Origin of the sequence: Holdemania massiliensis AP2, from assembly GCF_000327285.1 — a bacterium.
Taxonomy (GTDB): Bacteria; Bacillota_I; Bacilli_A; order Erysipelotrichales; family Erysipelotrichaceae; genus Holdemania; species Holdemania massiliensis.
This window is the reverse complement of record NZ_HE998568.1, coordinates 194551-251828: the sequence shown is the minus strand read 5'-3', so window position 1 is coordinate 251828 and position 57278 is coordinate 194551. Positions and strand designations below refer to the sequence as shown.

Sequence of the window (57278 nt, the reverse complement as noted above, 5' to 3'; positions counted from 1 at the left end):
TAGTCAACATTTATAAGGAGCTGCATGACGATCTGGGCTGTACGATTCCGCATCATGGATATCTGATGAAATGGGCTCAGCAGGGGGTGTTTCTGATGAACACCGTTCTGACAGTCGAAGATTCCAAACCGCTGTCGCACCGCGGCAAGGGCTGGGAAGAATTTACGGATGAAGTCATGCGTAGACTGAACGAGCATCCGGATCCGCTGGTTTTCATTCTGTGGGGACGCAATGCTCAGGATAAGGGGCGCGTGATTACTAATCCGAAGCATCTGATCCTCAAATCGCCGCATCCTTCCCCGCTTTCAGCCAGCTACGGCTTTTTCGGCACGCATCCGTTTTCCAAGGCCAATCAGTTTCTGATCGATCATGGCCGCACGCCGATTGACTGGCAGATTGAGGATTAACATGACAACGATCCAGGAAGCCGTAGAGTGGATCACAGCCCGGCATAATTTTCATCATGGCTTCGATCATTTTCAGCGGTTCATGGCGTCGCAGGGCGATCCCCAGGATCAATTCCGTTCGATTCACGTTGCCGGCACCAACGGCAAGGGCAGTACGGTCAGCTATCTGGCCAGCTGTTTAAGCGCCGCCGGCTATACCGTCGGGACGTTTACCTCGCCGCATTTAACGGCCCATCAGGACCGCATTCGGATTCAGGATCAGTGGATTAATGATGAAACCTTCGTCCGCTACACGGATACCTATCGGGAATTAATTGAACAATGGGATCTGGCGATGTTTGAAATTGATTTCTTTTTTGCGTGTCTGTGGTTTATCGAACGAAAAGTCGATATCGCTGTGATTGAAGTCGGATTAGGCGGCCTGTGGGATTCGACCAATACCCTGCATCATCCGCTGTGCAGTGTGATCGTATCGATCGGTTTGGATCATATGGATCGCTTAGGCGACAGCGAGGAAGCCATCGCCCTGCAGAAAGCGGGGATTGTGAAGTCCGGAGGGGTTGTGATCAGCGGTGTAAAACAGCCGGAATGTCAATCGGTAATCGAAAACGTGTGTAGGGAAAAGCAGGCCCGGCTGATCCCGGTTTCCCCCGTCAAAGTTCTTCCCGGATATCCGGTTCAATTCATTTGGGAGGGGAAATCGTATACTTTAAATACGGCCGCCCGTTATCAGGCCGAAAATGCCGCAGTAGCACTCACCTGTTTGAATGAAGGCCGGCAACGGGGATGGTTTGAGATCAGCGAGGAAGCGCTTGTTCAGGGGTTGAAGCAGGCGGTCTGGGCAGGCCGGTTTGAAATCATGGGACATCGTCCGTTAGTGATCATCGACGGGGCCCACAATGTTCCCGGGATTGAAGCGCTGTGTGCTTCGGTAAAAGAGCTGCCGCATCCCCAGATCATTGTGTTTACTGCTTTAAAGGATAAGGAAACAACAGGCATGGCAGAACGATTGAAACAGTGCTGCGACCAACTGATCATCACGCAGTTTGATTATTTTCGGGCCCAGACGGGCAAGGCCCTGACAATTGAGGGCAGCGAGCTGATCGAAGACTGGAAAACGGCGATCCTGAGCGCGAAGCAGCGGGCTCAGCCGGAGGGGACGGTGGTGATCACCGGTTCACTGTATTTCATTTCGGAGGTTCGGGCATGGCTGAATTCAGGAAGCTAAAGAGGGATCGATGGACGTTGTGGCGTTGGCGGTTTCTGTTTTGGCTGGAAATTGCACTGTTGATCATCGCTTTGATTGTGTTGTTTGCGGTGGAACTTCGCATCTTCCCCATCTATCATCGCCGGAGCTTGTTTGGAGGAATTTTGCTTTGGTTAGGCTGCAGCACGTTGATTGTTCCGACGCTGCAGCGCTATCGTGAAACTTATCATCGGATCGGTTTTGAGATGGAACTGAAACGTAAGCTGGATCAGGTGGAAGCTGTCGATCCGACAGGACTGGATATTGACTGGAACCGCCAGCTTGGCTTGGATCCGGCATGGATGCGCTGCGAATGGGATTGGGCCTACCAAGGAAAAGTGCAGTCTGTCCCAGTTCAGATCGGCCGGTTCAGTCTGTCTAAAGAAGGCGTAAAAAAACCGATCGTAAAAAACGGATTGTGGATTCAGCTGAAAGGAAGCTAGGATTTCGACAGCGGCTGGCAGCATATCCGGCAGGATAAGATATGGAACTGCGGAAGCTCATTCCCCGATTTCGCCGCCTGCCATAAGGACGCGGAAGCTCAGGCGGTCAGTCCGCAGCTGCGGCAGATTTTGACAGCCTGCGGTTTTGCTTGGGATGAGCTGTTAGTTCGGATTCAACACGATCGGATCCTCTTGGCCGTGCGTGAAAGCAAACTGACGATGCCGGCTTTAATCGGCCGCTTGGATGGGATCAGCGATGCGGAAGGAAAGCGCTGCTCCAAGCTCATTCGAGAAGCCGTGAAAATGCCGGAAATCGCGGAGAAAACACAAAAATAACGGAATCTTCACCGTTATTTTATTTTTGTAATAATCTTAAAATGGAAACGGTTACGGAAAAGGTAATAATTTTAGTTGCAAATAAAAGGATTTGGCGGGAATGTGATTTATCCGCTAATATGTGAAAAAAATCGAAATATCAAAAGTGAAATTGAAACCGGTTACTTTTTTAATAAAATTGAGAAAATGTCGAGAATCATCATAATTTTCCGCGAAATTGGTTTAAAAAATTGGAGAAATTCATTCAAACCTGGATTTTTCCAACAGTTTCGTAAATAATTTTGATTATCAACTGAAAATGTACGTTTTTCAATTTTGGTGAACTGAAAAAATATGATTTTTAATCTTTGAAAAACAGACAGGAACACGCTATAATAAAATCATAAAGAAACTATGGGGGCTAAAAATATGAAACAAAATAATATGGTTGCCATGATTTTAGCAGGAGGACGCGGCAGTCGTCTTCTTGATCTTACCAAAAAAGTCGCTAAACCGGCAGTCTACTTCGGCGGAAAGTATCGTATTATCGACTTTCCTTTAAGCAATTGTGCCAACTCGGGAATTTCCGTAGTCGGCGTTTTGACGCAGTATGAATCCGTACTGCTGAACTCGTATGTGGCACGGGATCACCACTGGGGATTGGATGCGCGCGACAGCGGCGTCTTCGTTCTGCCGCCGCGGGAAAAAGATAAGACCGGATTAGGTCTGTATCGCGGCACGGCGGATGCAATCACACAGAACATCGATTTCCTGGATCAGATGGAAGCGGAATATGTGCTGATTCTTTCCGGTGATCATATTTACAAAATGGATTATGCGAAAATGCTGGCTCATCACAAAGCCAACAATGCAGATGCGACGATCGCGGTTCTGGCGGTTCCGTTAAAGGAAGCCAGCCGGTTTGGCATTATGAACACGGATGAAACCGATCGGATTATCGAATTCGAGGAAAAACCGGCGAAGCCGAAGAGCAATCTGGCTTCGATGGGAATCTATATTTTCAACTACAAGACGCTGCGCAAATATCTGACGGCCGATGAAAAAGATCCGAATTCCGAACATGATTTCGGCAAGGATATCATTCCGGCCTTCCTGCGTGACAATAAGATTCTGACGGCTTACCGCTTTAAAGGCTATTGGAAAGATGTCGGAACGATCGACAGCCTGTGGGAAGCGAACATGGATCTTCTCAATCCGGACAACGAGCTGGATCTGGGTGATTCGCAATGGAAGATTTATACCGAGGATGTACCGACGCCGCCGCAGTTTATCGGCGAAGAAGCCGAGGTGGACAACTGTTATATCAACCAGGGATGCATCGTTAACGGCAGTGTGAAGAACTCCGTACTGTTTACCAACGTGGAAGTCGGCAGCGGAGCTCAGGTCCTGGATTCTGTGATCATGCCGAATGCGGTGATCGGTGAGGGCGCCAAGGTAACCCGCTGCATCGTTGCGGACAATGTTGAAATCAGTCCGGGCGCCGTTGTCGGTCATAAGGACAGCGAGCATATTGAACTGATCGCAAAAAAGAGAGTGAAATAAGGGGGACGGAAGTATGTGTGACGCATTAGGAATTATTAACTTTGAAGACGCCTGTGTCGACATCACAGGTCTGATGGATTACCGCCCGGCTTCTGCGATCTCTTTTCTGGGTCGTTACCGCTTGATTGACTTCATGCTTTCCAATATGACCAATTCCGGGATTTCCCAGATTGAGGTGTTTATTAAAGACAAGCCGCGTTCCCTGATCGAACATCTGGGCAACGGCCGGCAGTACAACATCAACTCCAAGCGCGGACGCCTGAGTATTTTGTATGGTGAAAACCGGATCATGTCGGAGGTTTACAATCACGATATTGCCAACTTCATGGACAACATTCAGTACATTGAAGAGGTCAACAAGCCTTACGTCATCATCGCACCGAGCTATATGATCTATCAGATCGACTTCAATGAAGTTCTGAAATATCATGCCGAAAAGAATTCAGACGTAACCGTGATTTACAAATCGACGGATAATGCCAAGGAAGAATTTATCGGCTGCGATACGCTGTCGATGGATAAGGACAAGCGGATTGTCGCCTTTGAAAAGAACCGCGGCAAATATAAAACCCGCAATGTTTCGCTGGAAGCTTATGTTATGACGAAAAAGCTGTTTTTGGAACTGGTCCGCAAAGCCGCCAACACCAGCTCGCTGTATTGGTTCAAAGATATTTTGGCGGACAGCTGTGAAGATCTGCGGATCAACGGCTATGCGTTTAAGGGCATGGTTTACTGTGTCAACAGTCTGCGCAGCTATTTCAAGGCGAACATTGAACTGCGCACACATGCCAAGGCGCGGGAGCTGTTTAAAGAAGACTGGCCGATTCACACCCGGACCAACGATTCTGCGCCGTCGCAGTATATGCCGGAAGCGAAAATCCGCGGCTGTTCGATTGCCAACGGCTGTCATATTGAAGGCCATGTGGAAAACTGCGTTATCGGACGAAATGTCATTATCAAACGCGGCGCTGTCGTGAAAAACAGTGTGATTCTGCCGGGGGCGTATATCGGTGAGGGCGCGAAGCTGGATCATGTTATCGTCGATAAGGCGGCGATTGTCAACCATGTTAAAAAGCTGGTCGGGACCGATGATTCCCCGATCTATGTGAAACGCAGAGATCGGATTTAAAGGAGGGGTCTTATGAAATCAGTATTGTTTGTCGCAGCGGAAGGTTTGCCGTATATCAAAACCGGCGGACTGGCAGACGTTATCGGCTCGCTGCCGAAAATCTTGAATGAAAAAGGCATGGATGCCCGAGTTGTTTTGCCGCTGTATAAACGAATTGCTGAAAAATACCGCGGTGAGTTCACCAAGCTGAAAACAATCCCGATTCATGTCGGTGTAATCGACACGGTCGCGACCATTTATCAGTCGCAGTGGGAAAATGTCACCTATTATTTTATCGAACATGCCGGCTATTTTGAAAGAGATGGACTTTACGGCTATCCGGATGACGGCGAACGATTCGCATTCTATCAAAAAGCGGTGCTGGAAATGCTTTGGGCACTGGATTTCTTCCCGGATATCATGCATTGCCATGATTGGCACACCGGGATGATTGCGGCGATGTGCCACATTCAGTATCCAGATGATCAGCGCTATCAGCAGATCAAGCACATGTATACGATTCATAACCTGGCTTTCCAGGGGAATTTCCCAGCCGATGTGCTGACGGACTGCCTGGGCATTGACCGCCGTTATTTTGACGATGGTTCAATGCGCTTCCATAACGGCATCAGCTTCATGAAAACCGGAATTATTTTCTCGGATAAGATTACGACCGTATCGCCTTCTTATTCTCAGGAAATTCTGACCGCACAGTATGGCGAACAGATGGATGAAGTGCTGCGGTTCAGACAGAGCGATCTGTATGGTATTGTCAACGGAATTGATACCCAGATGTGGGATCCGATGCAGGATCCGGCTTTACCGGCGCATTACAATGCGGAATCCGTGCTGGAAGGCAAGCGCGCCAACAAAGCTGCGGTTCAGAAAGAATTGGGGCTGCGGGTAGCGGACGATGTGATGATGATCGGGATTGTTTCCCGTCTGACCTGGCAGAAAGGCGTGTATCTGATCATTGAAAAGATGGCGGATATCATGGGCCTGGATATTCAGTTTGTTGTCTTGGGGACTGGGGAAACGCATATCGAAAATCAGTTTAAGATGATGGAAGACAAATACCGCCGCCGGGCTGTGTATTACTGCGGCTACAATGATGAACTGGCGCATCGGATTTATGCCGGCAGCGACCTGTTCTTAATGCCGTCTTTATTTGAACCGTGCGGTATCGGCCAGCTGATTGCCATGCATTACGGAGCGCTGCCGCTGGTGCGTGAAACAGGCGGTCTGCGGGATACGGTACACCCATACAACCAGTATACTAAGGAAGGCAACGGCTTCAGCTTTACCGCCTTCAACAGCCATGACATGCTTTACACGCTGCGCTGCGCCGCGGATATCTATTATCTCAATCGTGCGGATTGGGATCAGCTGGTTCAGCAGGCGATGGGAACGGATGTCAGCTGGAACCTGTCGGCGGATCAGTATACTCAACTCTATAACGAAATGTAAAAGAAGCGAAAAAAAGCTTCTTTTCTTTTTCTTGTTTTCAAGTTGAAATTCGGCTTGAAAACAAGAAAAAAAGACGCTCAGAGAGAGGGGAAAGCGACAATGGGGCAAGGTTGTCAAAAGAAAGCGCTATCACCTTGATAAGATGATCACAAGCGGCTTTTTCCTAGTTTACTTCACTTCTTTCGGGTGTTATAATTTGAAATGTAAAAGGAGGAATTCTTAACATGGCAAAACAAACTGTTCGTGACCTTGATGTTAAAGGAAAACGCGTCCTGGTTCGCGTCGACTTTAACGTACCTATCAAAGATGGAAAAATTACCAATGATAACCGTATCGTTTCCGCTCTGCCGACAATCAACTATCTGACAGAGCACGGTGCAAAGGTTATCCTGATGTCGCATCTGGGCAAGATCGATCATAAAGATCCTGAAAAGTGCGAAGCTGGTAAGAAAAAGAACAACATGGCTCCGGTAGCAGAACGGCTGCAGGAACTGGTTTCCGGCAAGGTAACCTTCGTTCCGGTAACCCGCGGCGAAGAACTGGAAAATGCCATTGCAGCGATGAACGAAGGCGACATCGTGCTGATGCAGAATACCCGTTATGAAAAGGGCGAATCCAAGAATGATCCGGATCTGGCAGCGTATTGGGCAGGCTTAGGTGATCTGTTCGTTTCCGATGCGTTCGGATCCGTTCACAGAGCGCATGCTTCAACCGTAGGCATTGCAACGCATCTGCCTAGCGCCTGCGGATTCCTGGTTCAGAAAGAAATTGAAAATCTGAGCGCGGCCATCGACAATCCGAAGCGTCCGTTAGTCGCTATCCTGGGCGGCGCGAAAGTTTCCGATAAGATCGCAGTCATTGAGAACCTGCTGAACATCGCGGACAAGGTCATTGTCGGCGGTGGTATGGCGTATACCTTCTTAAAGGCGCAGGGTAAGGAAATCGGTACATCTCTGTTGGAAGAAGACCGCATTGAAATGGCGAAGGAATTCTTGGCTAAGGGCGGCGATAAGCTGATTCTTCCAGTCGATTCTGTCGTTGCCAATGCGTTTGAAAACGCAACGGAAGTCAAAACGGTCAGCAATGATGAAATTCCGGCAGGCTTCATGGGTCTGGATATCGGTCCGAAGTCGGTTGAACTGTTCAAACAGGAACTGCAGGGTGCCAAGACGGTAGTCTGGAACGGCCCGATGGGCGTGTTTGAAAATCCAGCTTATGCTAACGGCACAATCGAAGTATGCAAGGCTATTTCTGAACTTCCGGAAGCAATGACGGTCATCGGCGGCGGCGATTCTGCGGCCGCAGCGATCCAGCTGGGCTTCAAGGATAAGTTCACGCACATTTCCACTGGCGGCGGCGCTTCCCTGGAATACATGGAAGGCAAAGAACTGCCGGGCATCGCAATCATTCAGGAGAAATAAATCAATGAGAAAACCAATTATTGTCGGAAACTGGAAAATGAATAAGACCTGCGCAGAAGCAGTCAGCTTCATCAATGAAATTGAACCGAAGCTGCACGACGGCGCAGATTACGGCATCGCAGCTCCGTTTACGGCGCTGAAAGACTGCGTTAACACCGCTAAGAATTTGCTGGTTGCCGCAGAAAACTGCCACTTTGAAGACAACGGTGCTTTCACCGGTGAAGTCAGCGTTCCAATGCTGGAAGAAATCGGCGTGAAATGGTGCATTATCGGTCATTCCGAACGTCGCCAAATGTTCAACGAAACCGATGAAACGGTCAACAAAAAGGCAAAACGGCTGCTGGAAGCAGGCATCACTCCAATTCTGTGCATCGGCGAAACCGAAGCTCAGTTTGATGCCGGCCAGACAGAAGAAGTCATCCGTGCTCAGCTCAAAGGCGGCCTGGATGGACTGTGCCCGAAATGCGTTGCCAAGATGGTTCTGGCTTATGAGCCGATCTGGGCAATCGGTACGGGCAAGAGCGCAACGAAGGAAATTGCGCAGAACTGCTGCCACATTGTCCGCGACCAGGTTCGCGTCATGTTCGGCGATGAAGCGGCCGACAGCGTTCGTGTTCAGTACGGCGGATCCGTCAAACCGAACAACATTAAGGAATACATGGCCATGGAAGATATCGACGGCGCTCTGATCGGCGGAGCTTCGCTGAAAACGGATTCCTTTGAAGAAATCATCAACGCTACAAAATAAGCGAAACTGACAAAATTCCCATCGATCCTCTGTCTATAATGAAGCCAAAAGGAGGCGTCGTTATGAAAAAGAGGATCGGCGGGATTCTGATTGTTTCCGGCGCCATCTTGTTGCTGAATCCGACTCTGGACGTCCAACAGCTGATGGCCGGCGTGGAAACGATGCTGGTCAGCTACTGGCCGGTACTGCTGATTGTTCTGGGCCTGGCGCTGCAGAATGACAGCCGAAAAACAAAGAAAACACACCGTTAGCATTTGACTTTTTCCTAAGGTATTAAAATAGTTGGGAAAAAGGAAAATAGAAGCAGGTAATCACAAGGAGGAAATTGAAGATGCCTAGTATTATTGATGTTTACGCACGCGAAGTCCTGGACTCCCGCGGCAATCCAACTGTCGAAGTCGAAGTGACAACTGAATCCGGCGCGTTTGGCCGCGCAATCGTTCCATCCGGCGCATCCACGGGTGAAAGAGAAGCTCTGGAACTGCGTGATGGTGATAAGAGCCGTTTCATGGGCAAGGGCGTTACCAAGGCGGTTGCCAACGTTAACGATATCATTGCCGATGCTGTTTTAGGCATGGATGTTACTGATCAGAATGCGATTGACAAAGTGATGATCGAACTGGACGGCACAAATGACAAGTCGAAGCTGGGCGCGAATGCGATCCTGGGTGTTTCAATGGCTTGCGCCCGTGCTGCTGCGGATTACTATGATATGCCGCTGTATAAATATTTCGGCGGATTCAACGGCAAGACGCTGCCAGTTCCGATGATGAACGTCTTAAACGGCGGAAGCCATGCGGATTCCACTGTCGATTTCCAGGAATTCATGATTATGCCGGTTGGCGCTTCTTCTGTCAAGGAAGCAGTCAGAATGGGTGCAGAAACATTCCACAACCTGCGTAAAGTATTAAAGGGCAAGGGCTACAACACCAACGTTGGTGATGAAGGCGGATTCGCTCCTTCCTGCGTAGAAGGCAATGAAGAACCGCTGAAGCTGATCGTTGAAGCCATCACAGCAGCTGGCTATGTTCCGGGCAAGGATATCTGCATCGCTATGGACGTTGCGGCTTCTGAATTCTACAACACAGAAACAGGCAACTACGATCTGGAAAAATCCGGACAGGGCACAAAGACAACGGATGAAATGATCGCGATGTATGAAGAATGGGTAGAAAAATATCCGATCGTTTCCATTGAAGACGGCTTAGGCGAAAGAGACTGGGACGGCTGGAAGAAACTGACAGACAAGCTTGGCAGCAAGATTCAGCTGGTCGGCGACGATCTGTTTGTCACCAACCCGGCAATCCTGAAGGAAGGCATTGAAAAGGGCATCGCGAACTCGATCCTGATCAAAGTCAACCAGATTGGTTCCTTAACTGAAACCTTCGACGCGATCGAAATGGCGAAGAAGGCAGGCTATACCTGTGTTGTTTCTCACCGCTCCGGTGAAACAGAAGATACAACGATTGCGGATATCGCTGTCGGCCTGAATGCAGGTCAGATCAAGACAGGTTCGATGAGCCGTACAGACCGGATTGCGAAGTACAATCAGTTAATCCGTATTGAAGATGAACTGGGCCCAATCGCTGAGTACCAGGGCATGGACTGCTTCTACAACGTTAAGAAGTAAGTTTTAAACACAAACCATAAGAAAGACAGACCTGAATTTGGGTTTGTCTTTTTTTCTTGTTAAAAATTTGTTTGTCATTGCTTGACAGTCTGATCCTGTTTAGGTTTAAATGAAAGCAGGAAATGATTGAAAGCGGAGGAGAAAGATGATAAAAGGGATAATCTTTGACTGTGATGGCGTATTAACGGATACGGAACCTAAGTTTACAAAAGGGATGATGGATCATCTGCATGCCTTGGGGATTCAGGCGGATCCGCAGGACTTGGAAACATTTTGCGGCATGACGCTGCGGCGCTCTTGCGAGGAAGTGATGAAGCGATACAAGATTGATCAGCTTGATCTTGATCAGTTTATCGAAGATGAACAGCGCTGTTATGACCGCTATTTTCAAGATGATCAGATGTTTCCTATGCCGGGATTAATTGAGTTTTTGGATTTTCTTCAAAAACAAGGAATTCAGCTGGCGGTCGCCACTTCTTCCAGTACAGCTTACATTCAGCACCTGTTGGACTTGTTTCAGATCAAAGACCGGTTTTCTGTCGTGGTTGCTGGGGATCAGGTGGAAAACGGAAAACCAGCCCCGGATATTTATTATAAAGCTATGGCTGAATTAGGACTGCCCGGTAGTGTGTTAGCCGTTATTGAAGATTCTGAAAATGGAATTGCCGCGGCAAAAAAAGCCGGTCTTTACACGATCGGCTTCAAGGCTTCCGAGATTGTTCAGAATACAGCGCAGGCAGATGTTGAAGTCAGGGATTATGCTGAACTTATGCAGCTGAAAAACTTATTCTGAAGGGTACATAATCTGTTTCTCAAAATAAGTCAGAATTGCTTCGGAGTCCGCAGATTTCATCATAACGCTGAAATCTGGCCGGCGCAATAACGTCATTAAGCGAATCAAGATATTGGCATATTCCGGTGTGTCATAAACCGCACACGCAAGAATGATGGAGACTGGACTGTATTGATGATTGCCGAAAGCAACCGGCTGTTTTAAACGAAGCAGTGAGATCGCAGGCTCGATGACACCATCTTGAGGTGAGGCGTGGGCTAAGGCAATTCCCGGAGCGATGACAATATAAGGACCATATTTTATCACCAAATCAATCATCTGCTGCAGATAATTGACGGTGATTTTTTTCTGCCAGAGAAGCAACTCACCGGCTGCAATAATCCCCTCTTTCCAATCTGTAATTTCTTTGTCAAGCAGTATTCTTTCGCTGGAAAAGAGCTTGAGAAACATTGTTTTTTCATTGAGTGTGATGGATAAAGAGAAGGTGGAAAGGCGGGACTGATCAGAAAGGGAAATCTTTCGTTTTCCTTCCAGCGTGTTTAAAAATGCTCGGATCTCAGTCAGATCTGTTTCTGTAAGCAGGACGCTGACTGTAAGCGAAGGAACCGGAAGTGAATCCAGCGGTACAGTTGAAATAATCAAGTCGATATTTTTATTCTTAATCATTTCAGCCGCTTTATGCGCCGGACAAATATCCACCAGCTGAACATGGAAATACTTTGTGATCTGCATGGCTAGAAAATTTCCTGTTGCCATGCCGCTGCTGCAGGTAATCAAAATATTCGGAACATAATGATTCAGCTTCCCGCGTTCCATTGAGGCTAAGATGTGCATTAGGATATAAGCTGTTTCGTTGTCACTCAGCGAAATATTTAATCCGTTTTCCAGAATATAAATATTTTGTTTTATGATTGCGAAATCTTTCGCATATCGGTTCTGGGTTTCCAGAAGATAGGGATTCTCCAGCTTTTTTCCTGATTGAAGCCGGTGACAGCACGCTGAAATGTGAGCGCACAAGTATTCTAGCAGCAGAGAATCGCTGAGGAAATCCATTTTATAAGAGAAGGAAACATTCTGCAGAAATTCTTTAATGATCATGGCAAAAAGAACGGAATCCTGAGGCGTGGAGTTTATTTTCAGTACGATATCCATATCCTTCAGCGTTTTGATAAAAAACGCAGTTTCAGCTGAAATCCAATTTACCTTGGATTTCAGCGTATCACCGACGGCTTGAGAAAAACGAACTAAGGATAAAGGAAATTCTGAGGTCTGGATGTCCTGAGCCTGATGTCCGGTCTGAATTCTGCCTATTTGGAAAATCAAGATGAACAGAATGCGGTAAAAATCCGCATCTGAGATTTCTAAATCCAGCATAACTTCCGTCTGTTTAATACAGGCCTCAGCCAGAGATCGATATTTGATGATCTTTAATATATTCGTTATATAAAGTGTGCAGGGATTGATCGGCTGAGCGGCAAAACATTCTTCATAGTCCCAGTCAGGAAGCAAAGAATCAAGTAAAAAGGTCCGTTTATCATTTTCAGGACCTACGAACCAGAGACCGTCCTGCGTACTTTTGAGAAAGTGGGTATGATAAGCCTTGCTTTTAAGCTTAATCGCCTGCAGATCATTGATAATTGTATTCCGGCTGACACAGAGCAGCTCTTTTAATGTATCGTTTTTAACAGGCGTTTCTGAACAGATCAGAAGGCAGAGTAGAATAAATTGCCGTTCGCGGCCTGACAGACGATATTCGTAGAAGGTCAGCGAGTTCATGGAAGCAATAATATAACTGCGCTGTGCTGAGGTTCCTGTAAATCGAAATTCCTTTCCGTCAAAAAGAAGTGTTTCGCAGACTCCAAGGGATGTCAGATAATCAAAAAGTTCTTCACTGTAATTATAAATTGTTCGCTTTGAAACACCGAAGGCTTCAGAGATCTCAGTGAGTCTGAGCGGTCTTTCGGGTGTCGTTATGATTTTTTTTAGTAATGCATAAATTTGCTTATTCATAATTTTCTCTTATTTTAACATGCTCTAATTATACCATAAAATGTTTACAAACCTGAATCCAAAAGGCTTCTGAAAAGGTTGAAGCATTTTGTTTGGGAAAGAAGGAAAAGCAGGATTTTGGACTGTTCAAACAAGCTGAGGTCGTTTATGATGAAATCATGATCTAAGCTTAGTTTCATAAATCCGTATAGGAGGTGGATGAATTTGAAAATAAAGGCCTTGATAGCCTGCGGAGGCGGAATTGCAACCTCAACCTTTGCCGCAGAAGAAATTAAACGAATTGCGAAAGAACTCGGTGTGGATATCGAAATTGTCAAATCCCGGATCGTGGATGTTCCGGCGATGGCAAAAGATTTTGATATTTGCTTTGTCACTTCTGGATATTCCCAGGTGATCGACTGTCCGCTGGTTCGGGTTAACGGTCTGATCACCGGCATCAATGAAGAAGCGACCACTGCGGAAATTCAGACAGCACTGCTTCAGGTTAACCAAAAACTGAACGATCAGTAGCGATCGTTAGGGAGGGAAAAATGCAGATCATTAATTCAGTCATCCAATTTATCATGGACTTAGGCGGAGCGATTTTCCTGCCGTTTATGATTACCATTCTAGGGTTATTCTTTAGGATCAAATTCTTTGATTCATTCCGCAATGGTTTGCGGATTGGAGCCGGATTTTTAGGAATTACTGTGATTTTGGAGATGTTATGTAACAGTTTAAATCCAGCGGTGGAGTTCTATGCGGGCATGGGCAGCGGTTTTACGGTCATTGATATTGGCTGGGAAGGCATTGCTGCAATTGCTTGGTCTACACCGTTTGCTTTGATCATCGTACCCATTTGTCTTGTTCTGAATTATTTCCTGATTCGTATTCGCTTTACGAAAACAATGGATGTGGACATCTGGAATTATTTCCATGTGATTCTGGGGGCAGCGATGGCGTACTACATTGCTCAGCTAGGTGGAATGAGCGCTGCGGTTTCGATTGGACTGGCGATGCTGGTTGCGATTGGCACATTCGTCGCAATCCTGAAAATGGCCGACTGGATCGCGCCGCACTGGCAGAAACATTATAATTTGCCAGGTACAACCTGCTGTAACAATGATGCTTTTCAAATTTGGGCCATTGATTATGCGGTTTGCTGGATTCTGGATAAGATTCCGGGAATTAACAAAATTAACCTGGATGCTAAATGGTTCAGCGATAAGTTTGGTTCCTTAGGTGAAACCTCAGTTTTAACCTTCTTTGTCGGAATCCTCATTTCCCTGATTACTCGTCAGGATTTATCAACAATGTTAACGATGAGCGTAACTTTGTCCGCTGCCATTGTTATTCTGCCGCGGATGGTCAGTCTGCTGATGGAAGGTCTGAATCCGATCTCCACGGCAGCCCGTAAAATGTTCAAGCAGAAGCTGGGAGCTGAATACGATATTTACATTGGAATGGACGAAGCTCTCTGTTTGGGAGATGAAAGCGGAATTCAATGCGCTGCCATCATGATTCCGATTGGTTTGGCAGTCGCCTTTCTGCCAGGTGTGAATTTCTTCCCAATCGCCAGTCTGGGATCCATGGTCTATACGACTTGTATGTGTTCACTCTTTGCGCGCGGGGATATCTTCAAAACCGTGATTGCTTCTACGGTCAACTGTATTTATTCTTATCAAATCCTAAGTTGGATGGCACCGTTGGTAACAAAGCTGGCTGTCAATACAGGCTATATCTCGAATGCTGCCACATTAGTAACGGGCTCCAGCGTTGAAGAATTTCATAGTGTGATTCTGGCCTTGATCAGTAAGCTTCTGGGGATTTGGTAAAAGGAAGAATTTTGAGAATTAATAGCTAAACGGCTTTTTAAGAATTAGAGGGATAACGATGAAAACCTATTATGTCAGAGAAAGTGTTAGAAAGATTTACTTAGGTGTCGGAGTGGGGAGTGTAATGTTATTATCATTATTACTGATCCTGCATCCAACCCTGTTTCATTCAGTGGTTCTGAATCTGTGGTTTTACGGAATAGCGATTGGGATGAGTGGACTGCATCTGTTTCGAGCTAAGACTTGTAAGCTTCGCATTGAGGATGAGGAACTCTATTTCTACAATGGGCTGTTAGATACCAAGCACATCCCATTTAATAAAATCCTCAGAATCGAATACAATCCGGAGATCCGCATTCGCATCTACATGCAGCGCAAAGATACCGTATATCGAATTCCCAACGTCTTTAGCCGTGAAGATACGGAAGAAATTTTCCGTACCCTCAGGAAAAAGCGGAAACAGATTCTTATTGAGCGCATTGAGAAGCCAGGGAAGTCTATTCAAATTTCAGAAAATTGTGAGCGTGTAAAATGAGTCAGATATTTGTAATTGAGGGAACTGCTGAAACATGGCAGGAAGCATTGCGGCAGACAGCCCAGAAGCTATTGGAAATGAAGTGCGTCAAACCTGATTTTTATGCCAGCTGTGCTGCACGGGAAGAAAGTTTCCCGACGGGACTGACGGCATCCTGTCCGATCGCAATCCCGCATACAAGCAAGGAATATGTGCTGCAGCAGGCTGTCTGTGTTTTGCGGTTAGAGCATCCAGTAAAATTTCGCAGTATGGAAAATGTGGATCTGCAGGTTGAGGTTCGGTATGTCATGAACTTAGCGCTTCAGGATGATCAGGAACATATTCGCATTGTTTCGCAGATCATCCGCAATCTTAAAGATAAACATTTTATTGAAGCCATGGATGCTCTGGATGCGGAGTCTTTAAGCCAGTTTTTAAATGTAAAATTTCTAAAGGGAGGGAATGAAAAAGAATGGGAATAAAAGAAGTGTTCAAAACGACAAAACCAGTCATTGGCATGATGCATTTAATGGCTCTGCCTACCGATCCGAAATATGATCCGCAGGGAGGAATACAGAAAGTGCTGAATCGGGCACGGACTGATTTGCAGGCTTTGCAGGAAGGCGGGATTGATGCAATTCTGTTCTGCAATGAATATTCGATTCCCTATTTAAGCGACGTTCATCCGGTAACCATTGCCTGCATGGCGCGGATCATTGGCGAACTGATGAGTGAAATTCATGTGCCTTTCGGTGTGGATGTTGCTGCCGATCCTATGAAAACATATGACCTGGCAGCGGCCGTAGGCGCAGACTTTATTCGGGAGACCTTGTGCGGAGCTTATGCTGGAAATGATGGGATTTCAGATGTGCGCATGGGTGAAATTGAACGGCATCGCATCGAGGTAGGGTGTCGGGATATTGTGACCTTGGCAACGTTGGTTCCGGAAGGAGCACGTCAGCTTGCTGAACGTTCGATTGAGGAAGTAGCCAAGACAGTTACATTCTCTTTAGCGCCAAGTGCATTGCTGGTCTACGGTTCAACGGCGGGATCATCCATTGATGGTTCATTAGTCAGCCGGGCAAAAACGGCCACAGAGATCCCGATTTTTGCCAGCAATGGCGTCCGTGCTGATACGATTGAAGATATTTTATCACTTGCGGATGGCTGCGTTGTCGGAACCTGGATGAAGCAGGAAGGAAAGTTCTATAATCCTGTTGACTCCACGCGAGTGGCAGAACTGATGGGAAAAGCAAAAGCAGTTCGGGGCGATCTCTAATGCGGATCAGTCCGTCGCTGGCCTCAGCGGATCTTCTGCATATGGCAGAGGAAATAGAGTTTGCGGATCGTTATTTTAACGAAATTCATCTTGATATCGAGGATGGAGTTGTTGTTTCAGGAATAACCTTTGGCACCAAGATGTGCCGACGTATCTGTGAATACTCTCATTCCTCGGTAAAATCAATTCATCTTGAAGTATTGAATCCCATGGATTATCTGACCGAGATTCAAAGCTGCCAGCCAACGATCGTATTTATTCAGCTTTCACATCTGAAACATCCTGACAGGGTAGTTAATGCCTTCAAAAAAGCCGGACTGCGTGTCGGAATTAGTCTGAATGCTGTCGATAGAACGAGCGAACATTTAGCTGAACTGCTGAACCTGACCGATCATTTTCTCATAGCAACAGCTTTTCCAGAGGATCCCAAACAGAAATATCAGAAAGTGATGGAAGAATTTGCACTGCAGCTTGCTGAGAATCATGAACGGAAAATATGGATTGACGGCGGCGCTACGGCTGAAATCATTCATCGGCTGTCGCATTCACCCATTGCCGCTGTGGTCGCAGGCCGGGCTGTATTTGAAGACAAAGATCAGGCAGTACGTCAATTTTGTCTGGAATAAGAAAATTCTGTCAATAAAAGAATGGAAAACAAATACGGTATTCTGTGGAAGACAGAGTACCGTGTTTGTCATAGGGATGAGTTAGGTTAGAAAGTCTGATTCTGGTCAAGAATAAGATCGGCTAACGAAAAAGATTCTCTGTTAACGAAGAGTGAATTTTGGAATTTGAGGGATTTCATCAGGATGACTGCGGAACTGTTTGCAATTTGACTATTCCTTTGTTATAATAGAAAAGCGATAAATCTGAAAGGAGGATTAAGATGCTTGATATCTTATTGATGGTGGTGTCCGTGATTTTAATACTTCTTTCTCTGTTACAAAGTGGAAAATCAGACGGGATCAGCGGTGCTTTTACAGGGAGCGGCGGATTAAATCTGTTTGCCAATGTAAAAGAGAGAGGACCGGAGAAGATTATTTCGAATGCCACACTGGTTGTCGGAATTTTGTTCTTCGTGCTGGTCATTGTGATTAGAGTACTGAACTAACGGCCGTCAACAGCGGCCTTTTTTCATATTAATTAAAGAAATTCGAGGTGAAGTTATGGAACAAACAGACATAAAACAACAAATAGAAACAATGATTGCGGACGAGCAGTATCGGCCGCTAAGTTTAGCTCAGCTGCAGGAAACGCTGGGCTTATCAACAACTGAAGAATTCATTGCGATGAATAAAGCGGTCAATGAACTGGCCGAGCAGTATGTGATTGTCTTCAGCCAGAAAGGAAATCTGATGCCAGCGAAAATGGGTGGCTATTACCGCGGCGTCCTGTCTGTGAATCGAAAGGGATTTGGCTTTCTGGATCTGGAAAATGAGAACAGCATTCATATCACGGAGGCCAATCTGCATGGTGCGATGAATGGGGATCTGGCGATTGTAAAAAAATTACCATCCTTTTACGGCAGTGACGAAGGTGAAGTGATCCGCGTTCTGCAGCATAAAACCAATACACTGGTGGGAACCTTTTTCAGTTCTGTGGGCAAAGGCCTGCAGCTGAAACTGGATGATGAACGGATTAAAGCCCGGCTGATCGTTAAGAACTGGCAGGCGTTTAAAATGGTCAGCGGTACCAAGGCCTTATTAAAGGTCCTGCGCTACGGCGATCCGATGGAACTGGAAATCGTTCAGCTGTTAGGGCATATTGATGATCCGGGCGTTGATATCCTGTCGGTGCTGCTGGAATATGATATTGATCCGCAGTTTCCAGAGGAAGTCATGGAACAGGCGCAGAAAACTCCGGCACGGGTTACGCCGAAGGACAAAGAGGGCCGGCGCGACTGCACCGCAAAAACAATCATTACGATCGACGGTGAAGATTCCAAAGATCTTGACGATGCGGTTTGCGTGGAAAAGATAGATGGAGGATACCGGCTGGGTGTCCACATTGCGGATGTTTCTCATTATGTGCCGGAAAACAGTCCGCTGGATCTGGAAGCGCTGAAGCGTGGCACATCAACTTACGTCGTCGACCGGGTTGTGCCGATGCTTCCGCATTTATTGTCCAACGGCATCTGTTCGCTGAATCCGAAGGTGCTGCGGCTAACGCTGTCCTGCGAAATGGAGATCAGTGAAAGTGGAGAGATTCTTAACTATGAGATCTTTCCTTCCTATATTAAGACAGCCGAACGGATGACTTATACCGCGGTGAATGCTATTCTGGAAGGCGAGGAAGAAACCTGCCGGAAATACAAAAAACTGGTTAATATGATCGGACTTATGCGGGATTGTTCACGGGCGATACGTCAACGCCGCCATGCCGCCGGGGCGATTGATTTTGAAACCCCGGAGGCGAAAATCATCCTAAATCCCCAAGGCAAGATTGAGGAAATTCAGGTGCGCGAGCGAAAAGAAGCGGAAATGTTGATCGAAGACTTCATGGTCTGTGCTAATGAATGCGTTGCCCGGCACTTAAAGTGGCTTGAAGTACCAGCTTTATATCGGGTTCACGAAGCCCCAGAGCCGAAAAAGCTGCGGGATTTCGCCAAAATTGTCTTGTTGATGGGCAAGCGCTTCAAAGGCAGTGTGGAACAAATCCGCCCGCTGCAGCTGCAGCAGCTTCTGGACTCCTTTAAGGAGGATCCGGCATATCCGGTAATTTCAACCATGATGCTTCGCAGTATGCAGAAGGCCAAATATGATCCGCGCTGCCTGGGACATTTTGGTCTGGCTTTAGAGGAGTACACACACTTCACATCCCCGATTCGCCGTTATCCGGATTTAATCGTACACCGGATGCTGCATAAGTATTGCTTTGGCTTAGCCTTTGATCCGGAAGTGATGAAACAGGATGAGCTGAAGATGGAGGAATACGGCAAACTGACCTCTGAACGGGAACGGGCCGCGATTGAAGCGGAACGTGAAGTAGAGGACATGAAGAAAGCGGAATACATGGAGGATCAGGTCGGAAAAATTGCCGAGGGCGTGATCAGCGGCGTAACCAAGTTTGGTTTCTTTGTTGAACTGGAAAACACGGTGGAAGGTCTGGTTCACGTGCAGAAGCTGACGGATGATTACTATCATTACGATCCCGATACATTAAGCTTAAAGGGCGAACGGACGAAAAAGATCTACCGCTTGGGACAGCGCGTAAAAATCAAAGTCACCGGTGCCAGCAAGCTTCATCAGGAAATCGACTTCGATCTGGTTCGCCCGCGTAAGGAAAAACGGGAAGCCGTGGTACCGGCCGCAAAGAAAACCGGTTATCGCAAAGATTCGAGTCGGCCTGCCGAAAGCATTCCTGTGAAAAACAAACGCCGCCGTTCTCATCGGCGGAAACCCAAACCCACCCAAGCATAAGGAGGAATCACGATGAGCGGTGAAAAAATCATTGCCGTCAACCGCAAGGCGTCCCATGACTATGCGTTAGAGGAACGCTTTGAAGCCGGACTGGTTCTGACCGGCACCGAAATCAAGTCGATCCGACAGGGCAAAGCTCAGTTCAAAGATGCCTATATCAGTATCATCAGCGGAGAAGCCTGGATTAAGGAAATGCATATTGCTGCCTATGATCATGGCAACCAGTTCAATCATGATGAAACGCGGGAACGAAAGCTGCTGCTGCATAAAATGGAGATCGTAAAGCTTCAACAGAAAGTGAAGCTTAAAGGCTATACAATCGTTCCGGTCAAGCTGTATTTAAAAAATGGCCGGGCTAAAATGGAGATTGCTCTGGCCAAGGGCAAAGCGTTGTATGACAAGCGCGAAGACGCGAAGCTGAAAGATGCAAAGCGGGAGATGGAAAAAGCGATGAAAGCACGGTGGTAAGCCGTGTTTTTTTGATATAATAAAAGCAGGAAAAGGAGTTAAGAACAATGGCGTGAAATCGGTCGTAGGCGGAAGGACTGTGTTCCTTTTCAAAAGAATAAGAAAATGAACCGCATCCAATTCCGTTATGTTCCTTTAAGCCGGGCTGATTTATTGCTGACGATGTATCGCCGGTGCTTTGGGTTGTGTTCTTGCAGCTGCTGTTCATACTGTTTGCTTGCTTTGTCAAGGAGATGGGATTGGAAGCTGCTGAGATTTTTTCCCAGGAGATGCACCTTTAACTCTGTATCTTAACAAATGGGCTGATACAAGGCCTCCTATGTGGTTTGTTGTATGTTGTAAGTCTGCGGCAATCCCCGGCGCTGATGGTGATCATCAGGATGCCTGCGGTCATTCTAAGCTTGGTGATTGAAGCGCGGATTTATGCTTAGGCTTTTCAAGGATCAAACATACTTGCAGTAAATTCGTCTGGCCCAGGTTTCCAATTTGGTCAGCGGCAGTCTGAAAGCAGCGCCGAGGATGCTGGAAAGCGGTATGTTTATTCATTGGATGCGTCAGGCAATCGGAAGGAAAGAAGGCGGAGAAATGCGAGGAAAGCGGAAGCACTTTGGATGGTTTGCTGTGATGCTGGGTCTGCTGTTGTTTGCGGCAGCAGGGATGAAAGCCAGTGCGGATATGGGGCCGAAGTCTGAACTGGTTGTCGTCGTCAGAAATCCGCCGCAGGAACATTACATTGTATCGCTGATGTTTCAGACGGATGCCGCATGTCTGCCGATGCGGGAGAAGGCTGCTTCTGAGCTGACTTCCTTCATGGTAAAACAGCTTGATCAGGAATATGCGGGCTGGTACAGTGTGACCCAAGTAAGCTGTCAGAAAATACCGCGAATGATTGTCGGCGATCTTCAGGGACAGGCGATCGGGCCAATCCGGCTGCATCGCTTCATGAATATGGCGATCACGCAGCCTTACAAACTGATGATCGTAACGGAAAGCGGGCATGTCTGGATCAGCGATCCGATCTTTCAGCAGACTATGCAGCTGAAGGTAACCGTCGATTATGCGACGGGGAAGTTAACGGTGCCGCCGCAGGCTGAGGCCTATTTTTTTCAATATTTGTCTACCTTGTTGCTGACCTTGCTTGTTGAAGGCGCAGTCCTGATTAAAAAGGGATTTTCCCTGCGGGAAAATGCAAAGGTATTTGTGCTGACTAACGGACTGACTCAAGGCTTGATGACATTGTGGATGCTGGTGTGCATGAACAATATGAACTTAATGCTGGCGATCGTCCTTCAGGGAATCATTGAATTGCCCATCGTTCTGATCGAAGTGTGGATCTATCGCCGTTGGCTGAAAGGACAGACAAAAGAGGATCGCACAGTCCTTGCCGTGGATGCTAATTTGGCTAGCTGGACATTGGGAATGGGCATCATGCTGGCGGAGAGTCTGCTGATTCGATTGTTATTCTAAAGCGAATAAGAAATGAAAAAAGCTGTGGGACAGATTTGATATCCAAGATCCACAGCTTTTTTTATATTCAAGTTGTTCATAAACAAAACAGGCTCAGCTTGGAAATTCATGGTTTTCCCATTTCTGCAAAATGGATGATCAAGACATTCTGTTTTTAAGAATTTGACCTGAAGTTTATACAGAAAGATCATTTCACCGTTGGATTGAGCCAAAATGTTTTTACCAGCTGCTGCCGGAAGTGCCGCCAAAGCCGCCGCCGGTAAAGCCGCCCCCACCGCCTCCGCCGAAGCTGCCGCCATGCGGACCGGAACTGGAAGAAACCGGTGCGGAAGTCATAGCCTGCTGGAAGGAGTTCATCGTTCGATCCAGCCGGCTGATCATATACCATGTTGTCCAGCCATCCGGGCCATAATACCAGGTCGGTGGTTCGATTGTCAGGCCGCGGAAATGTTCCGACCAGATATCGGTTAATCCCATCGCATAGGCATAGGGCAGAATGGAATAAAAGTAAGTCGGATCGTCCTGAACCAACATGGCCAGACGGTCCTTTTCTGCATACAGAATGAAATTCCGCAGACCCAAAACCTTACCGGTTAAACGCTGACCGCGCTCAGTCCGTTTTTTCATGAAGACAGCGCAGCCAGCACTGATTAAGGTGCAGAGCACCAGGAATATTGGAACGATCCAGCCCTGATTTGCCCAGATAAAGGCCACTGTCAGCATTCCTGCCCAGAAAAGGGTGAAGAGGCTCATCCCCAAAAGCATCCCAAACTTGAAGCCGCCGCTGCAGCTGTGCCAGCGCCGCTGAAGCAGGCATCCCATTACAATCGCCGCGATCATCAGTAAATAGGGGATGATCAGAAAAACAATCGCAGCCCCGCTGAATTCGACAGCATAGACCTGTAGGGCAGCCAGAACCGCGGCCGGCAGCGGAGCCAGGAATGCAACAACAACCTGCAAGGTGGAAGATATCCGGGTAAATAACCGTTTCTCCGGCAGATTGTAATACGCTGAGAAATCCTGAATCGCCTGATTGAGATGCGTGTAGAATTTCTCTTCCAGTTCTTTGGTCGTGACGCTGTCACGATTCTTAAATAATGCATTGAACAACCGCAGCTGCGCAACTGGAGCTGTTTCCGGCAGGGATTGAAGCTTATTGAGCTTTAATGTCTTATCCTGATCTTCAATCGATAAGTAACCGCGGTTGGCCCAGTCCAGGATCAAGGACAAAACTTCCCGGTTCTGAATCGTTCCATTTAAGATGAATCCGACTTCTGTACTGGAAATTCCTTCCGGTGCACTGAATTCCACCGGAATGATCAGCGTCTCATCTTTTCCCCATTTCAACAGACACAGAATGCTGAGCAGGGTGGTAAAACCGCCAAGCAGAGCTAAAGGCAAAGCATAATTGGCAGCTTTGGGAAAGGTGAAATACTGATCCGGCAGATCCAGCTTCACGGTTATCCCTTCAAAGGGCTGCAGGGTGGATAAGGTTTCACCGCTGAAAGTCGTGCCTTCCTGCTGGAATTGAAACTGATCCTGCGGCAGATCGGAATAGAAGTAAAGCTGATCGGCATCGAAGGCTTTCGGCATCGTCACCCGGAAGGTTACTTTCTTAATCGTCGTATCCCAGTTTACCGAAATCAGGTTCCAGTAGAAACTCTGGATCCCACCCAGCTTCAGATCCCGGGTATGCACCTGATAGCGGATCTTATAGCTTTCTGAAGACTGGGCATAGGTATCCGCGCTGCCTAAACGGAGATTATAGTAATCATCCTCATCGCTGATCTGAACTTCGTGGCCGGATAACACCTCGATGTGATCGATCGGATACACGTAGCTGCGGTTAACAACCTTATCCCCAATGGCCCAGGTGACATTGCGGTAACGCTTGGGAAGGGTGAGATTTAAGCCGTGGCGGCGCTGCTGAAACTGAACGTCTAAGGTTTCAGTGACGGTATAGACGCCGTCTTCACTCACCTCAATTTGAATGTCGTAATGCTCGATCGTAAAGCTTTCCTGAGCGTGAACGGGCTGTAAGCCCACAAAAAGCAGAAACAACGTCAGGACGCTGAACAAAATTCGTTTTTTCATAAGTTTACTCCTTGATTTCTATGCCAAGGGCACAGACGTAACTTTTGTCATTGCATTTTTGGTGAAAAAAATATCGCAGCGAGCGATATTTCAGAAAGAAACTTTGACGTTTTCGCGCTGAGCTTCATCTTTGACGACAAACAGCGGCATTTTCTTAAAACCGCAGATCCCAGCGATCAAATTGCTTGGAATGGTTTCAGTGCGGGTATTGAAGGCTTTGACCACGCCGTTGTAATACTTGCGGGCGTTGGCGATTTCCCCTTCCATGTCTTTGAGCTGACGCTGTAAGTCGATGAAGTTGGTGTTGGCTTTCAGATCCGGATAGCCTTCTGAAATGGCCAATAACCGTCCCAATAAGCCGGAAAGATTCTGTTCCTGGGCAATTTTTTCATCCATAGAATGAGCGTTCATAGCCAGACTGCGTGCGGAAACGACTTTTTCCAGTGTTTCTTTTTCATGTGCAGCATAGCCTTTGACCGTTTCCACTAAGTTTGGAATCAAATCATAGCGCTTGACCAGATACACGTCCATGGTAGAAAAGGCTTCTTCTACTTTATTCTTTAATGAAACAAACCCGTTGTAGGTCGCGATAAACCAGATGATCAGCACCGCGAGTACGACCAGTAAAATAATCCACATCATGTGTCAATTCCTCCTCTGTTGTCCCATGAGGGCTTGATCTTATTATAGCATAGCTTGCGGCAGAACATTCCTGTCGGGACTGCGTTTTAAGAATTCTGAAAGAAGTCGGAACCGCTGTGCTGATTTTGAATGAAACAGGAAATAGAGCGGAGAAGGATTGTTGATTCCAAAGTTTTGCGGCAGTCAGATTAAACCGGAAGGATTCAGCTCAGACTCTAAACAGCGCTGGTGCAGGGATAAGGCTGATTGCATGGACTGATTTACCAAGGAAATTGAAACGTTTTGTTTTTTCTTTCCTTGTGAGTCTGTAAGTATTGGGCGGCCAATGAACCTCGATAAAGCGAAAAATTCAGGAATTTGCGGCATTCGGAGTAAGATTAACAGAATTTTAACAGAAACTTAACAGTCTTTTTCTTTATTTCTTGGTATCTTTACCCTTGAGAGGAGTGGAAGGATGACATTGCAGGATATACAGTGGGATATGATCTTGGGCGGCTTTGGGCTGTTCTTATTTGGCATCAAATTTATGGGGGATGGTTTGAAAAGTCTGGCAGGGGATAAACTGCGGGATTACATTGATAAATATACATCCAAACCGCTGATGGCGATTTTGATCGGTGCTTTAGTTACGATCATGATTCAGTCCAGTTCAGCAACAACCGCGATTACGATTGGTTTGGTCCGAGCCGGCTTAATGCGGTTAGAACAGGCGGCAGGGATTGTCATGGGGGCAAATATCGGCACGACGGTCACCGCTTTTTTAATCGGTTTGAAAGTGGAGCAGTTTGCGTTGTTCTTCGTCTTTGCGGGCGGCGTGGTGATTTCTTTTGCTAAGCGAAAAAAGAGCCGGACGATCGGTGAAATTGTGATGGGCTTCGGCTTGTTGTTCTACGGGCTGCGGATTATGGGGGATTCGCTTTCCATGCTTAAGGATATGCCGGAGTTCATTGCTTTTGCCGAGATGATGGGTCGTCAGCCGATTCTGGCCTTGTTAGCCGGCACGGTGCTGACCGCTTTAATTCAGGGCTCAGCGGCGACGATTGGGGTGGTTCAGAAGCTGGTGGAAGCGGGGGCGATGTCGCTGTCCGCAGCATTGCCGTTTGTTTTCGGCTCCAATATCGGTACGACGATTACCGGGGTGTTCGCAGCAATTGGCGGCAGCTTGGCAGCCAAACGAACGGCTGGTTTACATACGCTGTTTAATGTGATTGGGACGCTGATCGGCATGCTTCTTCTGCAGCCCTATATTCTGTTGATCACAGAATTATCAAAGCTGCTGAACATTGCCCCGATGATGCAGATCGCGGTCGCGCATATCTTGTTCAATGTCGGGGCGACGATTCTGTTCTTCCCGTTCTTAAAACAGATGTGCCAGCTTGTTAAAAAACTGATTCCTGGACAGGAACCGGAGCGGCTGGATATTAAAATTGATGATCTGGATGAGAAGATCATCCATGAACTGCCTGCTTCTGCTTTGGAGCTTGTCCACAAATCTATCTTTAAGATGGTCGATGTTGTCAGCAAGACGGTACGGGAAGCCCAGCAATACTTTATCAAAGGTACGGACGAGGAAGACCATGAGATGATTCTGCAGTCTGAGGCGCTGATCAACAGTTTTGATACCAAGATTACGCAGTATTTGATGCAGATCTCAAAGGAAAACTTGTCAGACAGGGAAGTGGCCGATCTGAATCTCAACCTGCAGGTGATTAAGAATTTGGAACGCATCGGCGACTTGACGGTGAATCTTGTCGAGTTCTTTGAGATGGTCAATGAGGATCAGTCCGCGTTTTCCGCCGGCGCAAAAGAAGAAGTCATGCAGATGTTTGATCTGTTCGATCATATGCTGGCCCAGTCGGTAAAAGTCTATGAATCGCAGGATTACACGCTGTATTCGGCCCTGCTGGAAGATGAAAACTATATGGATTTGCTGGAGTATAAAGCTCGCCAGAATCATTTTGAACGGATGAGCCGGCAGGAGTGCAGCTCGGCCGTCGCCGGTTCGGTATTCTGCGATATTCTGGGGAATCTTGAACGAATGGCGGATCATACCTGCAACATCGCCCGCTGTGCGGTGGAATCGACAGGATTGGAAACTCCGGAAAAGCATTGATGGACCTGGATGTTTTTTGCCCGCGGACAAAGCGCCCAGATCGATTTGTAAAAAGGGAATCAAGCTGGCGGAACAGACGATAGCACACAGCCGGAAAACAACTCAATCATGAAGTCTGGTGATTGACGCATAAGGCAGGCTCAGGTACAATGAAGCCAGAAAGAAGGAGTTTGCATGGAACAAATTAAAGTATGCTGGCTGATTCCGACGGAGCCTTCACTGCGCGCCTCCATACAGGCGGCGTGTCCGCAGGCGCAGATCGATTTCTGTGAACGGGCTGAGCTCAATGAACAGCGGATTGCGGAAGCGGAAGTCGTGATCGGAAATCTGCCGAAACGCTGGCTGAGCGAGGCGAAGGCGCTGCGCTGGCTGCATTTGGAAAGCGCCGGGGCTGAACAGTATGCCCAGGAAGAGAAATTAGCTCAGGATGTCCTGCTGACCAATTCGACGGGGGCTTATGGACCAGCCATCGCCGAACATATGCTGGCCGGGGTGCTGTCGGTTTATAAGAAGCTGAATCTTTATCGTGAAAATCAAAAACTGCGGGTGTGGAAAAATGAGGGCAAGGTTCGTTCGCTGAAAGGTTCCTCTGTCCTGATCGTGGGCTTGGGCGATATTGGCCGGGAATTTGGCTGGCGGATGAAAGCTTTGGGATGTACGGTGACCGGTGTAAAACGAACACCAGGGGCTTGTCCTGATTTTGTCGATCGGCTGGTGCTAATGGATCAGATTGAGGAGGAACTGCCGCAGGCGGACATCGTCGCTCTGTGCTTGCCCAGTACACCGGAAACCCGACACTTCTTTGATCAGCGCCGGCTGGCTTTAACCCGCAGGGATTGTGTGCTTGTCAACGTGGGCCGCGGGATTACTGTGGATACTTCTGCTTTGTGCGCCCTGCTGGATCAGGGGCATTTCGGCGGTCTGGTCCTCGATGTCGTAGATCCGGAACCGCTGCCGATGAACAATCCTCTGTGGGGGATCGATCGGGTGATTTTGACGCCGCATGTTTCCGGCAATTACAATCAGCAGAGTACGTATGATACGGTGATTGCGATGGCTCTGGAAAACCTTCAGCGCTATCTCAAACAGAAACCGCTGAAGTATTGTGTGGATCGAAAGAGCGGCTACCGCATCTCCAATAACAAAGAATAATTTGACGCAAACCGGATTATGCTATATACTGTTATAGCATAACAACTGGGGTTGTCATGGTTTCGACAGGTCTAAGTTGGATTCAGACTGCAGTGGGGCGGCTGCCTAACAGCCAACAAAAAATAACTGGAAAATCTTTTTTAGCTAATCTGTTCGGTGGAAACCGTCAGGTTGCTTTCGCTGCTTAATTACTCAACAACAAGTTTGCAGCTGCTGTCAATGATTCTTTCTTCAGGTTGTTGAACAGTATCAGAAATGAAGGATAAGGAAATTCGGAGTCTGGACGGATTTCCCGACAATTCACAGACAAACTCAGAGTGTTTTGTCCGTTAACAACTCTGTTTTATAAGCAAACGGAATAAACTGTAGATGTCTGAATGGGGACTATTCCTGGACCGGGGTTCGACTCCCCGCAGCTCCACCAAAAGTCGAACAGCCGAGCGCTTGCGTTCGGTTTTTTTGTGACTGTTGGGCATGGGACAGATCCCCGCCGATGCGGGTCAAAGATAAAAAATACGCGGCAATACCGCATAAACCGACAGCTTGAGCTTATTTTTCAGAAGTGGTATACTATACTAAACCACTAGAAAACGGTGAACTTATGAATGATGAAGTCTATGTAACACGTCAGCTGGACCAATTTGAATCAATCACTCAGGCTTTGGAAGCCCGAGGTTTTCATTATGCGTATCCGATTCTGAACCAGTCAGTCATGGAAGCCAATAAGCTGATCAGCGAACAGCTTCAGATTCCGATCGCCACCCGCGTTTTCAGCTATCGCAAGCTGCGGATCGTAGAGGATAAACCACGGTCAATCGAACAGGTCTATATCGAATATGAAAAAGTCCGCGGGATTGAAAACCTTTCCTTGGAAAATCAATCACTCTACCGTGTGCTGCGCCGGCAGTTTGGCTATGATATCCGCCGCAATGAAGAGGAAATCCGAATTGTGCATGCTAGTGAAGAAGAGGCACGGCTGCTGCATGTGGAAGAGGATGCGGAAATCCTGATGAGCACGGGACTGACGTATTTGGATTCTGTCAAGCCCTTTGAATATTTTCAGATCGTGGCAATTCCAAGCTTCTTTAAATTCAGGAGTGTGACGACGGTATGAGTACGGAAAAAGCGGTCTATGTGCAGCTGATGGAAAATATTTTAGAGAAGATCCGGACTGGTGAGTATCGCGTCGGTGAGAAAATTATGTCAGAACGGCAGATGGCGCAGCAATATGGCATCAATCGCCTGACTGTACGCAACGCGATCAAAAAGCTGGTCGAGGAAGGGACGTTGGTGTCGATCCAAGGCAAGGGAACCTTTGTCAGCCGGCTGCCGAAAAATGAAAAAAAAGTGGTTTTCGGCGACAATGAGAATGTGAGCCTGAGTCAAAGTCTGGTTCAAAGCGGCTTTCAGTCCAGCCGAACAGTGCTTTCGTTTAAGAAGATTGAAAATCAGGGGGAGACGCGGGATTATTTTCCTGACAGTCCGCAGCTGTATGAGCTGATCCGGCTGTCGCGGATCGATGGTCAGCCGTATGCTTTACAGATCTGTTATTTCCCCGCATCCCTATTTAAGCAGCCGGAACGGTTTAATTTCGGGGAGGGCTCATTATACACATACATGGAACTGCAGGGACATATGCCGAAGACGATCATTTCCGACATGGAGGTTCAGGAGGTTCCGGCGGCTTATCGGCAGGTGATGGAAGCCGGGCCGAAGAAGCTGATCTTCGCTTACGAATATTTTGGTTTCGACGAACAGCATCGCCTGGTAGAGTTTACGAAGGCTTATTACATGCCTGAATTTACATCTTTCAAATACGTAACAAAGAAATAGTGTGAATTTCACACTTTTTTTATTGCAATCTCACGCGTGAAGGTGTATAAAATAATTAAGTGGTATAGCAACTATACCAGATGAATAAACTGGTATAGTTACAACAGTCTTGTGAGAAGGAGGAAAATGATATGTCTGCATTGCAAGCTGCTTTGATCGGCGTTGTCGCAGCCTTGTCTGTCTTAGAAGGCGGATGGCTGGGAGAATGCAAACTTCGCGAACCAGTTGTGACTGGTTTTCTGGTTGGTTTGATTTTGGGGAATGTCAAGGAAGGCTTAATTATCGGAGCACAGCTGGAACTGATCTGGATGGGGACAGCTTCGATAGGCCCGACTGCAGGTTTGAGCATTGGCACCGGCGGTACGATCGGAACTGCGATTGCCTTGTCAACGGGATCGGGAATTGAAGTTGCGATGGCTTTTGGCGTACCTGTTTCAATTTTGATGCAATTTCTGCAGACGCTGGTGGATACGGCTTATTCCGGACCCATGCATACCGTCGATAAACTGATCGATGAAGGCGGTAAGGATAAGCAGATTATCTGGATCCACTGGCTTTGCGGTATTCTGACATTCCTGATCTATCTTAGTCTGACCTTTGTCGCTTTATACTTCGGAAATGAAGCGATCAACGTTATTGTCAACAACCTCCCGGCGTGGATGACCAATGGTCTGAACGCAGTGGCGAAGGTATTGCCGGCCTTGGGCTTTGCTTTGCTGATGAATCTGTTATTGGAACAGGATTTGGTACCTTATCTGATTATTGGCTTCGCCCTGACTGCCTGGTTAGGCATGTCGATGATCGGCGTAGCGGCAGTTTCTGTCGCGCTGGCCTGGATCATCTATCTGCTTAAACGCGACCAGCTGAATACAGCTAAACCATCAGAAGAGGAGGAACTGTAAATGAGTATGCCAATCACGACGCAGGAAAATGCGCGCAAGCTGTCTAAAAAAGAATTCAATCAAATCTACTGGCGTTCCTTCACACTGTTGGGTTCCTTCAATTATGAACGCATGGAAGGTCTGGGTTTTCTGTATGCGATGATGCCGAGCTTAAGGCGGATTTGGAAGGATGATCCGGAAGGGTACAAAGCCGCACTGCACCGACATATTGCGGCGTTCAACATGACCGTCGCTCCGTCCCCGTTTGTTATGGGCATCGCAGTGGCCATGGAAGAGCTGGCCCATGACGATGAAAACTTCGACGTAGAGTCCATCAATGCCGTCAAGGTTTCCCTGATGGGACCTCTGTCGGGGATCGGAGATACCTTCTTCTGGGGAATCTTCAAAGTCATCGCCTGTTCCTTAGGCGTCAGCTTCGCCAGTCAGGGCAGTGTTCTCGGTCCGATCGTGCTGCTTTTAGCCTTTAATATTCCGAACTTCCTAACCCGGTATTACTGCCTGAAAATCGGTTATAACAATGGCAGCAAACTGTTGGAAAACTTACAGCAGTCCGGCAAGATGCAGCTGTTTACCTATTGCGCCGGAATCGTTGGGGTTGCGGCTATCGGCTGTATGATCGCCGCCTGGATCGGTTTGGAATGTCCGATTGCATTCTCGATTGCCGGCAGTGAAGTCGTCGTTCAGCAATATCTTGATGAGATCTGCCCGCAGCTGCTTTCGCTGGGCGCAACGTTATTGATCTATCGATTGTTAAAAAAGAAAATCAGCATCATGAAACTGATTCTGATCATCGTCGCTGTTTCCTTTGTCTGCGGTGTGTTCGGAATCCTGGCGTAGGAGGACAGAAGTATGGCCATTGTTGAAGTCAGAATTGATGACCGGCTGATCCATGGGCAGGTCTGCGGTTATTGGGTGCCGCATCATAGTGTGGAAAAGATCGTTGTGATCGACGATAAGATCGCAAAAGATGAAATGCGGAAAACGGCGCTGAAATTCGGCTGTCCGGCAAAGGTCAAGCTGTCGATTCTGGATGCGCTGACGGCTTCAGATAAGCTGAAGCGCAATCTGGATAAGGGCAGCCGGGTGATGCTTTTAGCGGCAGGTCCTGAACCTTTGTTAAAAATGGTGGAGGACGGTTATCGAATTGAACAGATTACCGTTGGCAACCTGTCTGGGAAGCCGGGCTATCAACATGTAAAAAAGACGTTGTATCTGTCGGACGCGGACGTTGAAAACTTTAAGCGGCTGGCCGATCAGGGTGTCAAGCTCAAGGTCCAGATGGTGCCGGATGATGTGCCGGAGGATCTGGCTGAAATTGTTCGCAAACTGTAGAAAGGACATCTGAAGAAATTATGGAAAAACCAACAGTATTAGGCTATATGAAAGATCAGCCGCGGGCGCTGCGGGAAACCTTCCGCCGCCGTGCGGAATTCGTTGATCCTTTCCGACAGTTGTTTGAGCAGCTGCCGATCAAAAAAGTCCTGTTTTTTGGTTCCGGAACTTCCTATAACGCCTCGCAGATCGCGGCTTATGAATTTAAACAGCTCTGCGGGCTGGAGGCTCAAGGACATTATCCAACGGTATTTGCACACTATGAAAAGGCGGACTGGACCGGGCTGTTAAAAAAAGAAGAAATTCTGTTTGTCGGCATCAGCCAGTCAGGGACCTCGATTTCTACCATTGAAGTGATGGAAAAGGCCCGCAGCGAAGGCTATCCTACCGTGGCACTGACAGAAAATCTGGATAGTGAGATTACTCACCATGTTGATCATGTTATCCATCTGCTGTGCGGCAAGGAAGAAACGCCGCCGGAAACCCGCGGGTACACGGTAACACTGCTGCAGTTGTATTTGTGGGCGCTCAGCGCGGCAGAGGTGCGCGGCAAGCTGACAGAAAAGGAAGTTGAACAGGCCCTGGCGGAAACGGAAGCTTTCCTGAATCAGTTTGATCAGGTCATTGCGGAGAGTGAAGCCTGGTATGACCGCAATGCGACAACGATTGTCAACAGTGACCGTATCTATGTGCTGGGCTATGGCATTGATTATGGATCAGCGTTGGAAGGTATGTTAAAAATCGGCGAAATGCTGAGGCTGCCGACGATCGGTTATGAAATCGAAGAGTATTCGCATGGACCGACGATGGCAATCTCCCCGAAACAGACGATTCTGATGTTGGGATCGGATGAAGCGGAATGGAACCGCTGTCTGCAGTTCCGCGATGCTTTCCGCCGGTATACGGAGCGTGTCCACCTGATTACCGCGAAAGAAGCTCAGGCCGATCATCGGGATTTGGTATTCAGTGTGAAGGCCAATAAATACTTGGCTCCGATCATGCTGACGGTTCCTTTCCAGTTTGTTGCTGCCAAAGGTGCTAAGGACACCAATATAGATACTAATGAAAATCCGTTTAAGGAAGAACTGGCGCATCTGCCGGAAGCGTAAGGCAGATTGAGATGAGTACAGGAATTCTAGTGATGGGTCATGGTCATTTCGCCAGCGGGATAACCTCGGCACTGGAGCTGATCATGGGCCGACAAACAGACTATGAAGTTGTCGATTTTCCAGCGGATTCAGATAAGGTTGAACTTAGCCAACGGATGGAGCAGGCGCTGAAACGGCTGAAGGGAAATGAACAGATCCTCATTCTGACGGATCTGTTCAGCGGTACACCGTTCAATGTTGCCATGGAAAAGGTGACGGAACAGCCTGCACTGAAATTGTATTACGGATTAAATCTGGGCATGTTAATGGAGCTTATCTCCCGACGGATGTTTCAGGCAGACGGATCATTAACCGAGGGCTTAGCGGAAGTTGGTCAGCAGCAGGTCGGCTTATTTGATCCGTATTCTATGGAAGCTTACACAGAAGCCGGCGAAGATGAGTTGTAAGTCAGTGCAGGGTTGTTCTCCAGCTGCAGAATAGTTTTCCTGCAGCGTGGATCCAGCCAATAAAGAAAGCGGATATTGAAGATGAAATAAAAGGAAAAAAACATCGCGGACCGATTCATTGGAATCAGGTTATTGCGATGTTTTTTGATAGCGCTTCTCTTTATTTAGAAACGCTCTGATCCTGCAGGGCTTGAGAAACGATTGAATCGCAGAGGTTCTGCAAATCAGGGAACAGACGCTGTTTATTGTAACCCATGTTATCCAGAAAGCCGAGTGTTTCCAACCGTTCTTTGGCAGTCAGCTCAATTTGAATGCAGCTGGCCGTACCGCGGATTTCCCGAACTGAGTCTTCCGCTTCAATCGAAGAAGGAATGGAAAACAGACCAGCCTGGGCGATCAGGCGGGAATTGCTGGAGCTGCCGTTATAGATAATTAAGCCTTTGGGATTAGGGGTGTTGGATACGATATTCAGCTTATTCAGCGCGGCATTTCGTTCCTGAACTACAGTGAGAAATCGACTTTTGTCACGAATGAGGTCAAGAAAATCGGCATAGTCTTCTACGAATTCGTTGGAAATCGGATTCCATTTGCTTTGATTGTAGCTGCGATGAATGACAATCTGTTCCTTTAAGGGGAGAACAAACAACTCATAATACCCTTCCTCCGGCTGCTTGTTTTCCGCCAGCGCAAAGTATAGTGCTGTAAAGGGGTTATAAGTCCAGTCGATCAAGCGTGTCGGGATGCCGTAATGCTGAGCGCAGGCAACGTAATCTAGAGTTTCCATCGTGCCGGATAACAGATTGGAAGCTTGCTGACGGAACTGATGAAGCAGGGCGAATTCCTGTTCTTTTAAATTGATAAGCGTTTGCGTTGAGCGGTCATATTTGCGGCAGATGGAAGGCTTCAGCTCAGCTCTGCGGCTGATACCGCGAAAAATATACTGATCACTGCGGGTAAGCCGGATCAGATCATTGATTAGGGATTTGCTGCTGGTGTATTTCTCTTTAATCTGGGATTCACTCATAAATAAACCTCCGCAATTGGAAAAGCAGGATTCTGACTCTGTCTTTATCATAAATCGAGCAGTGATGACTGACAAGGAAAAGCGTTCAGAAATATAAAAATTGAACTTGCGCAATTCTTAAGTCCTTGCGGATCATGATTTCAGAATGGTTCTTTTTAACTGAAGCGCAAACTGAAAACGGAATCTTCTCCAGAGAGCAAATTTTTTTGGGATGTTTAAGTGCGGTGCGAGCGGTGAATTGTGGAAAGGTTAAGTGCAAACCTGCGGGAAAACGCTGCCTGCGCCCCAATAAACGCTTGACGAAATGCGCTTCCCATTGTAAAATAATAACGTTACGTGCCCATGGCGCAATTGGATAGCGCATTTGATTCCGATTCAAAAGGTTGCAGGTTCGAGTCCTGTTGGGCGCACCATTTTTTTTAAATAAATTTGGATGTTGAACCTGAAGTGAGTCATACTCGCTGTAAAGGAATCAAAAAATCCAAATTTTTTTGTTTGTTTTTTCTATGAAGGATTGAATGAAACAAAGCGGTTGAGAATCGAAGTTTCTTACAAGCAGTAAAGGTTGGTTATTCTGGCAGAAAGAAGATGAGGTTAAAAGATGAAACGGAATTATGCAAAAGTGATTATTACTGAAGAGGGCGAAAAATGGCTGGATAAAGGTCAGATGTGGATGTACCGCAATAACCTGGTTCGAGTTGAAGGGCAGCCTGAAAATGGCGATCCTGTGGATATTGAAACCGAAAACAAGCGATATCTGGGAACGGGTTTTTATTCGGAGTGCAGCCATATTGTAGTACGGCTCATCACTAAAAATCCGCACATTTGTATCGATCGGGAATTTTTTAAACAACGAATTCAGTTTGCTTATGATTTCAGAAAAACGGTGGAAGCTGAGAATTTAACCAATTGTCGATTAGTTTTTGGAGAAGCAGATCAGCTGCCGGGATTAACCGTAGATCGCTATAATGAGATCCTAGTCACTCAGATCAGCACCTTTGGCATGGAAAAGCTTAAGGCGATGATTTACGAGCTGCTGTTGGAAATTCTGCGTGAAGATGGACAAAACATTCAAGGAATTTATGAACGGAATGACATTCAGGTTCGGTTAAAGGAAGGGCTGCCGATGGAAAAAGGATTTTGGGGCGGAATTTTCCTGCCGACGACCACGGTCATTGATGAAAATGGACTGAAGCTGAATGTTGACATTGAAAATGGTCAAAAGACCGGATATTTTTTGGATCAGAAATCCAACCGTGTTCTGCTGCGTCAGATGGCGCATGGCAAACGTGTACTTGACTGTTTCAGTCATACCGGGGGCTTTGCCTTAAATGCTGCTTATGGGAATGCGCAAACCGTGGTGGCTGTCGATGTATCACAGACAGCTCTGGATCAAGGCAAAGCGAATGCTGTACTTAATCATCTGGAAGAGAGAATACAGTTCGTCCAGGCGGACGTTTTTGCTTATCTGGATCAATGTGAAGCCGGGCAGTATGATATCATCGTCCTTGATCCACCCGCCTTTACGAAATCCCGCAAGACCATTCACCAAGCGTATAACGGTTATAAACGGATTAATTATCAGGCGATGAAACTGCTGCGAAATGGCGGATATTTGATCACATGCAGCTGTTCCCGATTCATGGAGATTGATCTTTTTGAAAAGATGCTGCGAGAAGCCGCCCACGAAGCCGATGTCGTTTTGAAACAAGTTTCCGTTACGCAGCAAAATCATGATCATCCGATTCTGTGGACGATGGAAGAAACATCTTATCTTAAGTTCTATATATTTCAAATCATTCCAGCGTAATCGAATGGGAAAAAGAACAATTGTACTTAAATGGAACGCCTTAAGGATCTTAAAATAGGAGGAGAAGAATCGTGAAAATGGATGTCAATGAGCTATTGAAGAATTTGGATCGCCTGCATACTACAGAGCTTGGGAATGAACGAATTCGCCGCAATTGCCAAATTCAGGATCAGGATGTTGTAGCTTGGTGCCGGACTAATATCGAGTCGGTGCAGGCCACGATCACACGCAAAGGGAAGAACTGGTATGCGGCAGCTGCAGGCTGTTTGATCACGATTAATGCTTCCAGCTATACGATTATTACAGCCCATCGTTTGAAAGAAAAGAAGAATTGAAAAATCCAGCCGTCTTTGCTTGTAGGACTTCGTTTTTTCGTTATAATGTTAACAAAGTAAGAATAAAAGAGAAAGTGGGGATTATCGTTATATGGGCTTAACGGAGTTTTTGATATCGTTTGCAGCAGTGATCCAAATAATTTTAAAGTATGCCTTGGATATCGTTGTCATTGTTCTGTTAATTATGATTTATCGTATTTTAAAAAAGAAATTGGGATAAAACCTGCTGACAGACATCCTGGCATGGTTATCAAATCTTGGCAGGATGATTTTTTTAGTGCCTGTATGTAAAGGGAAAGAGATGAAATGAAGATGGAAAGACCAGCTCTGACACGATCGTTAGATGCAGAAACGTTCAGAAGTTTTTATTATTTGAAAGATGAATTAGTCCAATTTTGCCGTGATCATGGCTTGCCGGCAACCGGCGGTAAACTCGAAATAACTGAAAGAATTGCTCATTTCCTGGAAGGAAAACCGCTTCCTGCTCTGACCACGAGTAAGTCCGCTGCAAAAAAAAATTTTGAAGAATTGACTGAAACTACGCTGATTGAATCGCCGTTTGTCTGTTCAGAAAAGCACCGAGCATTTTTTAAATCGAAGATCGGTTCGTCATTCTCATTTAATGTTGCGTTTCAAAAATGGCTGAAAACCCATTCAGGACAGACTTATGGCGACGCCCTTCAGGCGTATGCACAGATCCTGATTGAGAAAAAAACAAAGAAGACCACGATTGATCAACAATTTGAGTATAACACTTATATTCGTGATTTTTTTGCGGATAATTCTGGCCGATCTTTGAAGGAAGCAATTTGCTGCTGGAAATGGAAAAAAGAACAGCCTGGAATTCATCGCTATGAAAAGCAGGATCTGACAGCATTAGAGGAATTTCAGAATGAGGTCTAAGTTAGAAAAAAATAAAATTGGAGGCCGCACTGAAGGAAGTAACATCAGCTGTCCGAAGGTGTGAAAAAATACTGCCGAAGTTTGCCGAAGGAACTTCACAGCATAGTTTATTAAAGAACCGAATTAAGGCTTTGCGGATTGCGGAGTTTCTGATAGAGCGGAAGCTGTATGAGAAACCAGACTCTATGAACGAAAGGGAAGCTGCTTTTAGAGGTTTTATGCAAACCATAACGTCGAATCCTATCTGTGAGGAATTAGAAAAGACCCTGGCGCCGATCCGGTCCATTCAGTATAAATGTCAAGCCGGACAGAAAAAGCATGAGGTCAGCACAAGAATCTATCAGCAATTACAGAAACAGATCGATGCAATGATTCTGGCTGAAGATTTGATTCTAAATGAATGTTCTGACATGAAATCTACGCCATCAGTGAAAGAAGAACACCGCATGGAATAAGCTGCGGATGCGGACAGTCTGAGCTTATTTGGAAAGTTGAGGATCAGATTTGTCACAGAATCCGAAATTTTATAAAAGACAAGGGTCAGTTATGTGACCTTGAATTAGAAAAAAGGCAGGAATTAACATGAAAGATGTCATTCCTGTACATTTTTCATAAAATTCTGCTAGAATGTTAAGGAAGTTGTTTTTTTATGAGAGTTAGGGGGGCATTGAATGATACAGGATTTTCATCTGGTGATTTGTGACATAGACAGCACCTTGATTACTTCGAATCGAATTTTAACAGAACATGCGATGGATGTCATTCGCCGACTTCATGCCCATGGTGTATATTTTGGAATTGCCTCGGGACGTTCCATTGATCAGCAGCTGCATAAGCAGGCGAGAGATTGGGGCTTTGATTTTGATTTTGAAGTTCTGATCGGTATGAATGGATCTGAATTGTGGGATGGGATTCATCAGAAGCGCTTTGATTATTACAAGCTGAAAAAAGAATGGATTCGGGAAATCTTGGAATTGATGGCTCCGTTCAACTTAAATCCGTTCATGTACGTAAAAGATAAAATGATGTGTCTGCGCGTGGATGAGGCGACAGAGCGTTCATCTAAGAAAAATCGCACTGATATTCTTGTTGTTGATGATCTTTCTGAGTTTTATGCAGAAGAAAATGCAAAGATTATGTTTCGGACGACTGAGGAAGAAATGGAAGGGATCGAGGATTATGTCAGGCAGCACCCTTCTCCTCATTTCAAGGCATTTAAAACTCAGACGACCATGTTGGAATTCACAGATCAGCGTGTTTCTAAAGCTGTGGCATTGAAAGCCTTCTGTGAAATGAACAAGCTGCCGTTAGAACAAGTAATTTCATTTGGCGATATGAGTAATGACAACGAAATGTTGGAATGCAGCGGCTGGGGCGTATGTATGGCCAATGGTAGTGAAGATACGAAAGCCATTGCGGATGATATAACCGAATTGACAAATGATGAAGACGGTTTTGCGGAATATATGGAAAAGCATTTTTTAAAGCCCCGCGGCTGGTGAGGAAATCCGCCAACAAGGACAGGAAAAATAGGGTGTGAGTCGTGCGTGGAAGGTATCGAGTAATAAAAATATTTGTGAACGCTTATGGTACGTCGAAGTTGAAAAAAAATAAAGCTTATCGGTTTTAAGACTTTAAGTTTATAAGACTAGAGTTTTGGTTTCACAGAAAAGTATTTAAAACTGGAATCGGTGTTCGTAGAAAACCGCAAAAAGTGGGAGTAATAAAATTCGCTGGATCGTATTCTTTTTATGATTAGGACTTGAAATCTTTCTTTCAATTTGTTAATATTTATAAGCAATGGGGTTGTAGCTCACCTGGGAGAGCGCTACACTGGCAGTGTAGAGGTAGTCGGTTCGAGCCCGATCAGCTCCACCATTTGAAAAATAAGGATATCCGCTGATCGGGAAACCGTGATTACGGATATTTTTTTTAATGAATAGACCAACATTACCCTTTTATAATACCGGCTGGCAGATCTATGAATTTGACGATTGTTCTAATCAGGCGTATTCTTAAAGAAAAGATAAGAATATAGGAGGCAGGTTATGCAAGCAAAATGGACTGAGAATGATTTGTTTCTTTTCCAGCATCTGATTCAGGAGGATGCCGATTTGGAAAATGCTTTAGAACAAAGTCATAAGAATCAGTTTCCGGAACATGAAGTGTCAAAAACTCAAGGAATGCTTTTATCTATTCTGATTAGAATGAGTAAGTCAAAACAAGTTTTGGAATTAGGGACGCTTGCGGGATACAGCACAATCTGGATGGCGAAGGCGATTCCTGATGATGGAGTTGTTGTCAGTTTGGAGAGCGAACTGGATAAATACGAATTAGCTTCTAAGAATATTCTCTGTACAGGTTTGCAGGATCGTGTGGATTTAATTTGTGGACCGGCAGCCCAATCCTTGCAGAAATTAATTGATGCAGAAGTCGAACCCTTTGATTTCATCTTTATTGATGCGGATAAGCCTAATAATCCGCTCTATTTACGTCTGTGCTTGCAGCTGAGTCATTCGGGTACCGTTATCTTCGGAGATAATGTTATCCGAGAGGGAGAACTTTGCAACGCAGAAAACAAAGATCCGAAAGTGATGGGGGTCAGACAATATATTCAAGATTTAGGATCGTGTGAACATTTAGATTCCACAGCCATTCAAACGGTAGGAATCAAGGGCTATGATGGATTTACCCTAACATTCGTAAAGTAAGGAATAAGATATTAAAAAAGAAATCATTTAAAGAGTCTGCAATCAGTGACAGGCTTTTAGTATTTTAGGACACGGTTAACCTGCCAATCTATTGATTCATAAAAACTCTTCCTTAAAATCTGATCGAAAAAACAGATCAGCAGGGAAGAGTTTTCTTCATGTTTATTTAGGCGTTTCAGATGGATTCTGGCAGAAATAAGCTTGGTCGGATAATCAGGTTGAGTGGAGCTTTAATTCCATTCCGTCTTTCAGTCAGAAATCAATAGATGATTGAGAACCCAATCTGCAACCCCATCTTTATCGTTGGAAAGGGCAAGATCGTCGGCATAAAGCTTTAAATCATCCGAGGCATTATCCATCACAACTGCCCAGCCGGCAGCTTTAAGAATATCCAGATCATTGTAATCATCGCCAAAAGCGATAACTTCAGATAATGATATGTCCAAATGGCGGCACAGGTCACGAAGACCGGTCAGTTTGGAAACTTTATTATTCAGAATCGCAAAATAATTCGGATCCTTGGCATTGTCAACTAGCTTGCAATGATAAGCGTCAAGGTCTAATTGACGGATTAATTCCGGATGCTGACTGACAACTGAGATTTTGGCAATTTCAAAGGGTTCGATGGCAGCATAATCCGTATATTCATGGACATGATCCCCTGTAACCAAACTGCGGTTATTGGTCAGAATAACATCCGGATATGTGACGTTAACATAAGTGTCAGGCAAAGCTAATAATAGGCGGATTAATCGTTCAGCGTTATCCGGATCTACGCCATATTCACTGAGCGTCTGAGTGTGATATATTGTTTTCGCTCCATTTAATGAAATAATGCCATCCGCTTCAACAGCTTCCATATATTCTTCAGCCCGCGACAGAGCCCGGCCAGTCGCGATGATGACTTTGTGGTCGGTCTTTGTTTTCAGCTGATGGAATACATCCTGCGTTGCCTTAGAAATTGTTTTGTCTGTATGAAGCAGAGTTTGATCGAGATCAATTGCCAATACCTTCATGAGTATTTCCTCCCTTTGGATTCCATGTTCATTATAACATTAAAAATGGATAAAGAAGGCTAAGATCAATTTAAAGACAATGAAAGAAAACGCTTAAAAGAAAAACAAAGAAAAAGCTGAAAGCATTACGATGAATAACTCTTTCAGACTTTTTTAGAATAAGCTTGTTTAGGCAGCCTCTGATTGAACTGTACAGTGACCGTAGAATGGTGTCAGGCCCCACATTTCAACGCCTTGGATAGCCGTACTCTTCAGCGCCGGCGTGTTGTAATTGAACAATGGAATTAAATAAACATTTTCTTCAATCAGATAGCGTTCCGCAGCATGCAGAGCATTCATGTATTCTGCATGATCAGCAAGATAGCCGGCTTCATCGACCATCTTGTCATAAACTGGATCATCAACGGAAGCGACGATCTGCTGTCCAGTTGTCCACAGATTGAGAAACTGCGAAGGATCATCGCCGGCACTGTAGCCATAGCGTGATGTTTCAAAATCACCATTGTCAACCTGATTGTAGAAGACGCCGGATTCAACAACCTGCAGTTCGCAGTCAATACCGGCATTCCCCCACATTTGCTGCAGAATTTGCGCTACATCAGCATGCAGCTGGCTCTGCGAATATTTGTAAACAATTTTCAGCGGGTTGTTTTCATCATATCCAGCCTTGGCTAATAATGCCTTAGCTTCTTCAAGATTGTATTCCAGATATTTTTCCTTTGCGTCCTGTTCCAGACGGAAGTCGTCTTCTGCTCCGGCTAAGCCCACAGGGACATAACCATGCAATACACGATAGTACTCTTCGCTGCCAACCGCGCTGACCAGGGCTTCCTTATCAATGCTCAGAGCTAAAGCTCGGCGAACATCCACATTTTTCAGATAATCAGGACCGGTGGAACCAGAATTCAGAGCGATGAAATAACTGGAAATTTGCGGAATCTGCCAGATTTCATCTGCATTTGGATAACCCTCAGCAATCGTTGCGGTAATGTTGAGGGCCATGTCAATTTCTTTGTTTTTAAAGGCCAGAGACTGAGCATCAGAATCAGACATTACTAAGAATGTAATGCGCGGCATGGTGATGCTTTCAGCGTTATAGTAATTCTCATTCTTAACCACAACGGCTTTTTCATTTTCGTTGCACTCTTCTAAAGTATAAGGACCGACTGTCGGATAACCTGGCTTAAAGGCCCATAACGATTCATGGGCATCAGCAACATCGGAACGCAGCGGACGCCAGACATAGTTAGTCAGCATTTGTGGAAACCAGGCGCACGGTTTGATCAAAGTAAGAATCAACGTCTGATCATCCGGTGTGCTGACACCTTCGATTTCGATCTGTGTTGGATCCAGATCCATGTTGCCAGCAATTTCTTCAGCACCTGCCAAATAGGTCATCGGATAGTAAATAGACCAGGAATTGTCTGCACCATAGGTTAAGTTACGCAAAATTCCATATTTGAAATCTCCGGAAGTCAGCGGCTGACCATCACTCCAGACAACACCATCCCTTAAGGTAAAGGTATAAGTCAATCCGTCCTCAGATACGGTGTAATCCTGACATAAATCGTAGACGATATTGTTGTCATCATCTTGATGAAACAACCCGGCTGTCAGATGCCGCAGAACATAGTCATTGACAGTTTCCTGGGTTAATCCTGGATCTAAGGTCGTAATTTGACCCCCGATGGCGACGACTAGACCGTCTTTTGGATCACGGTTTCCCTGCGCCGAGTTTTGTGTGGAACAGGCTGTGGTAAGCAGCAGCATAACAGCGCACAGAAGGGTAAGAATTTTCTTCATCATTTTTTCCTCCTCAGAAATGAATCTGACAAACAAAAACCGCGTACTATTACATACGCGGTAAATTCACCGTTATCTATGCAATAGCGCCTCTTCATTGAATGAAGGAGTGCTGCGGGTATTCCCTGCAGCCCCATAACCAACTTTTGCCAAAGCGGATTATTCGGCGGTGGTTGCCTTTCGGGAAAGATCATTGCCTGCCGGCTCCTTCTCTCTACTCATCTGCACCGCTACCTCTACATGTTTTTGTTGTATGCTATAAGTCTATCCGTTATTTAAGAAATGTCAAGAGTTTTAAGAAAATTTCCATGTGACAGAAATGAAAGTTTCCATTCCGAATGAAAAATAATGCGTTTGTTTTCAAAAACTGGCTTAATTTAAGGAAAGAAGCATGGGGAGAAATAATGAATAATGGATCAGTCGAAGAATTATTAATACCTGGAAATGACTGATAAGGAGCAGATAAATAAAGAAGTCTGGAAGTCAGGTTTTCATCAATAACAATGGAACTAGGACAGAAATGCCGACAAATATGTATAATGCATAATATAAAAAAGCCCTTTACTAAGGGCTTAAATCGTCATGGAGCAGATGAGCGGAATTGAACCGCCGTGTCGACCTTGGCAAGGTCGCGTTCTACCATTGAACTACATCTGCACAACAATGGAGCGGGTGAGGAGAATCGAACTCCCGTAGCAACCTTGGGAAGGTTGTGTTCTGCCATTGAACTACACCCGCATACTGATTTCTAAGTGCTTATTTATTATAGCATAATTTAAAAAAAATGAAGTCCTGAATTTGAAAAAAAACAAAAAATTTATGACCTAGGTCCAAAAATAAAGATCTTTGCTTTTGTGAAAATGAGCTCAAATATTTTGCGGTGAATGATCAAAACTGAGAAAAAAAACCGTTTTTCTGAAAAAATATGACTTTTTTCATAACTTCACGAGAAAATGAGTAAAAAATTAAATTTTTTTTGATTTTCTGCGGGGCTTTTTTCAAATTCCCGCAATATTAGTAATGTAAGCGAAAGGAGAGTGTTTATGAAAGAGATATTTCAAGAGTATGGAGGATTGATCATTGCAGTAATTCTGATCGGCCTATTGATTGCTTACATCACTATGGCAGATAACGGATTTGCGGCACAGCTGACCAGCGGCATTAGTAAGACCGTCGGAAATTTGCTGGATTTAGGCCAGCATTACACCCCGTCGATCTCGTAACCCTAAGAAGGAAAGCCGTCGTGCTTTCCTTCTTTTCGCTAAAAAGAAGGAGGAACACCAATGAGTCAATCCATCAAAATTTATGGGCTGATTTTCTTAGCCTGTATCTGTCTGTTATTATTTCTCGACTTTGACCGCAAGCTGATCATGGAAGATTCGTTGTTTGAAAGTGTACGGACAACGCAGCTGTCCGTGCTGGATGATGCACTTAATCGCGGCGATTTGATCGTCAATCAGCACCTGTCCATTAATAAAAACCGGGTTATGCGGTTATGGAATGAAAAGATTGCGGAAAATCACAGTACCCTTGGTCAGTTGGAAGTCCGGTATGTGGATATCCATGAGAATCCTGCTGCGATTGCAGTATCGGTTTGTGAATCAGGAAAAACGGCGATGAAATCAGAGATGACGTCGCAATATGACAACGTAGTCATTGTTGAAAGAAATGAGGCAGCAAAATGAAAAAACTGAAAATTTCCGGCAGTTTCTGTCAGCGGTACCGCTTGCTTCTGACCTTGATTCTAACCTTGCTGGTGGGGTTGTGCGGTTATAAGGTTTATGAAATGACGGTGCAGGCGGCAATCGATCCGATTTTAGTTCCGGTGGCTGCCCGCTATCTTAAGTCAGGAACTGTAATTCAAAAAGCAGATATTCAAGTGATCGAAGTACCTCGTCCTATTGTTTTAGATGGTGTAGAAAAGGATCCTGACAGATTAATCGGACAGGCGGTGGATACCTATAATGCTGTTGCTGAAGGTTCCCTGTTCTATCAGGAACTGCTGATTCCCAAAGAAGAACTGCACGATGTGTCAGCATTTCCGCTTTTGGAAAACGAGGCAGCGGTAACGATTGACGCTGATATCAAAACTTCTTACGCCAATTCGATTCTGCCGGGACATCAGATTGATCTGTATTTTCAAGGATATGCAACACAGGCCGACGAATCCGAAAAGCGGGTGCTGTACGGACAGCTTGTTTCACAGGCGCGGGTGATTGCCGTTCGCGACAGCACCGGCAAGAATATCGATGCTCAATCAGAAAAAGCGACAAGCGTTATCGTTGTCGCTCTATCCTATGAAGATGCCGATTTGGTGCAGCGGGCAAAGTTTTTCGGCACAGTCCTGCCGATGGTGACCTATGGCTCATTGAACCCTGAAAGTCAGTCCGAGGACTTCTATGACATTGTAAAAATGCGTGAACTGCTGTATCAGAAAACCATAGATGTCAGTCTGATTAAAGAGGAACCTAAAGATGAATGATGCGCGGATTTTCGACAAAATCGATTTTGGCGTGCTCAGTGATCTGCTTGTTCAGGAGGATATCCGCGATATCAACTGCCTGAATCATAATGAGATTTGGGTTACATCGAATCATCATGGACATTATCGATTAATGGACCGTTCTATTCCTGAAACAGAAATCAATCGGATTGCCAATCAAGTTGCGAATAAAATGGAAAAAGAATTCAATCCCGGCAGTCCCTGTCTGGAAGGCGATATTCATGATGCAGAACTGGATCTGCGCGTCAGCGCTATTCATGAAGAACTTTCGGTCAGCGGGGTAACGCTGGCTTTGCGTAAAGTATCCCGGGCCAGTATTCTCAGTGAGGACTATCTGGTGGAAAGCGGTTTTATCACCCGATCGGCACTGCAGTTTTTAATCCGCTGCATCCGATACCGCTGCAATATGATTTTTGTCGGGGAAACAGGAAGTGGAAAAACCGAGTTCCTGAAATTTCTGGCAACTTATATTCCCGTGGATCAGCGGATTGTAACTATTGAAGACTCCTTGGAATTCAATATTAAGGAAATTCATCCAGAGGCCTCGTGCAGTGCATTCCGAGTTCGGCCGGGCTTTGATTACTCTGCGATTATTGCGATGGCTTTGAGGCAGAATGTGAATTGGATTTTACTGCAGGAAGCACGGGGTAAAGAAGTTGATGATCTTTTAGATGCCATGTCAACCGGTCATACCGTTTTGACGACGATGCATACCCGTGGGGCAGACACGGTAACGACGCGCATTAAACAAATGATGAAAAATGATGCAGAATCGATGAGCTCGCTGGAAATGCGTGTTTATTCTTTGGTTGATCTGGTCATACATCTGAAAAAGGAAACAGGAAAGAATGGAATCGTGCGCAGCGTTGATGAAATTATCGAATATCTCTACGATCCGAAAACCCGTCAGTGTACGCAGCACGTCCTTTACCGTGCCCGAACAGGCCGGCTTAATCGTTGTTCGCCTGACCTGCAGCGGCGCTTAGCGATGACGGAGACAAAGGAGAAGAAAACATGCGCGGAATGAGACTGTTGTTTCTGGGACTGGGTTTTTGTTACAGTATCGCTGTTTTTAAACTTAACCGTAAAGACTGGCAGCGATTTTTAGATACCCGTGTAATGCGGAAATTAAAAGAAATCTCCTATGTTGGCTTAATCCGCAGGATTGAAATTCTGGGCGGTCATTATCCGATTGGACAATATCTGAGTCAGGCAGCCGTATTGGGAACCTTATGCGGCCTGTTATGTTATGCAACAACCGATCATTTTATTTATTCAGTTATCATTGCCTCTTTGACGATCTTCTTTCTGCCTTCCTTCTTTTATATGAATCTGAAGCGGCTGGCTCAGGAAAAAGAAGAAAAAGAAATGCTGACCTATGTATCAACGGCAATTCTTTACATCCGCGAAGATAAAAATAGTTTGCGGATCTTAAAAGATTGCTCAGCCTTAGTGGAAGCACCGTTAAAACGGGATCTTGAAATTTGTGTAAATCAGATTGAAGATAATTCAGATTTTGCGGAAGCATTGGATAATTTGGAAAAGAAATATGAATATTCTCAGGTCCGTAATCTTCATTTGTTGCTAAAAGGCAAGAAGATTGAAGGTGGAAGAAATGAACAGCTGGTTGATTATCTGTTTGACAATACGGAGGAAAGCGAACTGCTGATCAATGATTACCGTCAGAAAAAAGCTGCAGGCCGATCTGTATTCTATTTTATGTTGGTTCTCAATCTGTTAGCTGCATTGGTGATGAAAAAGATGTTTCATTCTTCCATGTATGTCAATCTGGCCACAGAGGCATTCCGGTTCTGCATCTTTCTGTTTTATCTGCTGAATGCAGCGACGCTGTTTCTGTATGAATGTGGATGCAGCCGCAACGACAAATTGGAATAGAGGTGAATTTATGGGTTTGATGTTAGCGCTGATGCAGCTGAGCGCATTGAGCATGTGGGGGTTATGGTGTTACGAAGCGGAATCCTTTGCAGCGGAAACCGCGTCAATGTTGGATCACTGGATGGAATCAGATTATGCATTTTACTGTGAGAAAACAGGAAAAGGACAACCCCACGCCCGTATGCTGAAACGGATTTTGAACGCCTTTACAGCCGGACTTCTCGTTCTGGCAGTGAAAAAAGGCCAGTTGGATCCGTTTTCCCTGGTTACTGCGGTTTTTGCTGCAGCTGCGGTCTATATCGGTGATCGTCTGCGGTTAAAAATGATCTATGTTCAGCTATTAGGCAAGGCAAAAAAAGAATTTCCATATTATTTGAATCATCTGGCGATCTTAATTCAAAACAATCCGGTACCCAATGCGATTGAGAAATCAATTCGGCAGGCACCGGCGATCTTTCAGGAAGATCTGCGGATTTTAGTGCAGGAAATTCATACGCAGGGATCCAATCTTAAACCTTATTTGAAGTTTGCCCAGCGGTTTTCGCAGATTGATGATATTGGCCGGATTATGCGGACTTTGTTCAGTCTGTCAATCACATCAGAAAACCGAGAACTGATTTTAACCGCATTTTCCAAGATAGCCAACGAAAAAATTCAGGGTGCGCGGCGGTTAGAACTGAAGCGGCGTATCGAAAAACAAAATATGGTTCCCTACATTTTGTTTTTATGGCTGGGATTTGTGATTTTGAATATGATTGCTTCAATTCGATTTTTTTAGAAAGAAGAGGGAAAAAGCATGGGTAAGGGCGTGGAAATCTTCGGCGGCTTGTTCGTATTTACTTTTTGTGTTTTGTTGATCCCGCAGATGCTTGCATTTGCCGTGGGATACAAAACAATTAACGAATTGACAAGCTCACTGGTGGAAATCATTGAGGTTCATGATGGATTAACGGAGCCGGCGAAACAGGAAATGGAAGTTTGGAAACAGAAAGTTCCCGAAGTCATGATTGAAACAGAAAGACTGATGCAGCTTGATCGATGCAGCTATAAAGTAACTGGAAAACTGCAGATTGAAATTGCGCTGATTGGCTTGAAAACAGAGCTGAAAGCTTCAAAAACAACGAAGCGGGTGATCTATTGAAAACGCGAAGAATAATCGTTCCCTTAATCTTGATCCATCTGTTATTTAGTCTGATGCCGGTCCAGGCTGATTGTACAGTGATGCTGTTTTATTCCGTTAAGGATTGGGTGGCGCATCAGGATTTCTGGGACAGTGAGTTTACATCAGATCAGCAGATGGTGATCAATTCGCAGCAGATCACCGCTGAATTCAACGCATTAGGAACGTTCTCCAATCCCAGACGAACGGATTGGGAGGTGCTGGCAGGATTAAAAACGTTAACCGTCAACGGAAATGAGAATCCGGATGATCCGAACTTCATTGCGGCTTTTTTCGGTAAGCCGATCCACATCCGTGACTTACAGATGGAAGTTCAAGGTTGGAGTGAAAATGGCGAAGAGCTGGAAAAAACAGTCTGGGTAAATGCTGAAATGAATTGGGTTAATGGCAGGGCTGAGCTGACTTCAGGTGAACAGGTACTGAGTACAAAGGAAAAGCGCATAACCTTGAACCTGCAGGAGCGCGAAATTCGCAATCTATATGTTGTATTTAATGAAAGCGGACCGCAATGTCATTATCAGTTGAGTTATTTCCAGATTCCGCAATATGAGGTGAAGGAACATATTCGATGGACGCCGGAGAAAATAGAGAATACAGATATCCGTCAGGTTACGGTGTGCCTGGATGGCGGCACTTTTAATCCGGACGGCACGCAGGGAATATGGAAAAAGGAAAGTGCGGGCGTTTTCACACCGTCAACTTCATTGCTTGTCCAACAGGAAGCGGAAATTCAGAATCAATCTGATTTTTATGATTATGGCCGCGGTGGTTCGATTCCGGCTTATGCCAATCCGGATGTTGTAAAGGGTCTGGACAGCTATGCTAATCTGATTCAGGGGTGGTACACTGAAGAACAAGGCGGCGGTTTTCGCTACCGTTATTATTCTTACGGCAGCAAGGGCAAAGCCTGGCCGTGGATAGAAACTAAGCCTGGCTGGGGTGTACAGTACACGGCAAATCCAATCTACTGGACACAGAATGGGAATCTGCCCCATCAGATTTGGTCAAGCGACGATGCCGGATGGTGCCAGCACACGACAGGAAGCCGCAGCACGCCATGTTATAAGTACGAAGGACACAGTACCAATGCTCGTCTGAATTCTTATGATGTAACAGTCGTTACTTATAAGAACTTATATGATCCGAAAGAGCATTGGATTGCAGAAGCGCAGTATACACTGATCGACACTCTTACGCAGCAAAAAACAGATTTGGGAAGGATGGATGGTTCACCGTTTGCCTATACACTGGATCAATCCGGCCGCTGGCAGATCGAAGCGTGGCTGCAGGACGAAGCTGGGAACACGGCAACGGTAACATCCGATCACTTTTTAATTGATAATATTGCGCCTGAAGTGCAATTTAATCCATCTGGTGATGAAACATGGAAGCGTCAGCCGATCGTGATCAGTACAGAAATCTTGGACAAACATTCCGGTGTGAAACGCTGGCGATGGGCGGTCTCGGTCGATGGTGGAATGCATTTTGGACGATATGGTGAGTGGCAGGAAACACCATCGGCCTCTCTAACATTAAATCAAAACGGTTTAAATGTAATTAAAGTGGAAGCTGAAGATCAAGCCGGCAATCGCAGTGTCACAATTTCGGATAGTTATAAGATCGATCAGCTGCCGCCTGTGAGTGAAAGAAGCTGGATTGAAGATGAAACAGGCAAAGTTCTGGCTGATGGAAATCAGGTGTTCACCAATTGGATAAATGGTTCGGCACAACTTTCCGTGCATACAGGAAAAGTAGAGGATCGACCTGCCAATTTTAACAGCGGAGTACATTCAGTAGTCGCAAAAACTTCGCAAGATAAGATCAATTTGATCCCTCAGAACGGAATGTGGTCGGCACCCTTAAGCAATGATAAGGAAGGCCGTCAGACCTTGACGTTGACAGCTTGTGATCACGCTCAAAATTGTGCTGATATTGCTGATCTGGAATGGCGTGCAGATCTGCATGGCCCGCAGATTGATTGGACACTGACGCCAAACGATTGGACCAATACGGATGTACTTATTCAGATCCAGGCGAAGGATGAGCTGAGCGGTGTCGAAAGTCTTGATGTTGTGCAGAAAGTTGTTCAGGGAGAAAAAGCTCAGGTTACGGTGAAGGAAAATGGTAAATATCAGGTTTCTGCCCAGGATTATGCGGGCAATATCACGACTGTTGAGGTGCCTGTCGGAAACATTGACAGGCTGCCGCCATGGGCAGTGTTTGATCCAGTAGAAGCGGAAACGGATGATAATGAAATTGAAGTGTCAGTTACTCCTCAGGATGATTTAAGTGGTGTTAAACGCTGGCGGTACAGGATTACTTATGATGAAGGGCAGTCCTTTATCAGAACGTCCCCTTGGTTTGAAGATGAAACCGAACAGAAAGTTATTTTAACGATGGCCGGACAATGCCAGATTGTTGTTGAAATTGAAGATCGAGCAGGCAATGAGGGAACCTCGACTTCTGGATACTATCAGCTTCATGAAGGTGACGCCTCTGCAGGACAGTTGTTTGTTCCGGCTGCTCATCCCGGGCAAGTTGAAAATGCTATGCTGCATGTTATCTGCGCCGGGTGCAATCCGCAGAAGCAACAGACAGTAACGGTTTGGCTGCAGGATGAAGTGATCTTTGAACAACAGCTGCCAGCCTTACCGGAGCAAACGGTCAGAATTCCGTTTGAATTGAAGTCTGAAACAGCGCAAATGTGGGCCCGGGTCGACTATGAATTGGATAAAGACCCAGATAATAATGAGTTGCTGCTGAACATCGCCATGATCTCCCGACAGTTTAAACAAACCTCGGAAGAACAGCTGGAATTTAATGGCCCTGTCATGTTTACTGTTACGCAGGGAGAAGACTCAAGCGTGGCTAATGAAACGTTAACTTTAATCAGTCCCTATCCAGAAGGCAGCTACTTTGCCGGAGAAGGTATTGAGGCCGCCATTCAGTATCATTATGTCAACGAATGCGCATTCATTTCAGACTGGGCCTGTATTGCGGATACAAAACTGATCAATGCAGAAACATCAGCAGTTTTTGATCAAGGGGCTTTGCCTGTGAGAGAAAAATACGCTGTTGAAAATCATTACGAGGTACCGCTGCAAAGGCTTGGTGACAGCTTTATTTTGCCAATGATGTGGGCTACTCAATATGAAGGAAAGATTAATAATGAGCCTGTATTTGAGAATCTTGATGAGGATGATCAAATATTGGAGGCCGGACATCGCTGGTATACAAATCCTTTGCAGGATCCGAAAGAGTTGACCTATATGCTTCAGGGGCAAAATCTGGCAGTGAATGAGTTTTCATTCAGGCTGCTGCGAACAGCTATGATTGACAGTCGGCTAAAAGATCAATACCGGATAAAATTCGCTGATCCGCAGGACGTACTGACCTTTGACACTCCGCTGTGGCAGCCATACTTAGATTGGTTTGCCCAGTTGGCAGGCAAAGAGCCGCTGGCCACTGGACTACCGAAACAAAATTAAAATCTGTTATTAAATGCAAAGCTGTTCACAACGTCGGCTGCAAACAAAATAAAAGCGAGCCCAGCTCGCTTTTAATAGCGTTTAATAATCTTAATGGTAACTGAACATTTTCTGTAGGAACCTGTTTCGTCATTGCATCCAGTGGGCTGAGTTCTCTCAATACATTCTTTATGCTTTTGAAAGACAATCGTTCTTGGATGGCAAGCAGCATCACAGTCATCCAAAGTGGCATCGTCATCACAGTCACAATCGCAGTCACAGCCGCAATCACAGTCACAATCACAGTCACAATCACAGCCGCTGCCGCCAGTTTCTCCGCCAGTTTCTCCCCCGGTACATCCTCCGGTTTCACTCCCGGTACATCCGCAGTTCCATCCGCAGCCCTGATTTCCACCGCAGTTGCCATTGTCACAGCGGCATCCATCGTCACAGTCATCTTCGCAGCAATGATAAACAACCTCATTTTCTGCCTGTATCTGATCTTCCGGCGTATCCCAGCCATCATCGTCAAACAGAATACGCGGCTGGTGTTCCTTTCGCTGCTGTACTTTGATGTCAAGTTGATCCATAGGCTAATCCTCCCTTACTCTAATAACAGTGTATTCGGGGTTCGACAAGAAGTTACAAAATAATTAGAGAATGAAAAAGGATGGACGGATTAAACAATTTCGTGGGTCCAGCCGTAAGAATCGGGAATCCGGCCCCATTGGATGCCTGTCAGCGTATCATAGAGCCACTGGGTCAGCGGTCCGATTTTCTCGTTGTGGATTCGGATTGTCTCGCCCTTGTAATGAAGTTGACCAATAGGAGAGATGACTGCCGCAGTGCCAGTTCCAAATGCTTCTTCAAGTTGTCCAGTCCGTCCGGCATCCATCAATTCATCGATGGTCAGCGGCCGTTCTTTAACGGAAAGACCATGTTCACGCATCAGATGCAGAATTGAATCCCGGGTAATCCCCGGCAGAATAGTTCCATCTAACGGCGCTGTGATCAGCTGTCCTTTAATTTTGAACATTACGTTCATTGTTCCGACTTCTTCAACATATTTCCGTTCTTTTCCATCCAGCCATAAGACCTGAGAAAAACCACAACGCGCGGCTTGAGCTTGAGCGATAATGCTGGCGGCATAGTTGCCGCCGCATTTAACCGCGCCTGTACCGCCGGGAGTTGCTCGTATATATTCATCTTCAACATAGATGCGGACCGGATTCAATCCATCAGCATAATAGGCACCGACGGGCGAGAGAAGAATCATAAATTTGTATTTGCTGGAAGGATGGACACCAACTGCGGCTTCTGTCGCAAAAACAAATGGCCGGATGTATAACGACGATGGGGCAATCGGAACCCAATCTCGTTCAACTCGAAGCAAAGCTTCAAGGCATTCCAAAAATAAAGCTTCCGGAATTTCCGGCATGCATAAACGTTGATTGGATTGGATTAACCGCCGGGCATTCATTTCTGGACGAAATAATAAAATCCGTCCGTCTTCCGTGCGGTAAGCCTTTAGTCCTTCAAAGGTTTCCTGGGCATAGTGCAGCACCAGAGAAGCTGGATCCAGCTTCAGCGGTCCGTAGGGACGAATTTGAGCATCATGCCAGCCTAGCTGTTCATCATAATCCATCTCGAACATGTAGTCTGTGAAAATTTTGCCGAAACCAAAATCAGACTCGGGTTTGGGTTTAAGCTGAGCGGCGGGGATAAAATGAATATGCATCGCAATCATCCTTTCTGTATGAAATAATGAGAAAATAATAAACCAAAGCTGAAAAAAGTCAACGGATTTTTCATTAGATGAAAATTGTTTCTTTTGAGATCGAACAGATCAGGTGTGTAGTGGCTTGAAATATTTTTTGCACTGTTCTTCTATTGTTGCCATTAAATCAAAGAACCACTGGAAATTCTTGTTTCATTTCATTGATGGATGAAAGAATTTACAAGGGATGAAAAGATTTTAATTTGCGCTTGACAAGAGAGAGATGACGCTGTAAACTGGGGTTAATCAAAATCTGTGAACAGAAGAGTAGTTGTGGATAAGGTCTGAAGCGAGCGAACAAGGGTGAAAGGTTCGCGGCCCAACCATAATGAAGCGCATCTGGGAGATGGGATTCTGAATAAAATAGGAATTCACGTGTTTCCGCGTTAAGGATTGAGGGGGTTGACTCTTGCAGTCAGCAACTAGAATGGTACCGCGATCAATCGTTTCTAGATATTTGGAAACGATTTTTTTGTTATCAAGGACCGTCTATTGCTTCTGTTATCAGCATACCCTACGCTGGCGGGAGTTATTCTTCCGCGGGTTATACCAGTAAAGGAAGGGAAAGAAAATGAAAAAGCTAGGAATTATCCTCTGTGCGGCTATGCTTGTGTTAGTCAGCGCATGCTCTGGCGGCAACAGCAATTCCGGTACAACGATCGGAACCGATCCACAGAATCTGAAGGTTGCAATGGGCGGACAGATTACAACACTGGATCCAGGGTTGAGTACGGAAACCGTCAACAACTACATTCTTCGGCATACAACGGCAGGACTGTTTCGTCAGGATGAGGACAACAACATCGTTAATGATTTGTGCGAAAGTTATTCTGTTTCAGATGATGGTCTGACTTATACTTTCAAAATCAGAGAAGGAGTCGTATGGAGTGACGATCAGCCGCTGACTTCCAAGGATTTTGAATACGCGATTCTTCGGAATCTGACCTACGGCGCAGAAAATTCATGGGCAGTTTATTATCCGAGTTCCTATTTAAAAGGCGCGGAGGAGATTTTGGCCGACGATACGTTTGATCCGGAAAACAACACCATTGAAGGTATTGAAACACCAGATGATCAGACTTTGATCCTGAATCTGAAGAAGCCTTGCGCTTGGTTCCCGCAGATGCTGACCAACAATGTCTGGAAGCCGCTGCGTGCTGATTTCGCTGATCAGCATGAATCGGTATGGGCTCTGAAGCCAGGCTATCCGTCAGTTGGACCTTACCTTTTAGAAGAATGCAATGAAAATGAAAAAGCAATCATTGTTAAAAACGATAAGTATTATGATGCCGATTCGGTCATCATGCCTAAGATCACGTTCTTGGTTATGAGTGATACGGATGCGCAGGCGTTGGCGTTTAAAAACAGCGAGATAGATATTGCGCTCAATATTACGCCGACTTTGGCTGAAAATTATTCGAATCAAAGCGAAATTTGGAATAAGCCAGATGTTTCCAACTACTTCCTGGCAATCAATTCCGGTTCTACAGGTCCGGAAACAATGCAGAATGTCGATGTCCGCCGTGCTTTAGCGTTGGCGATTGATAAAGAAGCGCTGGTGACAGCCGTCGGCAGCAGTGAGTATTACAAAGTTCTCAATGGCTACATTCCGGAAGGATTAGCGGGAGCTGAAGGTGATTTCCGTTTGGAAGAAGATGCGAAGGAAAAATATCTGGAATATGATCCGGAAGAAGCGAAGGCCCTGCTGGCAAAAGCCGGTTACGATGAAAGCAATCCGCTGAAAATCGTTTACAAATATTCACAGACTCAGCTGCATGCCGACGTAGCTCAGATTTTGCAGCAGATGTGGGATAAAATTGGCATTGACTGCGAACTGACAGTCGTCGAGTCCGGCGTCTTCTATGATCAGATCGACAATGGTGACTTTGAAATCTGCCGATACGGCTACAGTGCCGGCGATGATCCATCACAGTATTTAAGCTTGTGGACAACTGGCCAGCAGGTCGTTGCCGCTGTGGATGATCCGGCATATGACAAGATGGTGGATGAAGCGGGATATCTTGTTGATCATGCAGAATACATGAATGCCCTGCATGCTGCTGAACGCTATCTGGTGGAAGAAATGGTCTATGTTATTCCGCTGTTCAACTACAATACACCTTGCCTGTTAAAGTCCAACATAAAGAATGTTCAGATGTGGGGACTCAATCCATACTACGGTGGTGTCAGCGTCGAAGCAGTGGCTGAGTAATCTTCAAGGAGTAAGGGTGGTTCACTCCATCCTTCTTCTTTTTAAAATGAAAATCTGCTTGCGAATAGGACTGACAGCAAATCAGAAAAATTCTTGCTTCCAGCAATGGGAAAAGCCGGAATTCAATCTGGAAATGAATTTAATAAATATCAGACTGCAATGATTAAGGAAGATGCGAAATAATGAAAATCCTGAAAATGTTTTCATGAAAACTTTATAAATATTTCATGAAAGTGTTGACATTTGATTCCTGGGGTGTAAAATTAAAAACAATCCAGAAAGAGAATGGGGGATTCTATATGAAAAAGTGGATCGCATTAGTTTGTTCCTGTATGCTTCTTATCGCAGGCTGTACGACCAAGCAAGAGGGAACGGCCGGCTCCGGCCAGCCGGCAACCGATGATTCAGTGAAAGCAAATGAACTGACTGTCGCAGTCGGAGCTCAGTTTACGACATTGGATCCGGCACTGAATTCCGAACTCATCAACGGGTATGTTATGCAGCATACTTACAGTACTTTATTTACTAAGGATGAGGAAAACAATCTGATTCCTGATTTGGCAGAAAGCTGTGAAATCAGTGAAGATGGTCTGACTTATACGGTAAAACTGAAAGAAGGAATTGAATGGAGCGATGGTGTTCCATTAACGGCTGAACATTTTCGTTACGGGATTGTCCGGGCTTTAACCTATGGCGCAGAAAACGCTTGGTCAATTTACAATCTGGTTACGTACCTGGATGGCGCAGCGGCGTATGAAAGCGATGATACTCAGGATGCAGAAACTCTGCAGATTCCTGGTGTTCAGGCAGTGGATGATACTACCTTGGTCTTCCAGCTGATCAAGCCGTGTGCATTCTTCAAGGCCTTGTTGAATTCCTATGCGTTCATGCCGGTTCGTGCCGACT

56 protein-coding genes, 4 tRNA genes, 1 other RNA gene, 1 riboswitch and 1 other annotated feature (2 of these 63 only partly in view) are annotated in these 57278 nt (G+C 45.8%); of the genes, 50 read left to right on the top strand and 11 right to left on the bottom strand.

What is annotated here, in order from left to right:
• The 12 genes from BN162_RS09035 to BN162_RS08980 all read left to right on the top strand — a co-directional run.
• Window positions 1-407: the 3' portion of a uracil-DNA glycosylase gene (locus tag BN162_RS09035; protein WP_020224767.1), read on the top strand. The gene continues 259 nt to the left of window position 1, outside the view; 407 of the gene's 666 nt are visible here — the last part of the coding sequence; its start codon lies off the left edge, out of view; the stop codon is at window positions 405-407.
• A 1-nt stretch (window position 408) separates the two neighbouring features.
• On the top strand, window positions 409-1635 hold the full coding sequence (locus BN162_RS09030) for a bifunctional folylpolyglutamate synthase/dihydrofolate synthase (protein WP_020224766.1): 1227 nt from the start codon (window positions 409-411) through the stop codon (window positions 1633-1635).
• Window positions 1614-2096 (top strand): hypothetical protein, encoded by a 483-nt coding sequence (locus BN162_RS09025; protein ID WP_020224765.1) that lies wholly within the window; start codon window positions 1614-1616, stop codon window positions 2094-2096. Before BN162_RS09030 ends, BN162_RS09025 begins: the two co-directional genes overlap by 22 nt.
• Before the next feature lie 129 nt (window positions 2097-2225).
• Window positions 2226-2432 (top strand): hypothetical protein, encoded by a 207-nt coding sequence (locus BN162_RS09020; RefSeq protein ID WP_020224764.1) that lies wholly within the window; start codon window positions 2226-2228, stop codon window positions 2430-2432.
• Between the two features lie 408 nt (window positions 2433-2840).
• Window positions 2841-3974: a glucose-1-phosphate adenylyltransferase gene (locus BN162_RS09015; protein WP_020224763.1), complete on the top strand. Its 1134-nt coding sequence runs from the start codon at window positions 2841-2843 to the stop codon at window positions 3972-3974.
• A 13-nt stretch (window positions 3975-3987) separates the two neighbouring features.
• Window positions 3988-5103: a glucose-1-phosphate adenylyltransferase subunit GlgD gene (gene glgD / locus BN162_RS09010; protein ID WP_020224762.1), complete on the top strand. Its 1116-nt coding sequence runs from the start codon at window positions 3988-3990 to the stop codon at window positions 5101-5103.
• Between the two features lie 12 nt (window positions 5104-5115).
• The gene (glgA, locus tag BN162_RS09005) at window positions 5116-6549 is read left to right on the top strand and encodes a glycogen synthase GlgA (RefSeq protein WP_020224761.1); all 1434 of its coding nucleotides are present in this window, start codon (window positions 5116-5118) and stop codon (window positions 6547-6549) included.
• Window positions 6550-6773: 224 nt separating this feature from the next.
• Window positions 6774-7970, top strand: coding sequence for a phosphoglycerate kinase (locus BN162_RS09000; RefSeq protein WP_020224760.1), 1197 nt, complete (start codon window positions 6774-6776; stop codon window positions 7968-7970).
• A 4-nt stretch (window positions 7971-7974) separates the two neighbouring features.
• Window positions 7975-8718, top strand: a complete 744-nt coding sequence (gene tpiA / locus BN162_RS08995) for a triose-phosphate isomerase (RefSeq protein ID WP_020224759.1) — start codon at window positions 7975-7977, stop codon at window positions 8716-8718.
• 62 nt (window positions 8719-8780) lie between these two features.
• Window positions 8781-8969 (top strand): LiaF transmembrane domain-containing protein, encoded by a 189-nt coding sequence (locus tag BN162_RS08990; RefSeq protein ID WP_020224758.1) that lies wholly within the window; start codon window positions 8781-8783, stop codon window positions 8967-8969.
• 80 nt (window positions 8970-9049) lie between these two features.
• Entirely contained in the window at window positions 9050-10348 is a 1299-nt protein-coding gene (gene eno / locus BN162_RS08985) for a phosphopyruvate hydratase (RefSeq protein ID WP_020224757.1), read from the top strand.
• A 145-nt stretch (window positions 10349-10493) separates the two neighbouring features.
• On the top strand, window positions 10494-11141 hold the full coding sequence (locus tag BN162_RS08980; RefSeq protein ID WP_020224756.1) for an HAD family hydrolase: 648 nt from the start codon (window positions 10494-10496) through the stop codon (window positions 11139-11141).
• Here the strand turns inward: BN162_RS08980 and BN162_RS08975 are convergent.
• Complete coding sequence (locus BN162_RS08975) at window positions 11133-13151, bottom strand: BglG family transcription antiterminator (RefSeq protein WP_020224755.1); 2019 nt, start codon at window positions 13149-13151, stop codon at window positions 11133-11135. The two genes, BN162_RS08980 and BN162_RS08975, sit on opposite strands and share 9 nt — an antisense overlap.
• A gap of 198 nt (window positions 13152-13349) precedes the next feature.
• Between BN162_RS08975 and BN162_RS08970 the strand changes: the two genes are divergently transcribed.
• The 10 genes from BN162_RS08970 to BN162_RS08925 all read left to right on the top strand — a co-directional run bounded on the left by BN162_RS08970 (window position 13350) and on the right by BN162_RS08925 (window position 22112).
• On the top strand, window positions 13350-13661 hold the full coding sequence (locus BN162_RS08970) for a PTS sugar transporter subunit IIB (protein ID WP_020224754.1): 312 nt from the start codon (window positions 13350-13352) through the stop codon (window positions 13659-13661).
• Between the two features lie 20 nt (window positions 13662-13681).
• On the top strand, window positions 13682-14965 hold the full coding sequence (locus tag BN162_RS08965) for a PTS transporter subunit IIC (protein WP_020224753.1): 1284 nt from the start codon (window positions 13682-13684) through the stop codon (window positions 14963-14965).
• 58 nt (window positions 14966-15023) lie between these two features.
• On the top strand, window positions 15024-15500 hold the full coding sequence (locus BN162_RS08960) for a hypothetical protein (RefSeq protein WP_020224752.1): 477 nt from the start codon (window positions 15024-15026) through the stop codon (window positions 15498-15500).
• On the top strand, window positions 15497-15961 hold the full coding sequence (locus BN162_RS08955) for a PTS sugar transporter subunit IIA (RefSeq protein WP_020224751.1): 465 nt from the start codon (window positions 15497-15499) through the stop codon (window positions 15959-15961). The genes BN162_RS08960 and BN162_RS08955 overlap by 4 nt, the downstream gene beginning before the upstream one ends.
• Window positions 15952-16758 carry a BtpA/SgcQ family protein gene (locus tag BN162_RS08950; RefSeq protein WP_020224750.1) on the top strand — a complete coding sequence of 269 codons (807 nt, stop codon included), beginning with the start codon at window positions 15952-15954 and terminating at the stop codon, window positions 16756-16758. Before BN162_RS08955 ends, BN162_RS08950 begins: the two co-directional genes overlap by 10 nt.
• Window positions 16758-17384 (top strand): beta/alpha barrel domain-containing protein, encoded by a 627-nt coding sequence (locus BN162_RS17890; protein WP_020224749.1) that lies wholly within the window; start codon window positions 16758-16760, stop codon window positions 17382-17384. The genes BN162_RS08950 and BN162_RS17890 overlap by 1 nt, the downstream gene beginning before the upstream one ends.
• Before the next feature lie 260 nt (window positions 17385-17644).
• Window positions 17645-17869 (top strand): preprotein translocase subunit SecG, encoded by a 225-nt coding sequence (gene secG, locus BN162_RS08940; protein WP_006057619.1) that lies wholly within the window; start codon window positions 17645-17647, stop codon window positions 17867-17869.
• Between the two features lie 55 nt (window positions 17870-17924).
• The gene (gene rnr / locus BN162_RS08935) at window positions 17925-20177 is read left to right on the top strand and encodes a ribonuclease R (RefSeq protein WP_020224748.1); all 2253 of its coding nucleotides are present in this window, start codon (window positions 17925-17927) and stop codon (window positions 20175-20177) included.
• 12 nt (window positions 20178-20189) lie between these two features.
• Entirely contained in the window at window positions 20190-20645 is a 456-nt protein-coding gene (gene smpB, locus BN162_RS08930; protein WP_020224747.1) for an SsrA-binding protein SmpB, read from the top strand.
• Window positions 20646-21230: 585 nt separating this feature from the next.
• Window positions 21231-22112, top strand: coding sequence for a hypothetical protein (locus BN162_RS08925; protein WP_167540012.1), 882 nt, complete (start codon window positions 21231-21233; stop codon window positions 22110-22112).
• Between the two features lie 219 nt (window positions 22113-22331).
• Here the strand turns inward: BN162_RS08925 and BN162_RS08915 are convergent, their stop codons facing one another.
• Together BN162_RS08915 and BN162_RS08910 are read right to left on the bottom strand one after the other, a co-directional pair.
• Entirely contained in the window at window positions 22332-24206 is a 1875-nt protein-coding gene (locus BN162_RS08915) for a DUF2207 domain-containing protein (protein ID WP_020224744.1), read from the bottom strand.
• A gap of 90 nt (window positions 24207-24296) precedes the next feature.
• Window positions 24297-24848 (bottom strand): LemA family protein, encoded by a 552-nt coding sequence (locus tag BN162_RS08910; RefSeq protein WP_020224743.1) that lies wholly within the window; start codon window positions 24846-24848, stop codon window positions 24297-24299.
• A 454-nt stretch (window positions 24849-25302) separates the two neighbouring features.
• On the opposite strand from BN162_RS08910, the gene BN162_RS08905 reads away from it, so the two are divergent.
• The 10 genes from BN162_RS08905 (at window position 25303) to BN162_RS08865 (ending at window position 33735) form a co-directional block, all read left to right on the top strand.
• Window positions 25303-26961 carry a Na/Pi cotransporter family protein gene (locus BN162_RS08905; RefSeq protein WP_020224742.1) on the top strand — a complete coding sequence of 553 codons (1659 nt, stop codon included), beginning with the start codon at window positions 25303-25305 and terminating at the stop codon, window positions 26959-26961.
• Between the two features lie 174 nt (window positions 26962-27135).
• Window positions 27136-28113 carry a D-2-hydroxyacid dehydrogenase gene (locus BN162_RS08900; protein ID WP_020224741.1) on the top strand — a complete coding sequence of 326 codons (978 nt, stop codon included), beginning with the start codon at window positions 27136-27138 and terminating at the stop codon, window positions 28111-28113.
• A gap of 47 nt (window positions 28114-28160) precedes the next feature.
• Window positions 28161-28537: a transfer-messenger RNA gene (ssrA, locus tag BN162_RS18355) on the top strand.
• Window positions 28538-28714: 177 nt separating this feature from the next.
• A complete protein-coding gene (locus BN162_RS08895) occupies window positions 28715-29227 on the top strand; it encodes a GntR family transcriptional regulator (protein ID WP_020224740.1) in 513 nt (170 codons plus the stop codon).
• A complete protein-coding gene (locus BN162_RS08890) occupies window positions 29224-29946 on the top strand; it encodes a GntR family transcriptional regulator (RefSeq protein ID WP_020224739.1) in 723 nt (240 codons plus the stop codon). Before BN162_RS08895 ends, BN162_RS08890 begins: the two co-directional genes overlap by 4 nt.
• A gap of 131 nt (window positions 29947-30077) precedes the next feature.
• Complete coding sequence (locus BN162_RS08885) at window positions 30078-30848, top strand: PTS mannose/fructose/sorbose/N-acetylgalactosamine transporter subunit IIC (RefSeq protein ID WP_020224738.1); 771 nt, start codon at window positions 30078-30080, stop codon at window positions 30846-30848.
• Window positions 30849-31685, top strand: a complete 837-nt coding sequence (locus tag BN162_RS08880; protein WP_020224737.1) for a PTS system mannose/fructose/sorbose family transporter subunit IID — start codon at window positions 30849-30851, stop codon at window positions 31683-31685.
• A gap of 12 nt (window positions 31686-31697) precedes the next feature.
• Window positions 31698-32180 carry a PTS sugar transporter subunit IIB gene (locus BN162_RS08875; protein WP_020224736.1) on the top strand — a complete coding sequence of 161 codons (483 nt, stop codon included), beginning with the start codon at window positions 31698-31700 and terminating at the stop codon, window positions 32178-32180.
• A gap of 20 nt (window positions 32181-32200) precedes the next feature.
• A complete protein-coding gene (locus BN162_RS08870; protein WP_020224735.1) occupies window positions 32201-33289 on the top strand; it encodes an SIS domain-containing protein in 1089 nt (362 codons plus the stop codon).
• An 11-nt stretch (window positions 33290-33300) separates the two neighbouring features.
• Entirely contained in the window at window positions 33301-33735 is a 435-nt protein-coding gene (locus BN162_RS08865) for a PTS sugar transporter subunit IIA (protein WP_081587871.1), read from the top strand.
• Between the two features lie 160 nt (window positions 33736-33895).
• Here BN162_RS08865 and BN162_RS08860 read toward each other — a convergent pair whose 3' ends face one another.
• Window positions 33896-34759, bottom strand: coding sequence for an FRG domain-containing protein (locus BN162_RS08860; RefSeq protein WP_020224733.1), 864 nt, complete (start codon window positions 34757-34759; stop codon window positions 33896-33898).
• Between the two features lie 85 nt (window positions 34760-34844).
• The gene (locus BN162_RS18590; RefSeq protein ID WP_147612164.1) at window positions 34845-35123 is read right to left on the bottom strand and encodes a hypothetical protein; all 279 of its coding nucleotides are present in this window, start codon (window positions 35121-35123) and stop codon (window positions 34845-34847) included.
• On the opposite strand from BN162_RS18590, the gene BN162_RS08855 reads away from it, so the two are divergent.
• From BN162_RS08855 to BN162_RS08820, 8 genes are all read left to right on the top strand, one after another.
• Window positions 35096-35172 (top strand) — tRNA-Arg (locus BN162_RS08855). The genes BN162_RS18590 and BN162_RS08855 overlap by 28 nt on opposite strands.
• Before the next feature lie 188 nt (window positions 35173-35360).
• Entirely contained in the window at window positions 35361-36569 is a 1209-nt protein-coding gene (locus BN162_RS08850) for a class I SAM-dependent rRNA methyltransferase (protein WP_020224732.1), read from the top strand.
• Window positions 36570-36646: 77 nt separating this feature from the next.
• Window positions 36647-36904 carry a DUF3781 domain-containing protein gene (locus BN162_RS08845; RefSeq protein ID WP_040451885.1) on the top strand — a complete coding sequence of 86 codons (258 nt, stop codon included), beginning with the start codon at window positions 36647-36649 and terminating at the stop codon, window positions 36902-36904.
• Between the two features lie 306 nt (window positions 36905-37210).
• Window positions 37211-37807 (top strand): DUF6434 domain-containing protein, encoded by a 597-nt coding sequence (locus tag BN162_RS08840; protein WP_020224729.1) that lies wholly within the window; start codon window positions 37211-37213, stop codon window positions 37805-37807.
• Window positions 37808-38025: 218 nt separating this feature from the next.
• Window positions 38026-38262, top strand: coding sequence for a hypothetical protein (locus BN162_RS08835; RefSeq protein ID WP_020224728.1), 237 nt, complete (start codon window positions 38026-38028; stop codon window positions 38260-38262).
• Window positions 38263-38478: 216 nt separating this feature from the next.
• Window positions 38479-39309 carry an HAD family hydrolase gene (locus tag BN162_RS08830; RefSeq protein WP_020224727.1) on the top strand — a complete coding sequence of 277 codons (831 nt, stop codon included), beginning with the start codon at window positions 38479-38481 and terminating at the stop codon, window positions 39307-39309.
• 300 nt (window positions 39310-39609) lie between these two features.
• Window positions 39610-39685, top strand: a tRNA-Ala gene (locus BN162_RS08825).
• A 170-nt stretch (window positions 39686-39855) separates the two neighbouring features.
• A complete protein-coding gene (locus BN162_RS08820) occupies window positions 39856-40518 on the top strand; it encodes an O-methyltransferase (RefSeq protein WP_020224726.1) in 663 nt (220 codons plus the stop codon).
• Window positions 40519-40766: 248 nt separating this feature from the next.
• Here BN162_RS08820 and BN162_RS17885 read toward each other — a convergent pair whose 3' ends face one another.
• The 4 genes from BN162_RS17885 to BN162_RS08795 form a co-directional block, all read right to left on the bottom strand.
• On the bottom strand, window positions 40767-41534 hold the full coding sequence (locus BN162_RS17885; protein ID WP_020224725.1) for a Cof-type HAD-IIB family hydrolase: 768 nt from the start codon (window positions 41532-41534) through the stop codon (window positions 40767-40769).
• A gap of 168 nt (window positions 41535-41702) precedes the next feature.
• Window positions 41703-43337 (bottom strand): peptide ABC transporter substrate-binding protein, encoded by a 1635-nt coding sequence (locus BN162_RS08810; RefSeq protein WP_020224724.1) that lies wholly within the window; start codon window positions 43335-43337, stop codon window positions 41703-41705.
• 76 nt (window positions 43338-43413) lie between these two features.
• A riboswitch (Lysine riboswitch) is annotated at window positions 43414-43584 on the bottom strand.
• Between the two features lie 336 nt (window positions 43585-43920).
• Window positions 43921-43994 (bottom strand) — tRNA-Gly (locus tag BN162_RS08800).
• A gap of 7 nt (window positions 43995-44001) precedes the next feature.
• Window positions 44002-44075 (bottom strand) — tRNA-Gly (locus tag BN162_RS08795).
• A gap of 305 nt (window positions 44076-44380) precedes the next feature.
• Between BN162_RS08795 and BN162_RS08790 the strand changes: the two genes are divergently transcribed.
• From BN162_RS08790 to BN162_RS08755, 8 genes are read left to right on the top strand one after another with little or no spacing between them, the layout of a single operon-like run.
• Window positions 44381-44560 (top strand): hypothetical protein, encoded by a 180-nt coding sequence (locus tag BN162_RS08790; RefSeq protein ID WP_020224722.1) that lies wholly within the window; start codon window positions 44381-44383, stop codon window positions 44558-44560.
• A 60-nt stretch (window positions 44561-44620) separates the two neighbouring features.
• Window positions 44621-45022 carry a DUF5411 family protein gene (locus BN162_RS08785; RefSeq protein WP_020224721.1) on the top strand — a complete coding sequence of 134 codons (402 nt, stop codon included), beginning with the start codon at window positions 44621-44623 and terminating at the stop codon, window positions 45020-45022.
• Window positions 45019-45819 carry an RcpC/CpaB family pilus assembly protein gene (locus BN162_RS08780; protein WP_020224720.1) on the top strand — a complete coding sequence of 267 codons (801 nt, stop codon included), beginning with the start codon at window positions 45019-45021 and terminating at the stop codon, window positions 45817-45819. Before BN162_RS08785 ends, BN162_RS08780 begins: the two co-directional genes overlap by 4 nt.
• Window positions 45812-46867: a CpaF/VirB11 family protein gene (locus BN162_RS08775; protein ID WP_020224719.1), complete on the top strand. Its 1056-nt coding sequence runs from the start codon at window positions 45812-45814 to the stop codon at window positions 46865-46867. The genes BN162_RS08780 and BN162_RS08775 overlap by 8 nt, the downstream gene beginning before the upstream one ends.
• Window positions 46855-47736, top strand: coding sequence for a hypothetical protein (locus BN162_RS08770; protein WP_020224718.1), 882 nt, complete (start codon window positions 46855-46857; stop codon window positions 47734-47736). The genes BN162_RS08775 and BN162_RS08770 overlap by 13 nt, the downstream gene beginning before the upstream one ends.
• 10 nt (window positions 47737-47746) lie before the next feature.
• Window positions 47747-48514, top strand: a complete 768-nt coding sequence (locus BN162_RS08765; RefSeq protein ID WP_020224717.1) for a hypothetical protein — start codon at window positions 47747-47749, stop codon at window positions 48512-48514.
• Window positions 48515-48532: 18 nt separating this feature from the next.
• The gene (locus tag BN162_RS08760) at window positions 48533-48877 is read left to right on the top strand and encodes a hypothetical protein (protein WP_020224716.1); all 345 of its coding nucleotides are present in this window, start codon (window positions 48533-48535) and stop codon (window positions 48875-48877) included.
• Window positions 48874-52404, top strand: coding sequence for a hypothetical protein (locus BN162_RS08755; protein WP_020224715.1), 3531 nt, complete (start codon window positions 48874-48876; stop codon window positions 52402-52404). Before BN162_RS08760 ends, BN162_RS08755 begins: the two co-directional genes overlap by 4 nt.
• 71 nt (window positions 52405-52475) lie before the next feature.
• Here the strand turns inward: BN162_RS08755 and BN162_RS08750 are convergent, their stop codons facing one another.
• The gene (locus BN162_RS08750; protein WP_020224714.1) at window positions 52476-52973 is read right to left on the bottom strand and encodes a hypothetical protein; all 498 of its coding nucleotides are present in this window, start codon (window positions 52971-52973) and stop codon (window positions 52476-52478) included.
• An 89-nt stretch (window positions 52974-53062) separates the two neighbouring features.
• Complete coding sequence (locus tag BN162_RS08745) at window positions 53063-54121, bottom strand: branched-chain amino acid aminotransferase (RefSeq protein ID WP_020224713.1); 1059 nt, start codon at window positions 54119-54121, stop codon at window positions 53063-53065.
• Window positions 54122-54406: 285 nt separating this feature from the next.
• Window positions 54407-54614: a binding site (T-box leader), on the top strand.
• Window positions 54615-54731: 117 nt separating this feature from the next.
• Between BN162_RS08745 and BN162_RS08740 the strand changes: the two genes are divergently transcribed.
• Together BN162_RS08740 and BN162_RS08735 are read left to right on the top strand one after the other, a co-directional pair.
• Window positions 54732-56372 carry a peptide ABC transporter substrate-binding protein gene (locus BN162_RS08740; protein WP_020224712.1) on the top strand — a complete coding sequence of 547 codons (1641 nt, stop codon included), beginning with the start codon at window positions 54732-54734 and terminating at the stop codon, window positions 56370-56372.
• A 299-nt stretch (window positions 56373-56671) separates the two neighbouring features.
• Window positions 56672-57278 carry the 5' end (the start) of a peptide ABC transporter substrate-binding protein gene (locus BN162_RS08735; RefSeq protein WP_020224710.1) on the top strand. 1040 nt of this gene lie beyond the right edge of the window, so 607 of the gene's 1647 nt are visible here — the first part of the coding sequence; its start codon is at window positions 56672-56674; its stop codon lies off the right edge, out of view.

What these genes read in the sequence shown, in the direction of transcription:
- BN162_RS08750 (WP_020224714.1), bottom strand. Translation starts at nt 52,973, where the DNA reads ATGGATCAACTTGACATCAAAGTACAGCAGCGAAAGGAACACCAGCCG.
- BN162_RS08895 (WP_020224740.1), top strand. Translation starts at nt 28,715, where the DNA reads ATGAATGATGAAGTCTATGTAACACGTCAGCTGGACCAATTTGAATCA.
- BN162_RS08910 (WP_020224743.1), bottom strand. Translation starts at nt 24,848, where the DNA reads ATGATGTGGATTATTTTACTGGTCGTACTCGCGGTGCTGATCATCTGG.
- secG (WP_006057619.1), top strand. Translation starts at nt 17,645, where the DNA reads ATGCTTGATATCTTATTGATGGTGGTGTCCGTGATTTTAATACTTCTT.
- BN162_RS08960 (WP_020224752.1), top strand. Translation starts at nt 15,024, where the DNA reads ATGAAAACCTATTATGTCAGAGAAAGTGTTAGAAAGATTTACTTAGGT.
- BN162_RS08885 (WP_020224738.1), top strand. Translation starts at nt 30,078, where the DNA reads ATGTCTGCATTGCAAGCTGCTTTGATCGGCGTTGTCGCAGCCTTGTCT.
- BN162_RS08790 (WP_020224722.1), top strand. Translation starts at nt 44,381, where the DNA reads ATGAAAGAGATATTTCAAGAGTATGGAGGATTGATCATTGCAGTAATT.
- BN162_RS08780 (WP_020224720.1), top strand. Translation starts at nt 45,019, where the DNA reads ATGAAAAAACTGAAAATTTCCGGCAGTTTCTGTCAGCGGTACCGCTTG.
- BN162_RS17885 (WP_020224725.1), bottom strand. Translation starts at nt 41,534, where the DNA reads ATGAAGGTATTGGCAATTGATCTCGATCAAACTCTGCTTCATACAGAC.
- BN162_RS08915 (WP_020224744.1), bottom strand. Translation starts at nt 24,206, where the DNA reads ATGAAAAAACGAATTTTGTTCAGCGTCCTGACGTTGTTTCTGCTTTTT.
- BN162_RS08980 (WP_020224756.1), top strand. Translation starts at nt 10,494, where the DNA reads ATGATAAAAGGGATAATCTTTGACTGTGATGGCGTATTAACGGATACG.
- BN162_RS08950 (WP_020224750.1), top strand. Translation starts at nt 15,952, where the DNA reads ATGGGAATAAAAGAAGTGTTCAAAACGACAAAACCAGTCATTGGCATG.
- BN162_RS08865 (WP_081587871.1), top strand. Translation starts at nt 33,301, where the DNA reads ATGAGTACAGGAATTCTAGTGATGGGTCATGGTCATTTCGCCAGCGGG.
- BN162_RS08955 (WP_020224751.1), top strand. Translation starts at nt 15,497, where the DNA reads ATGAGTCAGATATTTGTAATTGAGGGAACTGCTGAAACATGGCAGGAA.
- BN162_RS08870 (WP_020224735.1), top strand. Translation starts at nt 32,201, where the DNA reads ATGGAAAAACCAACAGTATTAGGCTATATGAAAGATCAGCCGCGGGCG.
- BN162_RS08905 (WP_020224742.1), top strand. Translation starts at nt 25,303, where the DNA reads ATGACATTGCAGGATATACAGTGGGATATGATCTTGGGCGGCTTTGGG.
- BN162_RS09025 (WP_020224765.1), top strand. Translation starts at nt 1,614, where the DNA reads ATGGCTGAATTCAGGAAGCTAAAGAGGGATCGATGGACGTTGTGGCGT.
- BN162_RS08900 (WP_020224741.1), top strand. Translation starts at nt 27,136, where the DNA reads ATGGAACAAATTAAAGTATGCTGGCTGATTCCGACGGAGCCTTCACTG.
- BN162_RS08760 (WP_020224716.1), top strand. Translation starts at nt 48,533, where the DNA reads ATGGGTAAGGGCGTGGAAATCTTCGGCGGCTTGTTCGTATTTACTTTT.
- BN162_RS08845 (WP_040451885.1), top strand. Translation starts at nt 36,647, where the DNA reads ATGGATGTCAATGAGCTATTGAAGAATTTGGATCGCCTGCATACTACA.
- rnr (WP_020224748.1), top strand. Translation starts at nt 17,925, where the DNA reads ATGGAACAAACAGACATAAAACAACAAATAGAAACAATGATTGCGGAC.
- smpB (WP_020224747.1), top strand. Translation starts at nt 20,190, where the DNA reads ATGAGCGGTGAAAAAATCATTGCCGTCAACCGCAAGGCGTCCCATGAC.
- BN162_RS08785 (WP_020224721.1), top strand. Translation starts at nt 44,621, where the DNA reads ATGAGTCAATCCATCAAAATTTATGGGCTGATTTTCTTAGCCTGTATC.
- BN162_RS08835 (WP_020224728.1), top strand. Translation starts at nt 38,026, where the DNA reads ATGCAAACCATAACGTCGAATCCTATCTGTGAGGAATTAGAAAAGACC.
- BN162_RS08820 (WP_020224726.1), top strand. Translation starts at nt 39,856, where the DNA reads ATGCAAGCAAAATGGACTGAGAATGATTTGTTTCTTTTCCAGCATCTG.
- tpiA (WP_020224759.1), top strand. Translation starts at nt 7,975, where the DNA reads ATGAGAAAACCAATTATTGTCGGAAACTGGAAAATGAATAAGACCTGC.
- BN162_RS08965 (WP_020224753.1), top strand. Translation starts at nt 13,682, where the DNA reads ATGCAGATCATTAATTCAGTCATCCAATTTATCATGGACTTAGGCGGA.
- BN162_RS08775 (WP_020224719.1), top strand. Translation starts at nt 45,812, where the DNA reads ATGAATGATGCGCGGATTTTCGACAAAATCGATTTTGGCGTGCTCAGT.
- BN162_RS08990 (WP_020224758.1), top strand. Translation starts at nt 8,781, where the DNA reads ATGAAAAAGAGGATCGGCGGGATTCTGATTGTTTCCGGCGCCATCTTG.
- BN162_RS08875 (WP_020224736.1), top strand. Translation starts at nt 31,698, where the DNA reads ATGGCCATTGTTGAAGTCAGAATTGATGACCGGCTGATCCATGGGCAG.
- BN162_RS08970 (WP_020224754.1), top strand. Translation starts at nt 13,350, where the DNA reads ATGAATTTGAAAATAAAGGCCTTGATAGCCTGCGGAGGCGGAATTGCA.
- BN162_RS08770 (WP_020224718.1), top strand. Translation starts at nt 46,855, where the DNA reads ATGCGCGGAATGAGACTGTTGTTTCTGGGACTGGGTTTTTGTTACAGT.
- BN162_RS08975 (WP_020224755.1), bottom strand. Translation starts at nt 13,151, where the DNA reads ATGAATAAGCAAATTTATGCATTACTAAAAAAAATCATAACGACACCC.
- BN162_RS09000 (WP_020224760.1), top strand. Translation starts at nt 6,774, where the DNA reads ATGGCAAAACAAACTGTTCGTGACCTTGATGTTAAAGGAAAACGCGTC.
- BN162_RS08765 (WP_020224717.1), top strand. Translation starts at nt 47,747, where the DNA reads ATGGGTTTGATGTTAGCGCTGATGCAGCTGAGCGCATTGAGCATGTGG.
- glgA (WP_020224761.1), top strand. Translation starts at nt 5,116, where the DNA reads ATGAAATCAGTATTGTTTGTCGCAGCGGAAGGTTTGCCGTATATCAAA.
- BN162_RS08830 (WP_020224727.1), top strand. Translation starts at nt 38,479, where the DNA reads ATGATACAGGATTTTCATCTGGTGATTTGTGACATAGACAGCACCTTG.
- BN162_RS18590 (WP_147612164.1), bottom strand. Translation starts at nt 35,123, where the DNA reads ATGCGCTATCCAATTGCGCCATGGGCACGTAACGTTATTATTTTACAA.
- BN162_RS09015 (WP_020224763.1), top strand. Translation starts at nt 2,841, where the DNA reads ATGAAACAAAATAATATGGTTGCCATGATTTTAGCAGGAGGACGCGGC.
- BN162_RS09030 (WP_020224766.1), top strand. Translation starts at nt 409, where the DNA reads ATGACAACGATCCAGGAAGCCGTAGAGTGGATCACAGCCCGGCATAAT.
- BN162_RS08925 (WP_167540012.1), top strand. Translation starts at nt 21,231, where the DNA reads ATGCGAGGAAAGCGGAAGCACTTTGGATGGTTTGCTGTGATGCTGGGT.
- BN162_RS08880 (WP_020224737.1), top strand. Translation starts at nt 30,849, where the DNA reads ATGAGTATGCCAATCACGACGCAGGAAAATGCGCGCAAGCTGTCTAAA.
- BN162_RS08860 (WP_020224733.1), bottom strand. Translation starts at nt 34,759, where the DNA reads ATGAGTGAATCCCAGATTAAAGAGAAATACACCAGCAGCAAATCCCTA.
- BN162_RS08740 (WP_020224712.1), top strand. Translation starts at nt 54,732, where the DNA reads ATGAAAAAGCTAGGAATTATCCTCTGTGCGGCTATGCTTGTGTTAGTC.
- BN162_RS08840 (WP_020224729.1), top strand. Translation starts at nt 37,211, where the DNA reads ATGAAGATGGAAAGACCAGCTCTGACACGATCGTTAGATGCAGAAACG.
- BN162_RS08850 (WP_020224732.1), top strand. Translation starts at nt 35,361, where the DNA reads ATGAAACGGAATTATGCAAAAGTGATTATTACTGAAGAGGGCGAAAAA.
- BN162_RS08810 (WP_020224724.1), bottom strand. Translation starts at nt 43,337, where the DNA reads ATGAAGAAAATTCTTACCCTTCTGTGCGCTGTTATGCTGCTGCTTACC.
- BN162_RS17890 (WP_020224749.1), top strand. Translation starts at nt 16,758, where the DNA reads ATGCGGATCAGTCCGTCGCTGGCCTCAGCGGATCTTCTGCATATGGCA.
- eno (WP_020224757.1), top strand. Translation starts at nt 9,050, where the DNA reads ATGCCTAGTATTATTGATGTTTACGCACGCGAAGTCCTGGACTCCCGC.
- glgD (WP_020224762.1), top strand. Translation starts at nt 3,988, where the DNA reads ATGTGTGACGCATTAGGAATTATTAACTTTGAAGACGCCTGTGTCGAC.
- BN162_RS08890 (WP_020224739.1), top strand. Translation starts at nt 29,224, where the DNA reads ATGAGTACGGAAAAAGCGGTCTATGTGCAGCTGATGGAAAATATTTTA.
- BN162_RS08745 (WP_020224713.1), bottom strand. Translation starts at nt 54,121, where the DNA reads ATGCATATTCATTTTATCCCCGCCGCTCAGCTTAAACCCAAACCCGAG.